This window comes from Streptodolium elevatio (assembly GCF_053592165.1).
Genome location: NZ_JBSFVE010000014.1, coordinates 57,672 through 114,020, shown reverse-complemented (window position 1 = coordinate 114,020; position 56,349 = coordinate 57,672). Strand labels below are relative to the sequence as shown.

Genomic DNA, 56,349 nt, shown 5'->3' with positions numbered 1-56,349 from the left:
ACGTGGCCGGTCTTGAAGTGCGCGAGGGTGCGCGTGCGCTGGGCCTGCGACTTCCCGCCGTGCAGCGCGCCCGCCCGAACCCCGCTCTTCAGCAGGTGCTTCGTGAGCTTGTCCACGGCGTGCTTGGTGTCCAGGAACATGATCACGCGGCCGTCGCGGGCCGCGATCTCGGTGGTGGCCGCGAACTTGTCGGCCAGGTCGATCTGGAGCACGTGGTGCTCCATCGTGCCGACCGCGGCGGCGGACGGGTCGACCGAGTGCACGACCGGGTCGTCGAGGTAGCGGCGGACCAGCTGGTCGATGTTGCGGTCCAGCGTCGCGGAGAACAGCATGCGCTGGCCGCCCGGGCGGACCTGGTCGAGGAGCCGGGTGACCTGCGGCATGAAGCCCATGTCGGCCATCTGGTCGGCTTCGTCCAGCACGCACGCCGCGACCTGGTCGAGGCGGCAGTCGCCGCGCTCTATGAGGTCGGTGAGGCGCCCGGGGGTCGCCACGACGATCTCGACGCCGCCGCGCAGGGCCGCGGACTGGCGGCCGAGCGAGACGCCGCCGACGACGGTGGTCAACCGGAGGCGCAGCGCGCGGGCGTACGGCGTCAGCGCGTCGGTGACCTGCTGGGCCAGCTCGCGGGTCGGCACGAGGACCAGGCCGAGGGGCTGCTTCGGGTCGGCGCGGCGGCCCGCGGTGCGGGCCAGCAGGGCCAGGCCGAACGCGAGGGTCTTGCCGGAACCGGTCCGGCCGCGGCCGAGGACGTCGCGGCCCGCCAGGGTGTTCGGCAGTGTCGCCGACTGGATCGGGAAGGGCACGGTCAGGCCCTCGGACGTCAGCGCCGTCAGCAGGGCCGCCGGCATGTCGAGTTCCTCGAACCGGGACACCGGGGGCAGAGGGGGTGTGGCGGTGACCGGGAGGGCGAACTCCCGGGGGCGTGCGGGTGCGGCGGAGCGGTGTTGCCTGGGGGCACCGGAACGGCCGCGGCCTCCGGGCCGGCCGTCCGGACGGCGAGCCGTACGGGTCATGCGAAACCTCCTTGATCCGGCACGCATCAAGGAATTCCGGGCGGCGCCGGGAGGCGCCGTGGATCGCAAGACCGAGCCGAAGTATGCCGGCGAAAGCCGGTGAATGCCGATGGGACGGCAAGGGGAATTAACCGGGCCGAGTGCCCGCCGTCAGAACGGCGGGACCGCCGCGGTTAATCCCGGTGCGAAAACGCAGCGCTGGGGCCCGCACCCGAAGGTGCGGGCCCCAGCGCCGGGAAAACGCGTCAGGCGGGAACGATGTTCTCCGCCTGCGGGCCCTTCTGGCCCTGCGTGATGTCGAAGGAGACCTTCTGGCCTTCCTGCAGCTCACGGAAGCCCTGGGTGGCGATGTTCGAGTAGTGCGCGAACACGTCGGCGCCGCCGCCGTCCTGAGCGATGAAGCCGAAGCCCTTTTCCGAGTTGAACCACTTCACGGTACCGGTAGCCATGTCATATCTCCTTCGGGGCAGTTGCCCGGAGTCCGCACTGCGCGGAGCCCGCATCGCCGCAATGATGCCCCTCCGAAAAAGCCGGAGACACAGAAATGCACCCGACGGCCGCATCGGCCGAAGAGTGCACTTGAAGTCTTTGGGAACCACAACCGCAACTGGTTCCAACCGTATCACGTTGCACGCGACCGGATGCGGGACGTTATATCGGTGTCGTGAACTCCGGGTGAATCACCGAGGGCGCCGTGCGAATTTCTCCCGTGGCCGCTGGAGATTTTTTGTCTCCGCGGGCGCGTGCCACGCCATTTCCGGCGCTGCGTCGGACACGGTGTCGAGCGGTACGTCGGGCGGTGTTCCGGGCGGTGTGTCGGGCGGCGTGTCCGACGGTGTGCCAGGCGCGGTGTCCGCGGTGCCACCCGATCGGCGGAGCTCCTCGTTGATCCGCAAGGCGCCCGCCAACCGGTCCTCCAGGCTGATGATGCGACACGCGGTGTCGATCGCCGTGCCCTGGTCGACGAGTTCGCGGGCCCGCAGCGCGACGCGCAGATGCGAGCGCGAATATCTGCGGTGCCCGCCCTCCGAACGCTCGGGAGTGATGAGCCCCGCGTCCCCGATCGCCCGCAGGAACGCGGGCGTGGCCCCGATCAGTTCCGCCGCCCGCCCCATCGTGTACGCGGGATAGTCGTGGTCGTCGAGCCGGTCGGCCTGACCCGCTCCGCTGTCTGGAACCACTGCACCTCTTCATCCGGCTCTCCGCACGGCCCGCCCGACGGACGCCGCCGTGGACGCCGCGACGGACGCCACCGGGGAAAAGGGTATCCACGTCGGTCAGGCGGCGGAGCGTACGGCGGCGGCCGGGGGAGCGGCCACGAGGTGCAGCCGCTCGCGCGCGACCGCGGCCTTCCGCAGCCGCAGGATCTGCACCAGGCCGACGATCTCCAGCACGAACACCGACGAGAACGCGATGCGGTAGTCGTCGCCGGTCGCGTCGAGCAGGACCCCGACCGTCAGCAGGGTCACCATCGACGCGACGAATCCCCCCATATTGACGATCCCGGACGCGGTGCCCTGCCGCTCGGGCGGGTTGGCGGGCCGGGCGAAGTCGAAGCCGATCATCGACGCCGGGCCGCAGGCCCCGAGGACCGTGCACAGCACCACGAGCAGCCACATCGGCGCGCCGTCGCCCGGATGGCCGATCGCCGCGGCCCAGCTCGCCGCCGTCGCGGCCACCGTGCCGAGCGCCAGCGGCAGCCGGGCGGCGCGCGCCCGCGTGATGATCTGGCCGTACGCCAGCCCGAACACCATGCTCGACACCACCGTCAGCGTCAGCAGCCCGCCCGCGGTCCCCCGGGACAGTCCCTGCGCCTCGACGAGGAACGGCATGCCCCACAGCAGCAGGAACACCATCGCCGGGAACTGCGTCGTGAAGTGCGTCCACAAGCCCAGCCGGGTGCCCGGCTCGCGCCACGACTCGGCGATCTGGCGGCGGACGAACGCCGCCCCGCGCTGCGGCAGCGCCTCCGGCTCGTGCCCCTCCGGATGGTCCTTCAGGAACACCAGCAGGAGGACGAGGACCCCGATCCCCAGCAGCGCGCTGCCCGCGAACGCCTGCGTCCAGCCGACATCGTGCAGCATCCGGGACAGCACCAGCGTCGAGACGAGATTGCCGCCCATGCCCGCGAGTGCGGCCAGTTGCGCGACCAGCGGGCCGCGCCGGGCCGGGAACCAGCGGGTGCCGAGCCGCAGCACGCTGATGAAGGTGAGGGCGTCGCCGCAGCCGAGCAGCGCCCGCGAGGCGAGCGCCATGCCGTATGTGGGGGAGAACGCGAAGCCCAACTGGCCCACGGTGAACAGCACGACGCCCATCGTCAGCACCTTCTTGGTGCCGAACCGGTCGACCAGCACGCCGACGGGTATCTGCATGCCCGCGTACACGAGCAGTTGCAGGATCGAGAACGTCGACAGCGCCGAGGCGTTGACGTCGAACCGGTCGGCGGCGTCGAGGCCGGCGACGCCGAGCGAGGTGCGGAAGATCACCGCGACGAAGTACACCGCGACGCCGACCGACCAGACCGCGACGGCCCGGCGGCCGCCCGGCGGGTCGAGCCGCGGTGCCGCGGCGGCCGCGCTCATCGGGCCTCGCCCCGGACCAGTTCGGACACCCATCCGACGTGCCGGTGCACGGCGTCGACCGCCGCGTCCGCGTCGCCCGCACGCAGCGCCGCGAGGATCTCCTCGTGCCCGGTCAGCGTCCGGGCGACCCGGTCGGGATGCGAGTGGAGGAAGGCCACGCCCATGCGCAGCTGGCGGTCGCGGAGCTGGTCGTACAGCCGGATCAGGATGGCGTTGCCGCAGTTGCGCACGATCGCGGCGTGGAAGCAGCGGTCGGTGGTCGCGGCGGCGGCCAGGTCGCCGGCCTCGACCTCGCGCTTCTGCCGCGCGAGCAGTTCCTCCAGGCGCGTGATCAGGTCCGGGGGCGCCGGCACCGCCTTGCGGGCCGCGTGCTCCTCGACGAGTTGCCGGGTCTCCACGACGTCGGTGATCTCCTGGGCCGAGACCGGCAGGACGAGCGCGCCCTTCTTGGGGTAGAGGCGGATCAGCCCCTCGACCTCCAGGCGCAGCAGTGCCTCGCGTACGGGTGTGCGCGAGACGCCGACGGCATCCGCCACCTCGCCCTCGGTCAGCAGCGTGCCGCCCTCGTAGTGGCGTTCGAGAACGGCCTGCTTGACGTGCCGGTAGACGCGGTCGGCGGCGGTGGGTGCGGCTGGCATGCGCACAAGATAGATACATCAGCGGGTGCGATGCCCGTTCCGTCCACGATTCGGAATGCACCCGGTGTGCCGCTCGGGGTACGGGGCAGCCGCACCGCGGTCGCGGGCCGGCCCCGGCTTGCGCGGCTGGCCGGTAGCGTTCCGGGTATGCCGCGCGATCCCGAGCCCGCCCGCCGCAAACTGCTCGACGCCGCTCTCCTGCTGTTCGCCCGCGACGGCATCGAGGCGGTGAGCATGCGCGAGATCCGCCTCGCCGCGGGCCAGCGCAACTCCGCGGCCACGCAGTACCACTTCGGGTCCAAGGAAGGCGTCCTCAAGGCGCTCCTGGAGGACGTGCTCCCGCCCGTGGTCGCGCGCCGCCGCGAACTGCTGACCGCGGCGACGGCCGACGAGCCGCGCACGATCGCCGAGGTCGCCGTCACCCCTCTCGCGGAACTGGCGACCGGCGACGACCGGCAGCGCGCGGTGGTCCGGTTCCTCTCCCAACTGGTCGACGACGAGAACCGCTCGCCGGCGCGCCTGGCCGACCTGCTCGGCGACACCGTCGCGGCGGACGCCACCGCACTGCTGCGCGCCTGGATCCCCGACGTCCCGCGCGATGTCATGGACGAGCGCATCCTCGTCGGCCTCACCGGCGTCACCCACGCCTGCGCGTTCTACGCCCGCGGTGTCGATGCCGGGCGGCGGCGCGACCCGGACCTGTTCACGGACAACCTGGTCGACATGTTCATCGGCGCCATGTCCGCCCCGGTACGCGCCACCGCCCGCTGACCTCATTCAGTCCGCCACGCCGCCGCCCGCGACCGGGCCGCCCAGCCCGCCGGGAGCAGCGCCCCCAACGTGGCCAGCACCGCTCCCGAGACGGCGAGCACCGCGTACGCGGGCACTCCGTACACCGACACCATCGAGTCCGGCAGCCGCAGATCCGCGGTCGACGCCATGACCGGCGCCACCAAGTGGTGCAGCGCCACCCCGAGCGGGATGCCCGCGGCACCTCCGACCAGGCCGAGCCCGACCACGGACGTCACGACCATGGCCATGGTCTGACGCGGTGTCATGCCCAGGGACTTAAGGACACCTATCGACTGCGCGCGCTCGCGGGTGTCGAGGGCGACCGTGTTGAGCACACCCAGCCCCGCGACCCCGGCGATCAGCAGGGTCAGCGTCCCGATCAGGCCGATCAGGATCGGGATCGTCGAGTTCTCCTCGCTGCGCGGCATCGCGGCCCCGGCCCCGGCCGCGAACACGCCGGCCTCGGAGATCCGCTCCGCGTATGCGTCCGCATTCGTCCCCGGCGTCACCTGCGCCTCGTACGCGGTGATCGCCGCATCGGGCTTGAGCTGCAAGAGCGTGGCGCGGTCGGTGAGCAACGCCTCCTCGTCGTCGGAGAACGCCTCGCCGACGATCCGCACCGTCACGCGCCGCCCGTCGTGGTCGAGCGCGACCTCATCGCCCACCCGCAGCGCGGACGTGCGCAGGAACGACGTCGGCACCACGATTTCCCCCGTCCCCTGCAACCAGCGCCCGGCGACCACCGGGTACCCCAGCCAGGACGAGTCCGTGTCGTACCCGGTCAGCTCCAACGGCCGGGTGCGCCCCGGCACTTCGACCTCCAGCGTGGTGACCGAGGTGAACCGCGCGGTCGACGCGTCGGCGCGCAGCATGTCCGCCACCGCCACAGGGTCCGCGGACGGCGGCTGCTCGACGGTCGGCTGCCCCGACTGCGGGCCCCTGGGCGGGGCGGGCGGGGCGGGCGGCGCGGGCGGACCTCCCCCCGCACCGGCCGTGCCGGCACCTTCCGGCGGCCCCTGATGCATCCCACCCTGTTCCCCCACCATCCCCAGGCTGACCGTGATTTGCGACGACCCCTCCCGCGACAAGCCGTCGTCGGCCCGAGCCAGCGTCTGGCCGAGCCCGTACGCGAACGTCACCGCCGTGGTGCCCAGGAGCAGCGCCGCCAGCGTCATGCCGGTGCGCGCCGGCCGCGCGAACGGGCCGGCCAGCCCGAGGGCGACGGCCCGCGGCAGGCGCGAGCGGGCCAGGAGCCGGTGCGCCCGGAACCCCCGGCCGGCCCGCGGCGCGCGTCCGACGGCGATCGCCTGGATCGCCGGGATCCGCCCCGCGCGCAGTGCCGGGATCAGCGCCGCCACGCAGACGACCAGGAGCAGGCCGACGGGTACCAGGACGTCCACCCACCAGGGGACCCCGGCCACTTCGGGGACCGCGTACGACTGCTCGGTGTCCGCGAGCAGCGGAACGGCCAGCGCGTGGCCCGCGAACATGCCCGCCGCCGCACCCGCCAGGGCGGGCAGCAGGACCTGCGCCAGATACACCGCACTGACCTGCCGCGGAGTGAACCCGAGCGTCTTGAGCACCCCGATCCCGCGGTACCCGGCCACCACCGCGCCGCTCACCACGTTGCCGACGATGAGCACCGACATGACCACGCCGAGCACGCTGAACGCGGTGACGAACGGGACCACGAGAGCCGCCGTCCCGGCCGCCTCGCGCCGGGCGTCCAGGTACGACGTCGACCCGAGCACCGCCCCGGACGGCAGCGCGGCGCGCACCGCGGCGACGCCGTCCGCCACCGCGTCGCTGTCGCCCGCGTCCGCGAAGCGGTAGAGCGCTTGGAACGTCTTCGCGGCGCCCCCGGGGGCGAGTGCGGCGATCTGGTCCGGCACGGTCCACGCGCCCGCCGTGTCGGTGACGGACGCCGCGACGCCCACGACCGTCAGCTCGACCCCGCCCAGCCGCAACCGGTCCCCGACGCCCAGCCGCGGCCCCTCGCCGTCCCCGAGGACGACCTCGCCCGGCGCCCGGACCCACCGGCCCGACCGGAGCTTGAGCGTGTCGAGCGGACCGTTCGGATCGGCCCGTCCGACCACGGTCATCGTCCCGTGCGCGACCGCGTCGCCGGGCAGCATGATCGGCGCGCTCGTCGACGGATAGGGCCCGGCGACCTCGGCGACCCCGGACCCGGCGCCGGTGGCGCGGACCTGCTCGGCGGTCGCCCGGCCCGCATCGACGCTCACCGTCGCGTGCGCGCCGTGCAGCGCGGAGAACGCGTGGTCGAACGGCGCCATCGACGCGACCAGCAGGCCGAAGGCGAGCACCGAGGTCGCCGTCGCGAGCAGCGCCACGACGGCGGTCACCACGGTCTGCACCCGGCGGCGTACGACTGCCGCCCAGGCGGCCTTGACGACCGCGTTCACCGGGACGCCTCCGTCGTGCGCCCGTCCTGCGCGTCGTCCCACAGCGAGTCCTGCGGGCCACCCGGGTCGTGGGCTTGCGGCGTGGCGTCGAGCCTTCCGTCCACGATCCGCACGATGCGGCTCGTGCACGCGCGCGCCAGCTGCAGGTCGTGCGTGACCATCAGCAACGCCTGCCCGTCGCGGTTGAGTTCGGCGAGCAGCTCGGTGATGTGCCGCCCGTTGGCGGTGTCCACGGCCCCCGTCGGCTCGTCGGCGAGCAGCAGCGGCGGCCGGTTCATGAGCGCCCGGGCGATGGCGACGCGCTGCCGCTCGCCGCCGGACAGCCGTGCCGGGTACGCGTCCGCGTGCCCCGCGATGCCGAGGTAGCCGAGCAGTTCGTCGGCGCGCGTCCGGGCGGCGCGCGGCGAGATCCCGCCCAGGCGGGCGGGCATCAGCACGTTGTCGAGCACCGTCAGGTCGTCGAGCAGGTTGAAGAACTGGAAGATCATGCCGATGTGCCGGCGCCGGAACTTGGCGAGCGCGGTCTCCGACAGGCCGCCGAGACCGACCCCGGCCACCGTGACCGCACCCTCGGTCGGCCGGTCCAGCCCCGCGATCAGATTGAGCAGCGTGGACTTGCCGCTGCCGGACGGGCCCATGACGGCCACGGCCTCGCGCGCGCCGACGACCAGGTCCACCCGGTCGAGTGCGGCGGGGCCCGTTCCCTCGTACCTCTTCGTCACGGCTTCGAGCCGGATCACGTCTGTCATGGCCCCGGACGCTAGGTTCCGGACCGGCCGCCGGGCGTCCGCACGGCGAGCCAACCTGCGGTCGCTCGCGCGGGGGAGAGCGGGCCGGGTAGCTCTCCCGAGGGACCCCGGACAGCTCGCACGCATGATGTACGCGCCGCGCACAACCGGCGAGAATGCCCGGGTGACGCCCGCCGCACCGCTGACGCCGACCCCGCGCGCCCGGCTGACGCTCCCTCAGAGTGTTCGCCGGGCCGCCGAGTTGCTACGCCGCCCGGGACCGCTGGGCGGGGACGGCCTGCTCGCCCTCGCGTTGGGCGTCGCCACGGCCGTCATGCTCGGGTACAACTTCCCGACGGACGACGCCGGCGGCCCGCCTCCGTACCCCAGGACCCCCTACGGCGAGATCCCGTACGCGTACCCGGACTCACCGGCGCACGCCGCCTCCGGGCCGAGCGCGTGGACGTTCGCCGTGTGCCTCTTGGCTGCCGCCATGATCGCCTGGCGGCGCACGCAGCCGGTCACGGCGTTCGCGGTGCAGTTCGCCGTCACGCTGGCCATCGACCCCGACTACATGGAGATCCCCGGGGTCGTGGCCCTCGCGATCGGCGCGTACTCGGTCGCGGCGCACGTACCGCGTTTTTCGTTGGCGGCGGGGGTCTCCGGTGCGGCGACGCTCGCCCTCATGGCGAAGTTCCCCGACGAGGACAACGGCCCGCCCGGCCTGCTGGTGCTCGCCATCATGGCGTCGATGTTCGTCATCGGCCGCACCATCGGCACATGGCGTACCCGGGCCGGGGCCTTCCACCGCCGGGCGCTGCGTGCCGAGCGCGAGCGCGAGGTCGCGGTGGCCCACGAACGCGCCCGGATCGCCCGGGAATTGCACGACGTGGTCAGCCACAATGTGAGCGTGATGGTGATCCAGTCCGGCGCCGCCCGCATGGTCCTGCGCTCGGATCCCGAGGCGGCGACCGAGGCGCTGCGCGCGGTCGAGGCGAGCGGGCGCGAGACGATGGCCGAGTTGCGCCAGATGCTCGACGTGCTCACCGCCCAGGGCGCGCCGCCGCCGCAGGGCGATCCGGGGACGGTGCCGGACGGCGACGCGCTGGGACCGCCGCTGGCGCCGCAGCCCGACCTGTCGCGGCTGCCCGTGCTCGTGGACCGGGTGCGCACCGCGGGGCTCGACGTGCGGTTCACGACCCAGGGCGAGGCGCGGCCGCTGCCACCGGGGATCGAGCTCACCGTGTACCGGGTCGTGCAGGAGGCGCTCACCAACGCGCTGAAGTACGCGCCGGGGGCGCGTACCGAGGTGACCGTGACCTACCGGCCGGACGCGATGCGCATCGAGGTCGCCGACGACGGGCCCGCCGACGGGCGCCGCCCCGAGCCGCTGGGCGCCGGACGCGGTCTGCTCGGCCTCACCCAGCGACTGGCGCTGCACGGCGGCGGACTGCGCGCGGGGCACCGGCCGACCGGCGGCTACCGCGTGCAGGCCTCGATCCCGGTGCCGACGCCGTGAGCGCGGCAGCGGCACTGCGCGTCGTCGTGGCCGACGACCAGGCGCTCGTACGCTCCGGGTTCCGCATGATCCTGGCCGCCGACGGCATCGACGTCGTCGCCGAGGCGGCCGGCGGCGACGAGGCGTGCGCCGCGGTCCGCCGCACCCGGCCGGACGTGGTCCTGATGGACATCCGCATGCCCGGACTCGACGGCCTGGAGGCCACGCGCCGCATCATGGCCGATCCGTCGCCCGCGCTGGACGGACGGCCGTGCCGCATCATCATCCTCACCACGTTCGACCTCGACCACTACGTCTACGAGGCGCTGAACGCGGGGGCGAGCGGGTTCCTGCTCAAGGACGTGACGCCCGAGCAACTGGTGGCCGCCGTACGCCTGGTCAGCGCGGGCGACGCGCTCCTCGCGCCGACCATCACGCGGCGGCTCGTGGAGCGCTTCGCGCGTCCGGCCCCCGCGGAACGCGCGCCGGGCGGCGACCTGTCCGTGCTCACGCCGCGCGAACTGGAAGTGCTGCGCCTTCTCGCCCGGGGCATGAGCAACGCGGAACTGGCGGCGGCCCTGACGCTGAGCGTCGAGACGGTGAAGACGCACGTCACGCGCATTCTGACGAAGCTTCACCTGCGGGACCGGGTGCAGGCCGTCGTTCTGGCGTACGAGACGGCGCTCGTGACCCCGGGCGCCCCCGGCGGCGCCGGCGCGCTCGAGGCGCCCGGGAGCTGACCGGGCTGATCAAGAGCTGATTGGGCCCGGGCGGCGGTCGGCCGGCCGGGTTTTTCCATGTTCGTGGACGTGCGGCACCCCGGCGAGGCCACGTCGTTCTGGGGCATCCGACGCCGGAGAACCCGCGCGCGGTCGGCAACTGGCCCGACTTCGACCGGCCGGGCGCGCCGGCGCTCGGTGACGGTCGTGATCCGCAAGCGCGACGGGGGCGTCATCGGGACGTGACGGCCGCTCGCTTCCCTGCCTACGGCGTACGGCGTACGGAGCGTACGGATCACGTCGTGTGACGTACCGTCACGGGGTCAGTCCGGAGAGCGGCAGGACCAGCGCCTCGGCGTCGGCCGCCTCGCGCATCGTCTGGTCGAAGCGCAGCACGCTCGTGCCGATGGCGGCGAGGTCGTCGGGGCCGAGCAGTACCACGATGCCGGTGTCGGTGTGCGCGAGCACGCACGGTACGCGGCCTTCGCTGGCCGCGGCCACCGCGTCGTCCCGTTCGTTCAGGTACACCACGTCGAACGGAACACCGAGCGTCGCCAGCAGCGCGTCCCACTCGGGTCTGCGGCGACGGCCGGCATGCGTGAGGTCGCTCAGCGCACAGTGCGCGGTGCCGCGTGCCCTGCCTATGGCGTACGCAAGTTCGCCGCGGAAACCGCCGTCCGCATCGCAGACACCGGTCAGTCGCTGTACTGTCCGTGCTCCTGCCATGGATCCAGTGTGCGCCCGCGGCACAATGCCGCACCTCACACGCTCGACCGAACTCCGGCTCCCCGTACTCACTTCTCCAGTCGTGCGCTCAAGCCGCTCTCGTCCGCACCCTGCACGTCCTGCACGTCCTGCACGTCCGTCACTTCCCGCGCGCCGACGAACGGCCGCGACGGCCGGCGGCCGCCCGGCACGCTGGCGACGGCGAGCACCGCGGCCGTCCCGCACGCCGCGGCGAGCAGCGCGAACATGTGCGGGTAGCCGCCGAGCGGCCCGGCCAGCGCGGCGCCGGCCCACGGCGCGATCGCCGAGGCGGCCATGGCGGGAGCGGAGAGGATCCCGGACAGCGTTCCGTACGACGACGCGCCCCAGCGCTCGGTGATCGCCGTGGCGTTCAGCAGCGTCGCCACCCCGCGTGCGGTCCCGGCCAGGATCGACAGTGCGACGAGCAGCCAGATCGGTCCGGGGACGAACGCCAGCAGGGCGGTGGTCGCGGCGGTGGCGGCCAGGACGCCGACGGTGCGGGTGCGCACGCTGGTGCGGCGGGCGAAGGCGGCGTACCCGATGCGCCCGACGACCTGGCCGGCGCCGCCGAGGCCGAGCGCCCACGCGGCGACGGTCGTGCCGGAGCCGCGCTCGTCGAGCAGCGGGACGATGTTGACCACGCCCGCGTACATGCCGAACGAGCCGAGCGTCATCGCGACGACCAGCACGACGAAGGGGCGGCTGCGGACGATCGACCGCACGTCGTCCGGCGCTTCCGCGGACCGCTTGCTCGGCGGCGCCGCGGGCCAGGGGCGCCGCAGCACGATCGCGTGCAGCGGAACGGTCACGACGGCCAGTACCACGGCCAGCACGACGTACACTCCGCGCCACGACAACCAGTGCGACAACGCCACCGTGATCGGCGCGAACACGGTGCTCGCCAGGCCCGCGACGAGGGTCACCGTGGTCAGCGCGGCGAGGTGCCGGGGCCCGTACCAGCGCGTCAGCGCGGCGAACGCGGGCTGGTAGAGGATCGACGACATCGCGACCCCGGCGAGCACCCATCCGGCGGTGAACCACACCAGGTTGGGCGCCCACGCCACGACGAGCACCGCCAGCGACGCGACGACCGACCCCACAGTCATCAGCAAGTGCGGCCCGCGGCGGTCCAGCATCCGCCCCACCGGAATACCGACGATCCCCGACACCGCCAACGCCACCGAGAACGCCGCGGTCGCGGCCGACGTGGACCACCCCGTGTCCTCGGTGATCGCGGGCGCAAGCACCGGGAACGCGTAGTACAGGATCCCCCAGCTGGTGATCTCCGTGACGCACAACGCCACCAACACCGCCCGAAGCCCCGCCCCGCCCCCGCCCTTCGACCCCACCCCGCCAACGATCACCCCGCCAACCTAGAACCACCCCCCACCAGAAACCACCACACCCCTCACCCGGCAGCCATCGCCCCCTCCTCGACGTCAGCCCCCTCCTCACCGCCACCCCCACGAGGCGCCGCCCCCCGTACAACCTGCATGACGTCGCGGGAAAGGCGGTCCACTGGTAGCCGTATGTGTCCCGGCCGGTCAGGGGGATTCGAGTAGGGCGGCTAGGGCGGTTAGGGACATTTGGGTGCCTTGTTCGTTGTCGGCTCGGGGGATGGTGTCGGGGATGCCCTCGTGGAGGATGCGGACCTCGGTGCCGCCGGGGACGTCGGTGAGGGTGGTGGTCAGGGTCATGGTGCCCTGGAGGGTGGGGTCGTCGGTCTCGAACTCGATTTCTTCGGCGACCAGTTCGTCGGGGACGAGGCGGGTGAAGCGGCCGTGGTACGTGTCGGTGTGCGCGCTGGTCTTGCCGACGCCGTCCGGTGCTTCGTAGGTGAGGGAGACGCGGAACCGGCCGCCTTCGCGCGGCTCGAACTCGTGGACGTGGCTGCGCATGTCGTCCGGCACCCGCCACTTGGCGACCGCTTCCGGGTCGAGCAGCGCGCGGTAGACCGCGGGGCGGGCGGCCTTGATGTGCCGGGAGACCTCGGTGGTGTACGCCATCCGGCCAACGTAACCCGCGGTGCGGACAGTGCGGCGTAGGCAAAGCGGGGGCGGGGTGCGGGCAGTCGGGCGTGGATAGTCGGGCGCGGACGCGCGCCTTCGCGGCGAGGGCGAAGGCGCGCGTCCGGGGGTTACGCGGCGGCCGGGAGGGATGTCTCGCGGACCCAGCGGCGGCCCAGGACCGCGTACGTGGCCGCGGACACGATCAGCGGCAGGAACCAGCTGAGGTCGGCGCCGTCCATGCGCGTGCTCAACCAGCCCTCGACCAGCGCCGAGTTGATGGTCAGCAGAGCCGTCGCCATGCCGGCCAGCATCGAGACGATGCCCGCGACGTTGACGCCCGCGGTGCCCCAGTAGCGGGACGCGGGGGTGCTGATGTGCACGGACTCGCGGTCGTACGTCCAGCGCCGCATCACGCCGTCGGTGATCCACACCGCGCAGAACGGGCCCGCCCAGACCACCACCAGGGCCAGGAACTCGTTGAGGGCGTGCTCGAAGTCGTAGATGAACAGGACCCAGAGGACGGCGGCGAGCGCGAGCATCGCGTCGACGGCGGTGGCGACCCAGCGCCGCGCCGGGATGCCGATGGCCTGGATGGCGAGGCCGGAGGAGTAGAACACCGAGGCGTTGTTGCCGACCGCGCCGGTGAACGACGCCACGATGTAGAGGACGAACAGCCAGCCCGGCAGCAGCGGCTCCATGCCCGCGACCGGGTCGGACAGGTCGGCGCGGGTGGCGGCGACGGCGCCGACGGTGCCGACGGTGCCCAGGAACATCACCATGCCCGCGCCGCCCGCGAAGACCGCGCGGAAGATCTTGCGGGTGGGCGTGCCGCTCGGCAGGTACCGCGCGTAGTCGGGCGCGACGACCATGTACGACAGCGGCCCGGACGAGATGAGCGCGCAGGCGATCAGCACCAGCGCGACTCCGCCCCACCCGGTGGCGGGGTCGGCCGGCTTCCAGCCCCAGTCCACGTCGCCGACGATGTTGCCGACGATCAGCAGGAAGATCAGGGTGACGGCGGCCGCGAAGTACGGCTGGACCCGGACCAGCGCGCGGTGGCCGTACACCGCGATCACGATGGATCCGCCGAGGACGACGACGGTCGCGACGACCTTGCCGAGCGCGCCGCCGGAGTCGTGCCAGCCGAGCTGGTCGAAGAGCGCGAGCATGGCGAACACGCCCAGCAGGCCGTTGACCGTCTTGAAGCCCAGCGACATCGCCCACGTGCACACCGCGTTGACGCGGTTGCCCAGCACGCCGAACGCCGCGCGGCTGAAGGCCGTCGTCGGCATGCCGGCGCGCGGGCCCGCGACCGAGCAGTACGCGACGACGCCGAAGAGCAGGTTGCCGCACGCGATCGCGATGATCGCCTGGACCAGCGACAGCCCCATCCCGACCGCGATCGAGCCCAGTACGAAGAAGAACTGGTACGCGTTGATGCCCATCCAGAACAGCCCCAGCTGGCGCGGGGTCATGTACCGGTCGGACTCCGGGATGTAGTCGTACCCGTGCTGCTCGACGCCGCCGCCGGACGCGGCGTCCCGCCCGGCCCCGGGCGGGGGTGAGCCGGTGGGCGGGGTCTTGGTGGGGGACGAGCCGGCGGGGGACCGGCCGAGTGTCGCGCTCATGATCTTGCGCCTTTCGCTGGGGAAAGCCTAAGCGGCCGGTGGGACGCCACCGGGCGGGGCGGCGAGGGGGTGGAGGGTGGGGCGAGTGGGATCGGCGGCGGTGCCTCCGGTCGTGAGGGCCGCGGGACCGGCGACGGGTTCACGGGCCGGACAAGTGGTCCGCGAGCCCGTCACGCGTCACGGGGTGCCACGAGAACTACGCGGAACACGGGGAACGCCGCGGAGGCGCAGCCGCTGCCCGGTCAGTTCGCGGACCAGGCCCGGGCGCCGCCGATCCAGGTCTCTGCCACGCCGAGCGCGGCGAAGACCGCCGGGTCGGCGACCGTGTAGGGGTCGGTGTCCATGACCACGAAGTCGGCCAGCAGTCCCGGCCGCAGCGAGCCGACGGATTGCTCGCGGTGCAGCGCGACCGCGCCGCCGATCCCGTGCGCGGCAAGGCCCTCGGCCGTCGGCAGCCGCATCTCGGGGGTGCCGAGGACGGTCCCGAGCACCGTGCGCCGGGTGGCCGCCGCGGCGGCCGACTCGAAGGGGTTGGGCCGCGCGACCGGGGCGTCCGAGCTGATCGCGAACGCCGTGCCGGCCGCGGCGAGCAGCCCGCACGGGTTGTAGCGGTGGCCCATCTCGCCGATCGCGGTCAGCGTCCCGTCACCGGTCCTCAGGTGGTGCTGCGGCTGGAGGCACGCGTGTACGCCCAGGTCGCGCATGCGGGTGATCTGCTCGTCGGTGGGCAGGCCGCAGTGCTCGATCCGGTGCCGCATGTCCGGGCGCGGGGTGTCGGCCTGCGCCTTCTCGACCGCGTCGAGGACCATGCCGATCGCGAACGGGGACTGCGCGTGGGTGGCGGTCTGCAGGCCCGCGGCGTGCGCGCGCCGCAGGAGGTCCGCGTACTCGCCGGGCTCGTGGTAGAGCTGGCCGTGGTGGCAGCAGTCGTGCGCGTACCCCTCGGGGAAGTACGCCGTCCACCCGCCGAGCGTGCCGTCCGCGTAGAGCTTGACGCCCTGCACGAGCAGCCGGTCGTCGCCCAGCGCGCGGCCGAGCCCGAGGTCGAGCGCGTCGTCGAGCATCGCCGAGGTGAGGTACGCGGACACCCGCATCCGCAGGTCGCCGCCGTCCCGGGCGCGCAGGTACGTCTCCAGCTCCCGGCGTGAGACCTGCGCGTCGCCGACCGTGGTGACCCCCGCCGCGAGGAAGTGCTCCTGGGCGCGCAGCAGGTGGCCGCGCATCTCGTCCTCGGGGTCGTCGAGGTGGAAGTTCGGGCCGTGGTTGGTGATCTTGACGCCGTCGTCGCCGGTGATGAGGTCGCAGGCGCCGTCCCACAGTTCGCCGTTGGGCGTGCCGTCGGGGTGGCGCCCGATGCGGCCGCCGACCGGGTCGGGCGACTCGCGGGTGATGCCGTACTTCCGGAGGGTGAAGGTGTTGACGACCCCGCCGTGCCCGGACGCGTTCATGACGTAGACCTCGCGGTCGTCGGCGACGCGGTCGAGGTCGGCGGCGACCGGGTGGCGGCCCTCGGCGAGGCGGCGGTGCTCGTACCCGAAGCCGCGTACCGGCGTGTCCGGGCGCAGGTTGCCGGCGAAGCGCCGCATCACCGCGACGAGGGTGTCGATGTCGGGCACGAGTTCGGGGCGGAGGTCGGCCCAGGCGAGGTTCTGGCCGTACATGACCGGGTGGCAGTGCGCGTCGGTGAACCCGGGCAGTACGGTCCGCCCGGCCAGGTCCAGTTCGGCATCGACGCGCCCGAGCGCGGCCCGGCAGTCGGCGGCGGTGCCCGCGTGCACGATCCGGTCGCCCCGGACGGCGAGGGCTTCGACGGCACCGAGCGGGCCGCCGGTGTGCACGGTTCCTCCCGCGACCAGCAGGGTCCGCTCGCGGTCCGGCGTCGTGGTGGCGCTTCGCATGATCCTTCGCCCTTCGTAGTGCTCAATCGAGAGCGAATCATCTGCCGGATTAACCACAGGCGAACGTTTCGCTCGCGATGACCATAGGGAATGAACGAAGCGTTGGCCAGAGTCAATCTGAGGAGATGATCCGATCGTTACCTTGAATCGGGCGAACGAATCGTCTGCCGGGCCCGCGCCACGCGGACGATTCGTCGCCCCACGGCCCTGAACCGTCACACTGGGACCGCCACCGTTCCTCCGCCCCGGGAGTCCGCCCACGTGCGCCGCGCCGACGAACCCATCCCGCACGACCACGCGCCCCACGGCACCCCCGCCACAGCCGCGGCCGCAGCCGCCGGCACGGCCCTGGACCCGGCGCAGGGCCCGGATCCAGGCACGGCCGACTTCGACCGTGTGGCCCTGGACCGGGTGGACAAAGCCCTCGTCGCGGAACTCCAGCGGGACGGCCGGCAGACGTACGAGGCACTGGCCGCCGCGGTCGGCGTCTCCCGCGCCGCCGCGAGATCCCGCGTCCTGCGCCTGCTCGACGCCCGGCTGGTACGCGTCGTCGCCGTCGTCCACCCCCGCGTCGCGGGCCGCACGTCCATCGCGCACCTCGCGGTGACCGCCGACGGACCCGCCGGGCCCGTCGCACGCGGCATCGCCGATCTGCCCGAGTCGGTGTTCGTGACGCTGACCGCGGGCCGCGCCGCCGTCGCGGCCGAGGTGCGCGCGGACTCCTTCGAGGCCCTGTCCCGCGCCGTCGACCGCGTGCGCGCCCTCCCGGGCGTCGCCGCCGCCGACGCGCTGCCCTACACGCGCGTCGTCAAGGACCCCTACGCGCTGCCCCACGACCTGGACACCGCCGCGACCGAGACGGACGAACTCGACCGCGCCATCATGGCGTTGCTGGAACAGGACGGGCGCCAGTCGTTCGCCGACCTCGCCGCCCGCGTCGGGCTGTCGGCCGGCGCCACCCGGGCACGCACCCTGCGCATGCTGGACGCAGGGGTCTTCCGCGTCGTCGCCCTTGTGGAACCCGGCGTCCTGGGCGCCACGCGACTGCTGGGCACGGCGCTGAGCGTGGCCGGGCCCGACGCGCTCACCGCACTGACCGCCGCGGACGGCGTGCAGTTCGTGGCCACCTGCCTGGGCCGGGCCGATGCGGTGGCCACGCTCGGCGCCGACAGCACCGCGGCGGTGCTGGACGTCCTGGAGGACGTGCGCCGGCTGCCCGGCGTACGCGTGCTCGACTCCTGGCTGCACATGCGCATGGTCAAGGAGCGCTACGACGTCCGGAACGGCGGCTGAACCACCGCGTCGCCTGGCACGCCTCGGAAGCCTGGTAGGCCTCGGAGCCTGGTATGCCCCGGAGTCCGATACAGCTCAGAGCCTGGTGCGGCTCACACCTTGGCTCGGCTCACAGCTTGGTCCGGCTCACAACTTGGTCCGGCGCAGCGCGTCGTCCAGGATCTCGGCGGCCGTGTCGATCTCGTCGTCGCTCACCGTCAGCGGCGGCGCGACCCGCGCGCAGGCGCTCATCGGACCCGACTGGCTGCGCACGATGTTCATGCACAGCCCGGCCTTCTCGCACACGGCCGTCACGGCATCGCCGAACTCCGAGGCGGGCTCCCGGGTTTCCCGGTCCCGTACGAACTCGACGCCCCACAGCAGGCCGAGGCCGCGCACGTCGCCGATCGCCTCGTGCCGCTTCTGCAACTCACGCAGGTGACCGCCCAGTCGCTCGCCCCGCTCGCGCGCCTTCGCCACCAGGCCCTCGTCCCGCACGACGTCGAGCACCGCGAGACCGGCCGCCGCCGGGAGCGGGTCGGACTGGTGGGACGTGAAGTAGAACAGCCCCTTGTCGTACGCCGCCTGCTCGATCTCCGCCGTCGTCACCACCGCGCTGATCGGCAGGCCGCCGCCCAGCGACTTCGACAGCGTCACGAACTCCGGCTGGAAATCGAAGAGTTCAAAGCCGAACATGGCTCCCAGGCGGCCGAAGCCGGTCTGTGCCTCGTCCAGGACCACCGGCATGCCGCGGTCCCGGGCCAGGCCCGCGAGCCGGGCGAAGTAGCCGGGCGGTGGGACGATCACGCCGCCCGCGGACAGCACCGGTTCGGCGATGACGGCGGCCGGCGCGCCGGTGGTCTGCTCGTCGAACTGCTCGAACCCGACCTCCAGGCAGGTCGTGTCGCAGGTGTCGGAGCAGTGCCGGATCGGGCAGCGGTACGCGTACGGCGCGGGCAGCGCGAACGCCCCCGGCGCCAAAGGCCCGTGGCCGCGCCGCGCGGCCGCGTACGTGACCGCCTGCGATCCCATCGTCATGCCGTGCCAGCTGCGCGTCAGGCCCAGCACCTCGAAGCCGCCGGTGGCGAGCTTGGCCATGCGCAGCGCGGCCTCGTTCGCCTCGCCGCCCGTGCTCAGCAGCATGACCCGGTCCAGGCCCTCCGGCATGAGTCCCACCAGGGTCTCCGCGAGGTCCAGGACCGGGGTGGACAGCATGCGGGAGTTCAGGTGCACGGTCTCGCGCAGCGAGCGCTCGATCGCCTCCGTGACGTGCGGGTGCGAGTGGCCGACGGTCGCGCAGAGCTGTCCCGACGTGAAGTCCAGGACGCGGCGTCCGTCGGCCGTCTCCAGCCACGACCCCGACGCGCGCGTGATCACCTCGGGCCAGAAGGCACCGGCATAACGGACCATCAGTTGCGCGCGTGGGTCCATGACTTGGCTCCTCGGATGGGGTGCGCGGCGCCGCCCGCCGCGCCGGGCGCCGCCTGCCGCCGGGTGCCCGCTCTCCCGACGATGCTCCCCGCCGGGATCCGTCGAAACCAGCGCATCTTTTCGACGGATTCACCTGGCAGTATTCGCACGATGATGGACCTGCACCGGTTGCGCCTGCTGAGCGAACTGCGCCGTCGCGGCACCGTCGCCGCGGTGGCGCGGGCGCTGGCCTACAGTCCCTCGACCGTTTCGCACCAACTGGCGGCCCTACAGCGCGAGGCGGGCACGGAACTGCTCCGGCGGGAGGGGCGGCTGCTGCGCCTGACCCCGGCGGCGTACGTGCTCGCCGACCACGCCGACGCCCTCCTCGCCCGCATGGAGCAGGCCGAGGCCGAAGTCGCCGCCACGGCGGGCTTGGTCGCCGGTGTCGTACGCGTGGCCTGCTTTCCGACGGCGGTCAGCCTGGTCGGCCCGGCCATCGCCCATCTCGCCCGGCACCACCCGGCGGTACGTGTCCAGACGACGGTCACCGAACCGCACATCGCACTCGACATGCTGGAGAGCCGCAGCTGCGACCTGGCGATATGCGACGAGTTCGACGCGGACCCGCGCCCCCGCGTCCCCGGCCTGCACTTCGCCGAACTGGATCCGGACCGCATCTGGCTCGTCGTGCCGCGCGACCATCCGCAGGCCGGCGCGTCCGCCGCCCGCATCGGCGAACTGGCGGACGAGGTCTGGGCCGGCGGTCCCACCGAGACCAGTCACGGCCGGATCGTCGCCGAAGTGTGCCGGGAGCGCGGCGGCTTCACGCCCGACATCCGGCACCGCACGTCCGATGCACAGGCGTTGCTGTTCCTGGTCGGTGCGGGGCAGGCCGTCACGCTGCTGCCGGAGTTGGCGCGCCCGGAGCAGGCGACAGAGGTCGCGGCGGTGGCGATCGAGGGCCCGCCGGTCGTACGGCGCATCCTGGCGGTCGTCCGCGACACGGCGCTGCGCGACCCGGCGGTGAGTGCGGTACGGGCCGCTCTGCGCCCGCCTGGCCGCCCGGCATCGGCGTAAGCCGCACGGCTGCACGCGTCGCGCACGGCTGCACAGCCGCACACGCCGCATGCGCCGCACACGCCGCACGGCCCGCACCTGCCTGCGTACCCGCATTACCTATACGCGACCGATTCCCCGTCCTCACGGCACTCGTAGCGTTCTGGTCACGGAACACGAACCGCACCACACAGCGGTAAATGCCAACGAAGGGACGTGGTGACCATGTCGACCAACGTGATCGGCGCGACGATCGGCGGGCTCCGGACCTACCGCGCGGACCGCCAGGGATTCCTGCGCTCGGTCCTCTACCTGGACGCGATCGTCACGGGTGCCAACGGTGTCGCGTACCTCGCACTCGCCCAGGTGCTCGACTCCTTCCTCGGCATCGACGCCGCGGTGCTCTACGGAATCGGCGCCTTCCTCACCCTCTACGCGATCGACGTGGCGCTGGTCGCCCGCAAGGCCGCCATCAGCCGCGCCGCGGTCGTCGTGATCGTGCTCCTCAACGCCGCATGGGCCATCGGCAGCATCACCCTCGCGGTGACCGACACGTTGACGATGACCACCGTCGGTACGACGTGGGCCATCATGCAGGCCGCGGTGGTGGCGCTGTTCGCCGATCTGCAGTTGATGGGCCTGCGCACCAAGACGAGGTCCCAGGCCACCCCCGAGGGGGCCCGCGGCTGACCGTGCCGCCGTCGCCCCCGCCCAGTTGCGGGCGTGCGGCCGGCCGTACGCGGCCCGCAACCGAAGACCCGCCCGGCGCCTGTGACGCGCCGGGCGGGTTTCTCAGTGCGCCGTCGCCCGTGGCTGCGATGGGTCCGGCCTGCCCGCCGGGAGCAGCACCGGTCCGGCCACCGCGACGGCGGCGGCGATGACCGCGGCGGCGGTGAACGCGTCGCCGAATCCGCCCGTCCCGGCCGACGGCCCGCCCGTCAGGCTCGCACCGGCGACCGTCGCGATCACCGCGACGCCCAGTGCCGCGCCGAGTTCGTGCGCGGTGCCGACCAATCCCGACGCGGTGCCCGTCTCCCGGTGGTCGAGCCCGGTCATGGCCGCCGTCGTCGCGCACACGAACCCGGCGCCAAGGCCCAGAGACAGCAGGGCGAATCCGGGGACGAGGCCAGACCAGACGCCACTGTCCGCGGACAACCCGGCCAGCAGGCCCGCGCCGACGGCGGCGACCGCGAACGCGGCGGTGCCGACCGTACGCCACCCGAACCGGCCCACCGCGACGCCGCCCAGGTGAGCGCCGACCGTCACGGCAACGGCCACCGGCAGGAACGCCAGACCGGTCTTGAGCGCCGAGTAGCCCGCGACGTGCTGGAGGTAGAACGAGCACAGGAAGAACGCCGAGATGAGCAGCCCCGACGCGGCCAGCATCACGACGCTGCCGCCCCACAAGCTACGACGGGCGAGAACTTCGAGGTGTACCAGCGGATTTCGGGCGCGGCGCTCGACCGCGACGAACACCGCCGTACACATGAGGGCGGAAGCCAGAGGGGCGAGCGTGGACGGAGCGTCGAAGCCGTGGTCGCGCGCCCGCACCAGGCCGTAGATCAGCAGCGCGGGCGCCGCGGTCAGGGCGAGCGCCCCGGGCAGGTCGAGTGGTACGCGTTCGGGCGACGGCCCCACCAGGGACGCCGCCCCGCCGATCAGCACCGGAACCCCGATCAGCGCGACCAGCCCGGCGGGCACGTTGACGAAGAAGACCCACTCCCAGCCCGGCCCGGACACGAACACCCCGCCGAGCAGCACCCCGACCGCCGATCCCGCGCCGCCGACGGCCGCCCACACGCCGAGCGCCTTGGTACGCGCCGGCCCGTGGAACAGCGTTGTGATCAGCGCCATCGCCGCGGGGGAGAGGAGTGCCGCGCCCACGCCCTGGGCGGAGCGTGCGGCTATGAGCAGCCCGCCGTCGGAGGCGAGGCCCGACGCCACGGACGCCGCGGTGAACACCCCCAGTCCGACCAGGAACATGCGCAACTTGCCCACCGCATCGGACAGTCGGCCGCCGAGCAGGAGGAGGCTACCGAAGAAGAGCGTGTACGCGGTGACGACCCACGTCAACGCCGAGCCGTCCAGATCGAGTTCGTCGCCGATGGTGGGCAGCGCGACGTTCACCACCGTCACGTCGGCGACCAGCATGAACTGGGCGAGGCACAGCAGAACGAGGAGGCGTCCGCGGCCGGGGAGGTCCGGCGGCGGCTCGTGGTGGTGACCGACGGCGTGCGGATCGCCGCCTTGGCGCTCGTGACCGTGCCGCGGCTCTCCGCTCCCCTCGGACGCCGAGGCGGAGCCGGCCGACGAGGCAGGCGGGACATGCGGGTTCGGTTCGGAATGCACGGGTGCCGCTCCCTAAACTTAACAGCAGTGTTAGGGATAACGTAGGCGGCGTCACCACCAAATGTGAACACCTCTGTTAAGTTTGTTGTCTGCCGGCAGATCGGCAGAGCAGCGCCTGAGCAGAGCCGCGGATGGGCAGAGCAGCCGGCGGGCAGCGGCGGACCGACGGGCCGCCACCGACGAGGAGGCAGCAGTGGCAGGACGCCCGGCAGGGCAGCAAGCGGCCGGACAGTCGGCGGGGGAGTCCGCAGGGCAGTCCGCGGAGCATCCGGCAAAGGGCGCGGCGGCACCCGAGCGGCCCCGGCGGCGCGACGCGGAGCGCAACGCCGCCGCGATCGTCGACGCCGGCCTGACCTGCCTGCTGGCCGACCCGCAAGCGGGGATGGCGGCCATCGCACGGGCCGCGGGCGTCAGCCGGGTCACGCTCTACGCGCACTTCCCCACGCGCGAAAGCCTGTTGGAGGCAGCCCTCGACCGATCGGTCGCGGAAGCGGTGGACGCGGTGGCCGGTACGACCGACTCGGGCCCGGCCGACGAAGCGCTCGCCGGGCTCATCCGCTCGTCATGGCAGGTCCTCGACCGCCACGCGTCCCTCTTCACCGCTGTGTCGGCATCGCTGACGCCCGATCAGATGCGGGAGCGCCACGAGCGGATCCTCGCGCCCGTCCACCGACTCGTGCTGCGGGGGCGGCGCGACGGCGTCTTCCGCGACGACGTGCCGGCGACCTGGCTGGTAACCGTCCTCTACAGCCTGGTGCACGCGGCCGCGGCCGAAATGCAGGCAGGGCGGCTGTCTTCGCGGGAGGCCCCCGACCTGCTCGTCACGACCGTCCTGGCCACCTGGCGCCCGCAGCCGACGTAGTACCGCGCGTACAGCCGACGTGGCCACCGACGCCGACCCGGGCGCCGAACCCAGGGCGCAACCCAGCGCGCAACCCGACGCAGACCTGCCGCCCAGGCCACCGTGGACCGGCCGTCGACAGACGCACAAAAGCAGCGTCCAGCCCGGTCCGTCGGGACCGGCCTGGACGCCGCTGTCACTTCTCCCCGCGAACCGTCAGACGCGCACGTCGAACCGGTCGAGGTCCATCACCTTGGCCCACGCCGCGACGAAGTCCTTCACGAACTTCTCCTTCGCGTCGTCGCTCGCGTACACCTCGGCCAGCGCCCGCAGTTCGGAGTTCGACCCGAAGACGAGGTCGACCCGGCTCGCGGTCCACTTGACCTCGCCCGAGGCGTCGCGGCCCTCGAAGGAGTTCGCGTCCTCCGACTCCGGCGTCCACGTCGTCCCCATGTCGAGCAGGTTGACGAAGAAGTCGTTGGTCAGCGTGCCCGGGGTCGCGGTGAACACGCCCTGCTGCGACTGCTGGTGGTTCGCGCCGAGCACCCGCAGACCGCCGACCAGGACCGTCAGCTCCGGCGCGCTCAGCGTCAGCAGGTTCGCCCGGTCGAGCAGCAGGTACTCGGCCGGCAGCCGGTTGCCCTTGCCGAGGTAGTTGCGGAACCCGTCCGCGGTCGGCTCGAGCGCGGCGAACGACTCGACGTCCGTCTGGTCCTGCGTGGCGTCGACCCGGCCCGGCGTGAACGGCACCTCGACCTGGACGCCGCCGTCCCGGGCCGCCTTCTCCACCGCGGCCGCGCCCGCGAGCACGACCACGTCGGCGAACGAGACCCGCTTGCCGTTGCTCTGCCCCGAGTTGAAGGCCTCCTGCACGCCCTCGAGGGTGCGCAGCACCGTCGCGAGCTGGTCCGGGTCGTTGGCCTCCCAATCGCGCTGCGGCTCCAGGCGGACGCGTCCGCCGTTCGCGCCGCCGCGCATGTCGCTGCCGCGGTACGTCGACGCCGACGCCCACGCAGCCGACACCAGCTGCGCCACCGACAGGCCCGACGCGAGGATCTTCTCCTTGATCGACGCCACGTCCGCGGCGTCGATCGCGTCGTAATCGGCGGCCGGCAGCGGGTCCTGCCACAGCAGGGTCTCGCTCGGGACCTCCGGGCCGAGGTAGCGCACGATCGGGCCCATGTCGCGGTGCGTCAGCTTGTACCAGGCCCGCGCGAACGCGTCCGCGAACTCCTCGGGGTTCGCGTGGAAGCGGCGCGAGATCACCTCGTACGCCGGGTCGAAGCGCAGCGACAGGTCCGTCGTGAGCATCGTCGGGGCGTGCGTCTTGGCCGGGTCGTGCGGGTCGGGAACGGTACCCGCGCCGCCGCCGTCCTTCGGCCGCCACTGGTTCGCGCCGGCCGGGCTCTGGAACAGCTCCCACTCGTACCCGAAGAGGATGTCGAAGAAGGTGTTGTCCCAGGTGGTCGGGGTGTTGGTCCAGATGCCCTCGAGGCCGCTGGTGATGGCGTCGCCGCCCACGCCGCTGCCGTGGGTGCTCTTCCAGCCGAAGCCCTGCTGCTCGACGGGCGCGGCCTCCGGGTCGGGCCCGACGCTCTCGGCCGGCCCCGCGCCGTGCGTCTTGCCGAAGGTGTGGCCGCCCGCGATCAGCGCGACCGTCTCCTCGTCGTTCATCGCCATGCGGCGGAACGTCTCCCGGATGTCGCGGGCCGCCGCGATCGGGTCCGGGTTGCCGTTCGGACCCTCGGGGTTGACGTAGATGAGGCCCATCTGCACCGCGCCGAGCGGGCTCTCCAGCTCGCGGTCGCCGGTGTAGCGCTCGTCGTCCAGCCAGACGGACTCCGGGCCCCAGTAGACGTCCTCCTCCGACTCCCAGACGTCCTCGCGGCCGCCGCCGAAGCCGAAGGTCTTGAAGCCCATGGTCTCCAGCGCGACGTTGCCGGTGAGGACCATGAGGTCGGCCCACGACAGGCTTTGGCCGTACTTCTTCTTCACCGGCCACAGCAGGCGGCGCGCCTTGTCCAGGTTGCCGTTGTCCGGCCAGCTGTTGAGCGGCGCGAAGCGCTGCTGGCCGGCCCCGGCGCCGCCGCGGCCGTCGCTGATGCGGTACGTCCCGGCGCTGTGCCACGCCATCCGGATCATGAGCGGGCCGTAGTGGCCGAAGTCGGCGGGCCACCAGTCCTGCGAGGTGGTCAGCACCTCCGCGATGTCGCGCTTCACGGCGGCCAGGTCGAGGGTGTTGAACGCCTTGGCGTAGTCGAACTCCTCGCCCAGCGGGTTCGCCACGGCGGGGTTCTTCGCGAGGATCTTCAGGTTCAGCCGCTCCGGCCACCACTGGCTGTTGCCGCCACCCTGCGTCGGGTGCGGCGCGCGCCCGTGTGCGACCGGGCAGCCTCCGCCGCCCTCCGTCTTCGCGTCTGTGACGATTGCGTCGTGGTTCTCGGACATCGGAAGTCCCTCCGGGCTAGGCGGATCACGCTGCACAGGTACTGCGTGCCAGTGCACATTCGAGGCCCGGGCTCCAGGCGTGGGAGCCCGCGTCCTCTCCGATCGAGAAGCTGTGGTCGGCAGGCGCGAACAGGTGGGGCGACCCGACTCCCGGACGGCGGACACGACCGCCGGTCACGCCGATCCGGTGCGCGGCGCGGCGGAATCGCCCCGCGGCGCCCGGCGGCGCAAGACGGATGCCGGACACCCGGAATCCGGCGCCACGCGGTCGGCGGGCGGCGGCTGGGGCCTGGATCGCGCTCATAGCCCAAGCTAACTTCGCAGAGACGAACGATTCAAGGCTACTAACGACTCAAGTATGAGTGTCGCGTCCAGGCGATGTTTGCCCCGAAATGCCGAGGGGCCGTCACCGATGAGTTCCGGCGCCCGTCCCGGTCACCACTTGTGTCAGGACAGGGACGCAGCGAAGGAGAATCCGCGATGCCGAAGTTCGTCACCATCGGGTACGGCGACCAGGCAGGTTACGACCGCACCGACGCCTCGGTGCGCGACGCCGCACACGCCCACGACGACGGCCTCCGCGGCGCCGGGGCCGACATGGGGATCGCCGATTCCCCCGTACAGGTCCGCAACACCGACGGCCACGGTGTGACCGTCGAACGCGGCTCGTTCATGGCCTCGGCACTCCCGGTCGCCGGGTTCGCCCTCATCGAGGCCGCGACGCTGGAGGAGGCGGTGGAACTCGCGGCCAAGACGCCCTGCGCCGTCGCGCACGGTGTCGTCGAGGTGTGGCCCCTGCGCGACACGCCGTAGGCACGACGGCTACCGGCGCGGCTACCGGGCACGGCTGACAGAGCACGGCTGTCAGGGCGCGGCTACAGGGCGCGGCGGGCGGTGGCATGGCGTGGGGGTCCCAGCCCGGGCGGGGGACCGAGTCGAGCAGCAGCCGGGTGTACGGGTGGCTCGGCCGGGCCAGCACGTCCGCCGTCCCGCCCGCCTCCACGACCCTGCCGTGCCGCATCACGATCACCTCGTCGGTGACGACGCGCACCACACCCAGGTCGTGGGTGATGAAGAGGTAGCCGACCGCCGTCTGTTCGCGGATGTCGGCCAGCAGGTTGAGGATCTGCGCCTGGACCGATACGTCCAGTGCGGCCACCGCCTCGTCCAGCACCAGGATCGCGGGCTCCACGGCCAGGGCCCGGGCGATGGCGACGCGCTGGCGCTGTCCGCCCGACAGTTCGCGCGGGCGCGCGTCCGCGGCCCGGGTGCCGAGGCCCACCTGGTCGAGGAGCCGGCGGATACGCGCGGCGTGGTCGGTTCCCGGGAAGTGCAGCTTCAGCGTCTCGCGCAGCACCGCCTCGACGCTGGTGCGCGGGTCGAGGGACAGGAACGGGTCCTGGAAGACCATCTGGACCTGCCGGGCCCTGGCGAGCCGGGCCGCGCGGCCGAGCGCCGCGCCGGTCCGGTCGCGCCCCTGGACGTGGACCGTCCCCGCGTCGGCCCGCTCCAGACCGACGACGATCCGTGCGGTCGTGGTCTTCCCGGAGCCGGACTCGCCGACGATGCCGAGCGAACCGCCCGACGCCAGCGTGAAGGACACGTCGTCGACGGCTTTCACGTCGCCGAAAGCACGGCACAAACCGGCGACTTCAAGCAGATTGTCAGGCATCGACAGACTTCCCTTCGAGTCGGCTGCCCGCCAGCGCATCGCTGTGGTGGCACGCCGCGCGGCGTGCTGGCACCCCCGGCGCCGGGGTCGCCGACGGCGCCTCCCGCCCGCACAGGTCGGTCGCGAACGCGCACCGGGCCGCGAACGCGCACCCCGTCAACTCCTCGCGCAGGTCCGGCGGTTGCCCGTCGATCGCGGCCAGTCGACGCGGGGGTGGCCCCTCGGAGGAGGGCGACGGCGTGGAGCCCAGCAATGCCGCGGTGTACGGGTGCCGCGGCCGCGCGAACAACTCCTCGGCGGGCCCCGTCTCGACGACGCGTCCCGCGTACATCACGTACACGCGGTCGCTGATCGCCGCCGCGAGACCCAGGTCGTGGGTCACGAACAGCAGCCCCGTACCGAAGCGTTGCCGCAGATCGGTGAGCAGCGCGACCACTTCGGCCTGGGTGGTGACGTCAAGCGCGGTCGTCGGCTCATCGGCGAGCAGCAGCGCGGGAACGCCAGCGCGAGTTCCGAACCGCGCGACAGCACCGAGTCCAGCCACCCGCCCCGCCGGCCCGCCGCCACGCCGACCGCGGCGCCCAGCACGGTGGAGAAGACCACCACGCCGAGCGGGCCGAGCAGCGACGTACGCGCGCCCTCGACGATCCGCGACAGCGTGTCGCGGCCCGCGGAGTCCACCCCGAGCAGGTGGTCGCCGGACGGCGGCGCGAGCGCGTCGCCCAGCTCGACCGCATTGGGGTCGTGCGGCGCGATCCACGGGGCGAGCAGCGCGACCAGGACCACGAGCCCGACGAAGCCGGCGCTGATCACGTAGAGCAGGGCGTGCTTGGTGCGGACCCGGGCCAGACCGGGCCGCCGTACGAGAGTCATGGTCATGATGAGGACCGCGTTCCGAGGGTGATGCGCGGATCGACCAGCGGGAGCAGCAGGTCGACGACGAGGTTCACGGTCATGAAGAGCCCGATGATGATCAGGCAGATCGTCTGGACCGTGGGGAAGTCCTTGGTGGTGGCCGCCAGTTCGAGCAGCTGGCCGATGCCGCCGACGCTGAACGCGGTCTCCACCAGGACGGTGCACACCATCAGCGTGGAGACGATCAGCCCCGCCGTGGTCAGCACCGCGCCCAGCGCGTTGCGGAAGACGTGCCGCCGGACCACGTGCCGCTCCGGTACGCCCCGGCTGCGGGCGACGACGACGTGCTCGCCCTCCAGCGCCTCCAGCATCGCCGAGCGGGTGACCCGGGCGAGCAGCCCCGCCAGGTAGAGCGCCAGGGCGAGAGAGGGCAGGGTCAGGTGCCACATCATCTGTCCGATGCCGTGCCCGCTTCCGCTTCCGCTGCCGCTGCTCGGGAACCACCCCAACTCGACCGCGAAGAAGCCCTGGAGCAGGATCGCGGCGACGAACGCGGGCGTGCCGACCGCGAGGGTGGTGCCGACCAGGACCGTGGAGTCCACCGCGCCGCCGCGCACCGCGGCGAGCCAGCCGAGGGCGAGGCCGAGCAGGACCACCAGGACCAGCGCCATGCCGACCAGCAGCAGCGTGGTGGGCAGCCGTGACGAGAGCAGATCGGACACGTCGGTGCGGTACTCGAGCGACCGCCCGAAGTCGCCGTGCAGCACATTGCCGAGCCAGCGGAGGTACTGCTCCAGGAACGGGTCGTCCAGGTGGTACTGCCTTTCGATCGCCGCCAGGGCGGCCGGGGACGACGACCGCCCCGCGAGGAGGAAACTCGCCGGGTTGCCCGGCGCCAGGTACATCGCACCGAAGACCACGAACGAGGCGCCGAGCAGGGTGACGGCCATTTCGAGGAGCCGCCGTACGGCGAATCTCAGCAGGTTCACCCCGCGGCCCCCACATCGGCCGCCCACGGGTAGTACATGTACGCGATCGTCGTGGGCGCCCCGGTGATCCTCTTGTTGAGGAAGACCGACGACGGCCACTCGGCGACCGGCACCCACAGCATCTCGCCTTCGGGGTCAGCGAGTTGGTGACGGTGCCGTTGCCGGCCAGCGCGGTCTGCACGAAGCCGCCGCGGTCCAGTGCCAGCGACGTGGCCTGGCGCACCCGGACGTCGCCGAGCGGGCCCGTCATGCTGGTCACGTTGACATTGACGGTGCTGAGGCCCTCGCCGAAGTACAGCGTGCCCGCCCCGCTGTCGCGCAGTCGGGCGTAGCTCTCGGTGGGGACGGCGCGGGTGGGACGGGGGCTGCACGCATCAGGCCGCCGGGCGTCCGGGCTCACGTCACCCGGTGCCGTCGACGGCCGGCCTGGCCTGGCCGATCCGGCCGAACCGGTCCTCGCGGGCCGCCGGGGAGGCGGGCGCTGCGGGGGTGGGCCGGTTCGGCGGTGTCCACACTCTGGCACTGACTGAAAAGTCAGTCAATACTGCGGACAGGAATCGGCGAGGAGGCGACACGGAGGGAGGCGGGGGGTGAACCAGGCCGTGGTGTCGGCGCACGGCGACGCCACGCGGCCCGCGGTACCGCGGCGGACCGCCGTGTCGCAGCGGCCCGCGATGTCACGGCGAATCGCGCCCGACCGGCTACTCGGCTACGGGCTACTCGGCCACGGGCTACTTGGCCAGGTGGGTGAGTTCCACGGTGATGGCCGCCAGTATCAGTTCGCGGGCCCGGTCCACGGTCAGGCCGCCGCTCAGCCAGCGGCCGCTGAGACCTTCGAGCAACGTCGTGAGGCGCTGGGCGGCGGCCAGTGCCGCGCTCGGCGCGAGCGACGGCACGACGTCGGCGATCAGGTCGGCGACCTCCTGGTCCCACGCCTTCGTGGCCTCGGCCAGGTCCGCGCGCAGCAGGTCGTCGAACATCGCGCTGGCGCGGAGCTCGCCCCAGGCGGTGCTGTTCTCGCGTACCTCGGCGGTGTCCTGGAACTCCAGCAGCAGGGTCTGCTCCAACACCCTGCGGGGGTCGGCCAGATGCTCGGCCGCCACGTGGTCGCGGGTGTAGCGCTCGGCGCGGTTGTTGATGAACTCCAGTGTCGCGCGCAGGACTCCGGCGCGGTCCTTGAAGTGGTAGTAGATCAGCCCGTTCGAGACCTCGGCCTCGGCGGCCAGTTCCTCGATGCGAAGGCCCCGGACGCCCCGGCGGGCGATGAGCCGCGCGGCGGCTTCCATGATCACGGTACGACGGTCGGCCACGGGTGAACCCTACCTTCCGTCCCGGTTCCGGCCGGGGCGCCCCACCCGCCGCGCGGCCGCCCGGACTTGCCGAACGGGCGCCGTGGACGCCCCGGTACGGGTCCCAGGCCGGTGCGGCGGACGTACCGGGCCCGTCCGGTGCCGCTGCTGTCGCGCAGCCGAGGCTGGGGATCCGCCCCGGCTCCCGGCTCGCGCCCACCGGCTACTATGACTGAATATTCAGTCAGTCGATGGGGTCGGGAGGCCCCACTTGGGGGCCAGTGTGTCGAGTCGTCAGGTGCAGATCCTGGAGCCGCCGCCCGGATGATCGCCCGCCGGGGCGTCCGCGGCCTGCGCGTGGACGAACTGGCGGCCGAGGCCGGCGTCTCGATCGGCCTGGTCTACTACCACTTCGGCAACCGGGCCGGGCTGATGCAGCGCACCTGGGAGTTCATCAACGAGCGGGCCGAGCAGTACACCAAATCCGCCATCGACCCGGCCGTCGACCCGCGCGGCCATCTGGAGGAGATGCTGCTGCGCGAACTCCAGGACGAGCCGGACGTCGTGGAGAACAGCACCGCATGGGGCGAGTACCGGGCCAGCGCCGTCTTCGACGCCGAGCTCGGCCGCCAACTGCGCGAGGCCACCGCCGGGTGGGTCCGCGACGCCGACGACCTCATCCGCGCCGGCCAGAAGACCGGGGACATCGATCCGCACGTCGTCCCCGCCGACGCCGCCGAACGCCTCACCGCCCTCGTCGAGGGCATCAGCGAACGCTGGGTCTCCGGCTCCCTGCCCCTCGCCCGCGCGCGTGCCCTCCTGCGCTCGGCCATCGCCCTCGAACTGGGGGCCGACCGGCGGACCGTTCAGGCCGGTTCGGAGGCGAGGTCGCCGGCCGCACGGGCGCGGCCCCACGACGGCGTCACACCGCAGCCGCCGCGCCGGTAGTTGCGCCACCGTGAGGTTTGGCATGCCCGGCCCGCCGCCGCACGTACCCCTGCACCGGGCGTTCGGCGAGCCGCCCCGCGGCGACGACTGATCCGGCTTCAAACGCCGGACCGGCCCCGGGACTTCACTCCTCGGAGACCAGGCATCCCGCACGCTCCGGGTACTGGGCTGATGCCCGGCGTTCGCGCGCCGGAGGTGCCAGCGTGACACTGCGGGCCGGTGCGCAGACGCTCTTCGTATGGGCAGTGGCGCTATCCGGCGCACGTCGGTACGCGGTGTTCCGCACGATGCCGCCGCCCTGTCACGCCGTGGCGATTGCGCTCGCTTCCCGGGTCTCTTCACTTACGGGTGCCGTCACTGCGGCCACGCCGACATCCACCAGGTTCGCGGCGAACAGCGCGTGGGTCCGGTGGTACTCGGCCGGGTCGGCGCCGCCCATGTCGAGGGCTCGGGCGCGGGCGGCGGTCGCCCGGACGACGAAGGCGGCCACGAGCAGGATGCGGTCGGCCTGGAGGTCGGCGGGGACGTCCGGGCAGCGCCGGACGAGTTCCGCGGTGACCTCGGGGCCGTCGCCGTTGCGGGTGGCGTGGGCGACGGCGGCGGTGGTCCACGCCGGGTGCCCGGTGAGGTCGGCGTGGATCTGCGCGTACGCCCGGTCCCGCCAGTCGCCGTCGGCGAGGTCGGCCCGTGGCAGTACGAAGGCCTTCATGACCGGCCGGACGTCCGTCGGGGACGCGGCGACCGCGTCGGTGAGCATGGCCATGCGGCGTTCGCGCAGCCGCGCCACGTTCTCGCCGAGGACGGCCCGCAGTATTCCGTCGAGGTCGCCGAAGTGGTAGACGAGCGCGGCGGTGTTCCGCTGCCCGGCGGCACGGCCGATCTCGGCGCGTGACACGCCCGCGACGCCGTGCCGGGCGAAGAGGGTGGTGGCCGCGTCGATGAGCTTGCGTCGCGTCGCGTCGCGTCGGGCCGGGGTCGGGCGCCATGGCTCCAATCGTATCGACGGGTGGTGGCCGGTCGCGGACGTGCGGGCTGGTCGGACGTACCGCGGACGCGCCCGTGGGCCGCCCTGCGGCCGTGGCCCTCAGACGTAGTCGGAGAGGGTCTGCATCTGCACGATCTCGGTCTCCTGCTCGGTGATGATGTGCGCGGCGAGGTTGCGGGCGAACACGTTGCCGCCGTCGGCGGCTTCGGTACGGGCCATGGCGACGGCGCCGCGGTGGTGCTCGATCATCAGGTCGAGGAAGAGCTGTGACGCGGTCGCGCCGTCGGCGGCCGTCAGACCGGCCATCTGCTGGGTGGTGAGCATGCCGCGCCGGTGCCGCCGTGGTGGGCCGCATGGCTTGCCGCGGCCTGCGAGTCGGCCGGTATGGGGTCCTGGCCCCAAGCCGCGAGCCACGCGTTCATGTCGGTGATCTCGCGCCGCTGGTCGGCGAGGATGCGCTCGGCGAGTGTGGTGACCAGGTGGTGCACGCCGGGCTTGGCGAGGACGATGCGGCTCATTTCCACGGCCTGGGCGTGGTGCGGGACCATCCCGAGCGCGAAGGTGAGGTCGGCGGCGTTGGGCGGCTTGGGGGACGAGGCCGAGGGGCCGGGGCCGGCGGGCACTGCCGTCCCGGGGCGGGGCACGCCCGGTGACGCGGCGGCGGTTGCCGCGGGTGACGCGGGTGCGGCGGCCGGGGCCGCCGAGCCGGAGGTGCCGGAGAAGGCGATCGCGGTGAGTGCGATGCCCGCGCCGGTGACGAACAGGGCGCCGGTGACGGCGAGTCCGCGCAGCACGCGGGTCTCCTTCGGGTCTGGTCGAGCGGCCCGTACCGGATGGGTACGGGCTGTCGCGTGGGCCGGCCGCCCGCGGGGGACGGCCGGCCTTGGTGCCTGCTCGGATCAGCCGACCTGTCCGTTGTTGTCCGTGCGGCCCTTCGGCGTGAGCGGGTTCATCGCCGTCACGTCGCGGGGCAGCAGGTCGAAGCCCTGCCAGTGGACGGGCATCGGGCTCTGGTCCTCGTCCCGCGGAATGTGGTGGAACGGGACGGTGACCCACATCAGCGGATCCGTCAGCTTCTCCCCGTTGACGTAGCCGGGGATGTCCTGCGCGCCGCACTCCGGGTCGGCGTTGAAGCTCGCGAACTTCTCGCACGCCTTGGCCTGCGTGAAGGACACCGCCGGAGACTGCGGCGCGTTCGCCGTGTACTGCTGGTTGGTGGTGTTCTGCACCAGCTCGTAGCTGCGGTTGTGGCCGTCGGCGTTCTTGCTCGACTGGCTGCCGACCCGCCACCACCGCAGGTTGGCGTTCTGGAAGGAGCCTTCCTTGGTGATGTCGGTCTTGGCCGTGCTGTAGACCTCGCCGCGCTTGCCGCGCACACCGGTGTCGACGGTGTCGTACTGCTCGACCTTCTCGCCGCCGTCGCCGTCGATGTCGAAGTCCACGCGCCAGGTGGCGTTGTGGAAGTGGTTGCCGGATATCGCGGTGGCGTCCTTGCCGATCGGCCAGCCCTTGTCGGGCGTCGTCCAGTCCTCCGGGGACAGGTCGCCGGTGGCACCGAGGCGCGCGGAGATCTGGCCGTCGTCGGCGAAGCGCCACTCGGTGACGTACTCGTACCAGTCGACCTTGGAGATCGTGTAGACCACCAGGTCCTGCCCCTGCGCGGTGAACAGGTCACCGAGGTCGGGGCTCATCCACTCCTGCTCCTGCGAGCGGTAGGCGAGTCCGGAGTCGACCTTCTGGACGCAGAGGACCTTCTTGGCGTCCTCCTTCTTGCCGATCCACTGGCCTTCGAGCTTGCCGCCGGGGCATTCCTTCTTGGCGATGGCGTGCGAGTAGTAGCCGCCGAAGCCGTAGGAGGTGATGTCGTTCCACTGGTGCTCGCCGGAGTCGTACGGCACGTTCAGCTGCGCCAACTGTGCCGAACGCATCACGGTGATCGGGGGCCGACTCCGCTCAGGAGGATCGAGGCACCAGGTAACGCTGGACGGCGCCATTTATTTCTGTTCAGTTAAATGAAATGAGAGGGGTATATGCCCAGGTCAAACCGCCTCTCATGGTATCCAACGGGATATTTTCGGAAGGTTGTTCCGGGCTCCGGGAACAATTTTTGAAAAGCTTTTGAAAGTCGAGTGCCCGGCGGCGCGCGGGCAGCGGGACCACCCGCGGCCCCGGGCACCGGTCGGCCCAACTCGGCCTGACCGGCCCCGGCCCGGGCGGCGCGCCGGGCGCCGCCCGGGGTCAGGCGTCCCGGCGTTCCGTCAGCAGGAGGGCCGGGGCCAGCGCGACGACGGCGTACGCGGCCAGGAGCAGGGCGGCCACCGGCATTCCGGGCTGTGGATCGGGTTGGAGCGTGGTCAGCGAATCGGCCAGGCCGAGAAAGGTGTAGTGGCTCGCTGCGTCCCCGGCAGAGTTCGGGAGCACCGCGGGCACCGCGCTCATGACCACGAACGTCACGGCCATGAACACGGTGATCGCGGCACCCGTCCCGCGCAGCGCCGCGCCGACCGCGAATCCGAACGCGGCGATGAACACCGTGTACGCGATCATCCCGAGCAGGGCCTTCCACGCGCCCCCGTCGCCGAGCGCTATCCCGAGGCCGTCCGGATAGACGGCCTGGGACAGGAAGAACGTCCCGAAGGTGAGCAACGACGCCACTGACGCCACCACCGCCAGCAGCACGGCGAGTTTGGCCGCCAGCAGGCGCCGCCGGTACGGGACGGCCAGGAGCGAGGTGCGGATCTGGCCCGTCGAATGCTCCGAGGTGATCGTCAGCACCCCCAGCACGCCGAACGCGAACTGCGCCAGCAGCATGCCGCTCAGCGGTCTGAGCGGGTCGAACGCGTCGTCCGCGGCCAACCACGCCTTGGGCTGCGCCGCGGCCTCGACCGCGTCCGTCGCCAGCGCGGTCAGCACCGCGAACACCGGTACCAGGACTGCCGCGGTGCCCAGGCACCACCACGTCGAACGTACCGAAACCAGCTTGATCCACTCGGACTTGATCCACTCGGACTTGATCCACTCGGGCTTGACCCACCGGGGCTTGATCCACCGGGACTTGACCCATTCCGACTTGAGCGTTGTCACGGCCGGACCTCCCGGGTGTGGAACTCGACTGCTTTGCCGGTCAGTTCCAGGTACGCGTCCTCCAGCGACGCGGTCCCGGTCAGCTCGCCGATCGGGGCGTCGGCAAGCAGTCGGCCGCGGCCGATCACGACGAGGTGGTCGGCGGTGTTCGCCATCTCCGCCATCAGGTGCGAGGAGACGAACACGGTCCGCCCCTCGGCGGCCAGGCCGCGCATCAGCGTGCGCACCCACAGGATGCCCTCCGCGTCGAGACCGTTGACCGGCTCGTCGAAGAGCAGTACGTCCGGGTCGCCGAGCAACGCCGTGGCGATGCCCAGCCGTTGCCGCATGCCCAGGCTGAAGCCGCGGATCCGGCGGCTCGCCACCGCCGCGAGCCCGGCCAGTTCCAGGCAGGCGTCGACCCGGTCGTCCCCGATGCCGCCGGCCGCCGCGACGGCCCGCAGGTGAGCGCGGGCGGTGCGTCCTCCGTGCACGGCCGAGGCGTCCAGCAGCGCCCCGACCCGGCTGAGCGGCCGGTCGAGTTCGCGCAGCGGCCGGCCGTCGATCAGCGCGCGGCCCTCGGTGGCCCGGTCCAGTCCGAGGATGATCCGCATCGTGGTGGACTTGCCCGCGCCGTTCGGTCCGAGGAACCCGGTGACGCGTCCCGGTCGGACGCAGAACGTGAGCCCGTCGACGGCGACAGCTTTGCCGTAGCGCTTGACCAGCCCTGTGACTTTGATCATCAATGCCTCCCGGGGACCACGGTCGCCGACCGGGTGTGCGGCACGCTTCCGCCCGGGGTGCCGACCGTGCTTCCGACCGTGGGGGGAAGTGGCCCGCGTCCTCGGGGGGATAGCGTCACCGTGTGATCGAACTGCGGCCGTGGCACTGGGTCTGCCTGGACGCCGTCGCCATCGTGCTGCTGGCGGTGACAGCAGCGGACGGTGACGGCGAACCCGGCCTGATACCCGCCCTGCTGCTGGTCACCGCCCCGGTGCTGCTGCGCCGCAAGTACCCGGTGCCGGTGCTGATCTGGACCAACGCGGTCACCTACCTGTACGTCCTCGAACTCGACACCACGCTCCAGCCCACCGTCTGGATGATGGCGTCCTACTCGGCGGCGGTCCGCTCGCGGCGCGCGGCCGTCCTGACCGCGGCCGGCACCTGGCTGCTCGCTCAGGCAATCGTCCTCACCCAGCACGACATGACACCACTCCAACTCGTGGTGGTCCCGCTGATCGTCGCGCTGCCGCCGTGTGTGCTCGCCGAGGTCGTCCGCCAGCGGCGCGAGTGGCGGACCGCGTTCGCCGATCAGCAGCGACGCCGGGCGGACGCCGAGGCAGAGGCCCGTCTCGCCGCCGAACGGCTGGCCATCGCCCGGGAACTGCACGACGTCGTCGCGCACGGCGTCACGCTGATGACCGTCCAGGCCGGCGTCGCCCGCCTCCGCTCCGCCCCCGACGACGCCCTGCACGAGGTCGTCGCCACGATCGAACGGACCGGCCGTTCCTCGCTGGGGGAGATGCGGCGGTTGATGAACGTCCTGCGCGGCGACGACGCCGACGGCCTGGCGCCCCAGCCCGGTCTGGCCGACCTCGCGGACCTGGTCGCCGCCACCTCCGCCGCGGGCCTGCGTACCGAACTGACCGTCCACGGGCCCCCGGGCCCGCTCGCCGCGGGCGCCGACCTGGCCGCGTACCGGATCGTCCAGGAGGCGCTGACCAACGCGGTCAAGCACGCCGCCACACGTTCGGCGGTAGTCGACATCACGCACGAGACCGACGGCGGCGTCCGCATGCGGGTCACCAACCCCGGCCCCGTCGCCGCGAGCGGCGACGGACAGGGCATCCACGGCATGCGCGAACGAGTCCGCCTCTACGGAGGCAGCGTCACGGCCGGGCCCGCGCCCCGGGACGGCTGGCAGGTCGAAGCCTGGCTCCCGTACACCCCTACCCCCGACGAGGCCTGCCCGTGACCCCACCTGTGATTCCCGAGGTCCCCGAGGTACCTGTGCAGTCCCGGATGCCTGCCCCGCCCGAGGTGCCCGCGCGGCCCGAGATCCGCGTCATGCTCGCCGACGACCAGGCCCTTCTCCGGGTCTCCCTCGCCGCCCTGCTGAACACCGAACCGGGCATGCGGGTCGTCGGCGCCGCCCAGGACGGCGCCCAGGCCGTGGACCTGGCGCTCGAACTCCGCCCCGACGTCGTGCTGATGGACATCCGCATGCCCGGCATGAACGGCATAGACGCCACCCGCGAGATCACCCGCGCGTCGGCCGCCCGCGTCGTCATCCTGACCTCGTTCGACCTGGACGAGTACGTCTTCTCCGGGCTGCGGGCGGGGGCCAGCGGTTTCCTGGTGAAGGACTCCCCGCCCGAGGACATCCTGACCGCGATCCGTGTGGTGGCGGCCGGCGACGCCCTTCTCACGCCGGCGGCCACCCGCCGCCTCATCGACCGCTTCACCGCCACACCGCCGACACCCGCCGACGCGCCCGAGCCCCATCCGTCCCGCCTCCGCCTGGCCACCCTCACCGAACGCGAACGCGACGTCCTTGCCCGGGTCGCGAAAGGCATGTCCAACGCGGAGACGGCCGCCGACCTCGTCCTGGCCACCAGCACGGTCAAGACCCATCTGACCAACCTGCTGGCCAAGACGAACTCCCGGGACCGGGCGCAACTGGTGATCTTCGCCTACGAGTCCGGCCTGGCCGTCTGAGCCGAACAGGACAGGACGGGACAGGACGGCATGGGCCGGCCGCGGCCGCCACGCCGCGGGGCCCGGCGGCGCGTACCGGCGACGTGCGTCAGCCGCCCAGGTGCTCGCGGAAGAACTCCGCCGCCAGGGCCTGCGTGTTCGCGAACTCCTTGTTGTAGACGACGAAATGGCCGCCCGGGAGGGTGACGAGCCGCTTCGGGTGCAGCGCGCGTTCGTACGCGGCGAACGCGAGATCGCTGTGGGTGAGGATGTCGTGCTGGGCGACGACCATCAGCAGCGGCGTGGGCGAGATACGGGCGATGTAGTCGGCCGGCTCGTACCCGGAGAGCAGTTCGACGGACCGCACGGTGACCTCGTTGCGCCAGGTGGCCAGGCGCTCCGGCTCGATGGTCTGGTACCAGGCGTACGTCTCCCGGTCGGCCAGCGCCGCCATCGCCCCGGGATCCTCGGTGATCAGGGGGATCAGCCCCGGTTCGGCACCGCGGAACCGGGCCAGCCGGTCCTGGGCGAACATCTCGCGCACGCCCTGCAGGGCCTCCGAACTGATGAAGCGGGAGAGGCTGGTGCCGCCGCTGATCACCGGGACCTGGGCGTACACCGCCTTGACGCGCCGGTCGATCGCGCCGACGACGAGCACATGTCCGCCGGAGTAGCTGGTGCCGAAGACGCCGATGCGGTCGTGGGCCACGTCGGCACGGGTGTGCAGGTACGTGACGGCGTGCCGGTAGCCGTCGATCTGCGCCCAGGGGTCGACCTCCTGCCGTGGCAGGCCGTCGCTGGCACCGAAGTTGGGGTGGTCGTAGAGGAGCGCGGCGAACCCCTCGGCGGCGAGGGAATCGGCGATCACGTCGGTGTACTGCTCCTTGACCGCGCCGAAGCCGTGGGTGAGGACGACCGCGGGGAACGGGCCGGTGCCCTCGGGCAGGTGGAGGGTGCCGCGCAGCGTGGTGCCGTCGGCGTCGAATTCGACCTCTTCACGCATGGCTGTCCTTCCGTTGGTGGGGTGGGGGTTGGCCGGGCTCTGGGCCGGTGCTCATCGCGAACCACACGGACTTCCCGGTTCCGCTCGGGTGCCATCCCCAGTCGAGGGCGAATCCGGCGACGAGGGCGAGTCCGCGTCCCGATTCGCCGGCGTCCGCGTCGTTCCCGGCGCACCGGATTGCCGGGGCCGGAGGCCGGGGGTCGGGGTCGTCGACGAGCACGGCGAACGTCCGGTGCCGGGGGTCGTGCACGAGGCGGACCGCGATGTGTCCGGCCGGCGTGTGGCGTACGGCGTTCGTGAACAGCTCGTTCGCCAGCAGCACGGCGTCGTCGACCGTGTGGTCGGGCGCACTGGTGTGGTGCAGGAGTTGTTCGCGGACGAAGCGGCGGACGGCGTGCGCCCGGCTGCCGTCGGCAGGCACCCGCAGCTCGGCGACGACCTGCCCGGGAGGGGCGGGCGCCGCCGGTGCTCGCGGTACGGGCGCGCCGCGGGCGTCCGCCTCGTCGGCGGTGACTGCGGCGGTACAAGTACTGGGCAGTTCCACGGGGATCTCCGAGGAGGGTTTGGGCGAGGGCCCCGAGTGCCGCGGCCGGTCGGTCGCCGTGCGACACGGCGTGTGATCGACCGCGATCCCCAGACTAACGCTAGAATTCTTGCATTAATAGTCCCCGGGTTGACCTGCGAACCCGCGAACCCGCGAACGGTCGGAGGCCGCGTGAGCGAGTCGGCGAACAATCCCGGGGCGCAGCGCCCCGGCGGGCGCACCGCGCGCAACCGCGAGGCGGTGCTCGACGCCGTGTTCGCCGAACTGGGCGAGACCGGCTACGCGGGGCTGACCATGGAGAACGTCGCGCGGCGCGCGGGCGTGCACGTGACCACCGTGTACCGGCGCTGGCGTACCGTCGAAGGGCTGGTCGTCGACCTGCTGACCCGCCTGGGGACGACCGAACTCCCTTTTCCCGACGCCGGTTCGCTGGCCGACGACCTCCGCCACTTCGCGCGGTCCATCGTCACGCTGTACGTGGAGAACGCCACGATCCGCGCGCTCATCGAGACCGTCGTCGCGGCGGCCACCAAGAACCCGCGCGCGTCCGACGCTCTGCACGCGTTCTTCGCGGACCGCAACCGGCGTGCCGCCGTCATCGTCGAACACGCCGTCGGGCGGGGCGAATTGCCGCCCACCACGGACGGCGTCGAGCTCATCGCGGCCCTCGCCGCGCCGATCTACTACCGGATGCTGGTCTCGCGCAGGCCCATCGACATCCCGCTCGCCGACCGCGCCGCGAACGCGACGTACATCGCGGCACTGAGCGGCGCGTTCGACGGCGGAGCATAGGACAACCTCGTGCCGGTCACCACGGCTGACTTGCGGCCGGCCATCAGGAGGCGAAGAGTGGATCTTGTCAATCGGGGGGACGGTTGAACTTTCGCATCCGGTGACTTTGGCCCGGTTCCAGGGCCGAGGGCGGCACCGGCACAGCAGCAATCCCCGAACGCACCTGGATTCACCATGTCCAAAACCGCCCGGCGACAGCTCTCCCGGATAGTCGGCGTCTCCTGCCTGGCCGCCGCAGTCGCGTTCCCCACCGCGGCCGCCGCCGCGCCGGACGCCGATTCCCGGGCCCCGAACGCGCCCGTCGCCGACACACCGGCACCACCCGACCCGCCGTCGCCGGAACCCCCGGCGCCCGATCCGCCGGACCCGCAGTCACCCGACGAACCCGAGCCGGAGTCCGAGCAGCCGGACGCGCCGGACGGAGGCACTCCCTCGGACAACGAGCCCGGCACACCCTCGGAGGGGGAGTCCGGCAGTCCCTCGCAGGGCGAATCGCAGGCTCCGCAGATCCCGAAGCAGTTGCAGCAGTTCCAGGCGGGCGTGACGCCCCAGGAGGTCGAGGCCCGGATCGCCGCCCTCAACGTGTCCGAGGACGTGAAGAAGCAGCTCCGGGACGGGCTGGCCACGGCGTTGAAGGTCATCAACGATCCGGCCGCGACCCAGCAGAACAAGGACGTCTACAAGGTCATCGTGGACAACGTCAACGTGGTCCTGAAGGAGGCCTCGGCGCCCACGACTTCGGCGGCCGACAAGGCGCTCTACACCAAGCTCGCCCAGGGCATCAACGAAGCGGTGCGGCGCAGCCAGGACCCGAACCTGTCGGCGGCCGACCGGGAGAAGAACCAGGCGATCGCGCAGAACCTCGCCTTCTACTCGGCGGTGGCCCTGGACCCGATGACCCCGGCGGCGAACAAGGCCGACCTGCTCAAGACCGCCGACGAGATCGCCGGCGGCCTGGTGGCCGTCCAGAAGCCGGAGACGGCTCCGGAAAAGCCGGAGGACAAGGCGAAGGTCGAGGACGTCCTGAAGGAGAAGGCCGACGAGGTCGCGGACGCGGTGGTGGTCCTCCAGAACCCGAACGCGTCGCCGGAGGCGAGGTCGGCCGCGCAGCAGACGCTGCAGCAGCAGGCCGCCGTACCGGGCTCGTCCGGCTCGCCGGAGGACTCCAAGTACAACGAGTTCCTGGCGGCGGTCAGGAGTTACGACCCGCCGCAGGCTTGCATCGACGCCATCCAGAGCCGGACCAGCGAGGCCGGTTGGCCCGAGGGTGCCCTCTGGGGCCTGACCGACGACTCGTGTGCCGACACGCTGTCCAAGGCTGCCGCCGACGACGAGAGCAAGTGGAACCAGCTGTTCGACTGCGTCCTGAACAGCGCGTTCAGCACGTGCACCGCGTACATCCCGGAGAACTGACCCGGCGAGGACCGCGCGTGGATCATCCGGTGCGCTCGGGGGTGGGCGTCCGGTGCCGGGGCCGGCGGCCTGCGGCGATGCGGTCCACGGCGAGTTGACGGCGGTAGACGGTCGTGAAGAGCGCGGCGTAGACGCCGGCGCCGACGACCGGCCCGAAAATCGCCGAGGTGTCGGCACCGCCGAGTGCGTCGGCTACGGGGCCGACGTACATGGTGGAGTTCAGGCACAGCAACGCCAGTGCTGCCCAGGAGTTGCGCGGCCAGCCCGGCGGTGTTGGCGCCGCCGTGGTACCAGTACGCGCCGGTGGGTGACTCGTCGCGGAGGCCCGGGCCCGGGTAGTGGTTGCGGCGCAGGACGAGGTCGGCCGCGCTGATGGCCAGGCCGGGGCCGAGGACCACCACGGTGAGTTCGAGGATGTTCTTCAGTGCGTCGAGGAAGTCGATGACGGACAGCGCGTACGCGGCCACCGCCGTGGCGATATGGCCCTGCTCGACGGCCTGACGATCCGGCTCCTTACCAGTGCCCCCGCCCTGGATCTCGCGGACGCCACGCGCCTGGCCGCCCGCCAGCTCTGCCTGGCCGTCGGCCACCGCGGCGATCTGCCGTTCCAGCCGCTGCCCGACCCCGGCTCCCCGCCGCCCCGCAGCCGCCCGCCCGGCGGCGCCGCGCACCCCGGGCCTCGGCCCGCATGTGACCGAGGGCGACGGCCCGTGGCTCTTCGCCACCCATCAAGGTCTGATCTGGAGTCGGGACCCCTGACAGCGCATACTGGCCCTACATGATGAAACGACCCGCGCCCCGGCGCCAGCTGTCCACAAGCCCTTTCACGGTCCCGGCCGCGCCGGTGGCCAAACACTTCGATCCAGGGGAACGGGTCTCACACGACCGTTACGGCCTGGGCAAGGTCATCGGTGTCGAGGACGAGACGGCGATGCTCGTCGACTTCGGCTCGTACAAAGTCCGGATCCTCAACCCCTACACAGGACTCCACAAGCTTTGACCCCATGAGCCGACCGGTCGTCGAGCACGTTCGAGGACTTCGGCCACCCGCCCAGGTCGGGCCCGAGAACGACCTGCGCGTCACAGCCATGCGCGGAACGACCGCGGACTGTTGACCGCAATCGCTCCCACCACCGGGCAGCCCTGGACGCGCGTGCCGACCCTGTCCTGGTCGCGTTTGCAATCGCGAGGCGCAGGCCGAGTACTTCGGCGTACGGAAATTGCCGGCAGCCGACGCATCGCCCCGGGCGCGACCACCGTGTCCGCCCGGCGACGCGACAGCGTGCGCGCGTTGCCGGATCTCCGCGTTGCTTCCAACGGGCCGCAATCTTGTCGTGGCCGATAAGGGTGGGCGGCAGCCATGCCTTGTGCCCGGACGCAAGCGCCATCCGCGCGTCGGCCAATCGGCCGACGGTGCGCGTACCTGCCGGACGATCCGGGCTGCGCCCGCGTCTTCCGATGAGCGTGTCCCACGGGAGACTTGCCGCGGCGGGGCGCGACCGGGACGCCAAGCCCCGGGGGGATCGAGCGGACGCCGTCCCCCCCACACACGGCTGTGAGCAGAATCCGGCCACCATCAGTCGGACGAAGACCCGTGCCCTTCCTGCCCTTTGCTTGACATCTCAGGCTGCGCGATCAAATCTATGCCCGACCGGTCGGTCATAAACGACGGGGCAGTCGCCGACGCCCTTGGCAAGTTCGGTGCACCAGCCATGGACCGTGCCGTGCCCACAGGCCCGTACGAACCCGGGCCGCAGACTTCGGGGGACCACCAGTGAAACGCAGCCTCACCATGTCCGCCGCGGCGGTCGCCACGGCGATCGCCGCTTTTGCGACCGCGCTCGTCGGCCCGTCCGCCGCGCGGGCCGACGACCCGCCCACCTCTCCGCCGGTTCTTGCCGACGCGTACGGACTGACCCAGCTGCCGACCGCGCCCAGGCCGGAAGTGCCCAACACCGCACACGACTTCGTGATCACCGTGTCGACCCCCGAGGTCGCCGGGACGGCGCTGAACGACGGCGGGCACCACATCAGGATCGTGCTGCCGTCCGACTACTACACCAACCCCGGCAAGCGCTATCCCGTGCTCTACCTGCTCAACGGCTCCAGCCCAACATCCGACCCCGCCACGTACTTCTCCGCCTACCCGACGATCGGCAGCTCCGCCGGGATGATCTTCGTGATGCCGGACGGCGGCCCGCGGGGCTGGTACGCCAACTGGCTCAACCAGAACAGCGCCGCCGGCCCCCAGCGGTGGGAGAACTTCCATATCAACCAGGTGATTCCGTTCATCGACGCGAACCTGCGTACCACCCCCGACAAGCAGCACCGGGCCGTCGCCGGCATCTCCATGGGCGGCTTCGGCGCCGTCCGCTACGCCGAGCGCCACCCCGAACTGTTCTCCCAGGTAGCCTCGTTCTCCGGCGACCTGGACCTGTCCCGCATGTCCGCCGACTTGCGCCTGGCCGTCGTCGCCTCGTTGACCACCTACAGCCCCCAGGTCGGCAGCGACGACCTGTTCGGCACCCCGTACCCGTTCTCCGTCAACTACCCCTACTCCGACGTCCTGTGGAACGACGCCAGCCCGGCCACGCACGCCGCCGCCCTGCGCGGCATCGGCGTCTCCATCTACGTCGGCAACGGCGGCGGCGGCGCGGTCCCGCCCGTCCCCGTCAACGACCCCTACGGCCTCGCCCTCGAATGGTGGCTGCCCGGCGCCGCCAACCACTTCAAGGCAGCCCTGGACGCCGCCGGCGTGCCCTCCTACTTCGTCAACTACGGCGACGGCACCGGCACCCCCTGGGCCGACTGCCGCGGCGGCCACAACTACCTCTGCTGGAAGCAGGACCTCGCCGACTACATCCCCCGCCTCCAACAAGCCTTCAACATCGCCTGACCCCCGCCCCCAACCCCAGCCCTGCCCTGCCCGCCACGGCACCCGACACCCCCCGTGGCGGGCAAGGCGCCCAGCCAGCTGTCCGCCCCATGGGGCCGTCACCGCTGCGCTTTGTCGCGGATTTCACCGGAAGCGATACGTCCACACGCAACACCACACGAGGGTCCGCCAGGGGCGTCAATGACCGCCGCGAACTCCGCGGCCGCCAAGGTCTCATCGGTGCAGAATGCAGTTCGCCGGCCAGTAGTCCGGCGGATACGAGCGCACGATGCAGCAGGATCCGCGCGTGTGCTTGTCCGGGCGGCTCCCGCTCTTCACCAAGGGCGGAACCACGTACGGCGACGCCTTGATCGCAGGAGACCCGGTGTGACGGCGGTCGGCTGGCCGTGTTCCTGCTGCACTGCCCGGGGGACCGCATCGGGTCGCTGTCGGTCTTCGACATGTTGGGCATTGACTGGGAGGATTCGCCAGACGTCGCCGACGGATTCGTGGCCATGGGCGCGCCCGGCCAGTTCGGTCAGGAAACGGGGGCTTGGCGGCAGCCGTTGCCGACGCGTATCGGCCGGACGTACACGATCGCCCGTCGGAGCCGGGGGGCATTGAGGGGTTTGTCGTCGGGGAGATCCCCGCGTACCGCCCCGGGTCCGACATGTACTGGACGCCGGCCGATGGCTGGCTGTCCACGGCGGAGTACGTGGCCCGGTGGAAGTGCCGTGCCGCCTCACCAAGTCAGTAGCGCGAGCAGTCACCGCAGGACCGCGGATTCCGCCCCCTTCGATGCGCAGATCTCGAATCGCGCGGGCACACGTGAGTGACGTCCGCTCTCAAGCCGGGGCCCGGTGAACGTCCTACAGCAGCGGTTGGGGCACACGCATTGCCCGGAATACAGGCCGGGGCAGCGCAAAGTTCGCGCCTCTTGACCTGATTAGTGTTGCACCCGGGGGGTGCTGACCGAAATGCAAAAAAGCCCTGTGACCAGGGCTTTTGCCGGTGTCCGAGGGGGGACTTGAACCCCCATGCCCTTTCGGGCACTAGCACCTCAAGCTAGCGCGTCTGCCTATTCCGCCACCCGGACCGGGTGTGTGGCCCGTGACTTTTTGGTCGGGGCGACGACGAGAACCATACCAAAGATCGGGGGGTGGGCGGATCGGGGGCGTGGTGGGGGTCGTGGGGGTGGGGGCGGGTGCAGGATGGGGTGGGTAGCGGTTGGTCGGGTTTCGGGTGAGACCAGGGTGAGAGGGGTGTTGGCGTGGAGGGTGCTGGGGAGCTTGAGGTTGTCGAGCTGTGCCGGGATCTGATCCGGATCGACACGAGCAACTTCGGGGACGGGTCCGGGCCGGGGGAGCGGGCCGCGGCGGAGTGGGTGGCGGAGAAGCTGGCGGAGGTGGGGCTCGAGCCGGAGGTGTTCGAGTCGGAGCGGGGGCGCGCCAGCACGGTGGTGCGGATCGAGGGGGAGGACCGGAGCCGGCCGGGGCTGTTGATTCACGGGCACACGGATGTGGTGCCGGCGAACGCGGCGGACTGGACGTACGACCCCTTCTCGGGGGAGATCGCCGACGGGTGCGTGTGGGGGCGCGGGGCGGTCGACATGAAGGACATGGACGCGATGGTGCTCGCGGTGGTGCGGGACCGGATGCGGTCGGGGCGGAAGCCGCCGCGGGACGTGGTGCTGGCGTTCCTGGCGGACGAGGAGGCCGGCGGGACATACGGGGCGCGGCATCTCGTCGACACGCGGCCCGACCTGTTCGAGGGCTGCAACGAGGCGATCGGGGAGGTCGGGGGATTTTCGTTCACGGTGAACGACGACCTGCGGTTGTACCTGATCGAGACGGCCGAAAAGGGTATGGAGTGGATGAAGCTGGTCGTCGACGGGACCGCGGGCCACGGGTCGATGATCAACAAGGACAACGCGATCACCGAGCTGTGTGAGGCGGTCGCGCGGCTGGGGTCGCATCAGTTCCCGGTACGCCTGACCAAGAGCGTGCGCGCGTTCCTGGAGGAGGTCGCCGACGCGCTGGGGATCGAGCTGGACCCGGAGGACGTCGAGGGCGCCATCGAGAAGCTGGGGCCCATCGCGCGCATCATCGGGGCGACGATCCGCAACACCGCGCAGCCGACGATGCTCGGCGCCGGATACAAGGTGAACGTGATCCCGGGGCAGGCGACCGCGCACGTGGACGGGCGCTTCCTGCCGGGGTACGAGGACGAGTTCTACGCCGAGTTGGACGCCGTGCTCGGGCCGCGCGTGCGGCGCGAACGGGTGCACGGCGACAAGGCGTTGGAGACGGACTTCGACGGTGCGCTGGTCGAGGCCATGGCGGCGTCGCTGCGTGCGGAGGACCCCGGCGCGCGGGCGGTGCCGTACTGCCTGTCCGGTGGGACGGACGCGAAGTCCTTTGCGGATCTCGGCATTCGGTGCTTCGGCTTCGCCCCGCTCAAGCTGCCCGCGGACCTCGACTTCGCGGGCATGTTCCACGGTGTGGACGAGCGAGTCCCGGTCGACGGACTGAAGTTCGGCGTACGCGTGCTCGACCGGTTCCTCGACGCGTGCTGACGGCGGATTGCCCGGACATGGACGGGTCCGGGGGCCACGGGCCGTCGTTCGGGTGAACCCTAAAAGGTGAATCGTTCAGGTGGTCCGTAGCCTGCGCCGAGCGATGTCGTTTCCCCTTGTGCGGCGCGCAAGCGTGCCGTGGTTCCGACAAGGAGGACTGAAACACATGAAGAAGATCGGCAAGGTCGTGGTTCTGGCCGCCGCGACCGGCGGACTGGCGCTCGCGGGCAGCGGCATGGCGATGGCCGACGCGGACGCGGACGGCGCGGCCGTCGGTTCGCCCGGTGTCGCGTCCGGCAACCAGATCCAGGTGCCGGTTCACGTCCCCGTGAACCTCTGCGGCAACACGGTCAGCGTCATCGGCGTGCTGAACCCCGCGTTCGGCAACTTCTGCGCCAACGTCTGATCCTCCGGCGCCCGACTCGGGTATAGCCAGGGCTCACGAACAGCCCCGGAGCTTTCGCTCCGGGGCTGTTTCGTTTCGCCTGCCGGACAAGGCTGTTCGCCTGGTTTCGTTCACGTTCGAAACGGAATCGGATGGCGCAATCTGATGGTCGTCGGAATTCCAGAATCTCATCCGATCGGGCGAACTTTGAGCGTGTACGCGGCTCCTTAAGTGACTTGAAGTGATCGAACCCTGTTAATGCCGTTGCGGGGCAACTGTCCCGCCCCTCACACGGAAGACACAGGGGATTCTCCTATGCAACAGCTTGCCAAGAAGGGGCTGTTGGTTGCCATCGCGGCGTCTGGCGCACTTGCGTCCGCCGCGGTAGGCATCGCCAACGCCGGCAGCGGTGCGCAAGGGGCCGCAGTGGGTTCGCCGGGTGTGGCCTCGGGCAACGTCGTGCAGGTTCCGGTCCATGTGCCGGTCAACGTGTGCGGCAACACCGTGAATGTCGTGGGTCTGCTCAACCCGGCCTTCGGCAACAAGTGCGCGAACGTATCGGGCGGCAAGCCGTACAAGCCGCCGACGAAGCCGCCGCACTGCGGTCCGAACGCGACGTGCCCGCCCACGCTGGGCCCGCCGCCTTCGTCGCCTCCGCCGCCCCCGCCGACCACGTGCCCGCCGACGACGCCTCCGCCGCCGCCGCCGACCACGTGCCCCCCGACGACGAAGCCGCCGACGACGCACCCGCCGACGACGAAGCCGCCGACGACGCACCCGCCGACGACGAAGCCGCCGACGACGCACCCGCCGACGACCAAGCCGCCGACGACGCACCCCCCGACGACTCAGCCCCCGACGACCCAACCGCCGACCACGCAGCCCCCGACCACCAACCCGCCGACGACGCACCCGCCGACGACGAAGCCGCCGAAGACCACCAACCCGCCCAAGACGCCGCCGCCTCCGCCCGGCAGCGAGTCGCCCAGCCTTCCCCCGCCCCCCGGTGACAACACCGGCGGCAACGGAACGCACCGGAGCGGTCTCGCGAGCACTGGTGCCGCAACGATGGTGCTGGCCCCGGCCGGCGCTGCGTTCCTGCTCGGTGGCGTGGTGCTCTACCGACGCTCCCGCCCGAGCGAGAGCTGACCGCACACCCGTACGCGACACTGATCACGTACGCAGCACAACAGTGAAGGCCGCCCACCCCGCAATGGGGTGGGCGGCCTTCGCCTTTCGTCTCCGTCCGCGCACGACCGCGACGCGGCCGGTCGGGTCATGTCATGTCAGCCGGAGCTGCCTGATGATGCGTCTGCGCAGCAGTACGCGACGACTCCCGTCCCGGCGGATGGTGAGCCGCTCCAGCTCCCACAGCCCGTACTCCGCCTGCTCGGTCAGAATGCGCCGCGCGTCACTGCGCGACGTGCCTCGCGGCAGGTGCAATTGCTGGAACTCGTATTGAGTGCCGCCCACCCGCGTACGAGTTCCCGTGTTCGGCTCGGTCCCCTGCATGGCAGGAGGTTACCCCGCCTCCTCAACCGGATATTCGGGACAGGGCCCGGGAAAACCGCCCCGGAGCCCCGCGCCGGGATCGTTTTGCCGCCCTCGGGCCCCCGGGCGTCGCAAGCTTTGTGCGCAACGGGGGCTGTTGCGGATAGCGTCATGCCATGACCGGTGTTGCGCAGCCCACGCCCGAGCAGGTCCGAGCAGCCGCCGAGGCACTCAAGTCGGCCGTCGACCGCCACCTGGCCGCAGTCGAGCGGCGCCAGGGGGAGAGCGACCCGGCCGTGTTCGCGGCGTACGACGAGCTGGCATCCGCCGCCGAGGCGTACGACGAACTGCTCTACGACGTCTACGACGAGGTCACCCCCTTCGAGGTGCCCGACCGTTCCGAGGCCGAGGAGTACCTCGGCCCCGAAAATCCCGACGCCATCAGCGTCCTCATCCGCCGCGACTACCTCGTGAAGGACGCGCTGACCCTGCTCGACCACGCGCGCCGGGCCGACGCGGAGGCCGAGGAGCCCGGCGGCGGGGAAGGGGTCGAGACCACGTCGACCGCACTCGCGGTGCTGTTCGACGTCTACGACCCCGACGAGATCGCCGCGCGCGCCGAGGAGATCGGTCTGGAGTCGGGCGACTCCACACTGTGGGTCACCGCGATCGAGCAGGCCGAGCCGGGGGAGTGGCTGGACGCGCCGTTCGACGACGTCGACCCGCAGGGCGTCATCTACCGTTTCGAGACGAGTACCGCGTACGAGGACGACCTCGAGGCGCTGGAGGAAGACCTGCGCTGACCGGTCCTGAGGGACCGGTCGGCCCGACGCCGGCTCATGCCCCGTCCCGGACCTCGAAGCCCGCCTCCGCCGCGGCCTCGCGCAGCGCAGCCGCCAGCCGGGTCGTCCGCACACTTCCGCCGGGACGCGCGACCGCCTGCGGCAGCGTGCCGCCCACCGGGTACACGACCGACAAGTGCCGCCGCGCCCGCGTGAACGCGGTGTAGACGAGCGCACGCGTCACCAGCGGCCCCGCGTCGCCGGGCAGCATTGCGACGACCCCTGGCCGTCGTACGCCCAGCGCCTGACGCACCGTCACCGCCCAGCCGTGGCGCAGCTCGCCGATCCGCGCCCGGGGCACGGTCACCGGAGCATCGGGGTCGTCGCGGTACGCCACCGCAAGCCCCTCCGGCCCCGCCGCCACCACACGCCCCTCGACCAGCCCGGTGGTACGCGGTGCCGGTACGCGGACCACACGATCGCCGATGTCGAACCCGGCGTACTGCCCTGGGCCGGGGTTGAGGCGGGCCTTGAGGGCCGCGTTGAGCGCGGTCGTGCCGGCGCTCCCGCCGTCGGCCGGCGTCACCACCAGGACGTCTTCCGCCGGGATGCCCAGTGCGCGCGGGATCGAGTCGGCCACGAGCTGCACGCATCGGTGCACGGCCTCCGCCGCGGCGCGCGCGCCCACGAGCACGACCTCGCGGTCCGGCGACTCCACGGGCGGCAGCGTGCCGCCCCGCACCGCCGCGGCCAACGAGCCCAGCACGCCCGGCGCCTGGGCGCGGGAGGCCACGACCGGCAGCGCGCCGCTTGCCACCAGGTCGGCGAACACCTGCCCCGGGGCCGACGGTTCCAGCTCGTCGGGATCCCCGCACAGCACGACGCGCCCGCCGTCCGGCACGGCTTCGAGCAAGGAGGCGGCGGTCTGCACGTCGAGCAGGTGCGATTCGGCGACGACGAGGAGGTCGAGGTCGAGTAGACCCTCCGGCGTCCGGCCGGGGCCTTCCGTGCCGACGAGGAGACCGTGCACCGTGACCGGGCCGGGTACTTCCCCGGGCACGGCGGTGGCCAGGCGCATCCGTCCGTCGACGGTCGGCGAGGCGACGACCACGCGGGCGGACTTCGCGGCACGGCCCGCGACCTCCAGTGCCGCGGCGGGCGGATCCTCGCCCGCTCCCGTGACGTAGAGCGCGACCGCGGCGCCGCGCAGCGCCTCCCCGAGGTCAGCGCCGCCGCCCGAGCCGCCGCCGAAGCCGGTGCCGTCGTCCGCCACCCCCGCCGTCGAGATCAGGCGCAGTACGGCGTCGGCGATGCTCTCCTCGGCGAGGGCGTGGCGTTCCAGCGCGACGAGCAGGCGATCGGACGGCCCCTCGAAGGGGTCCTCGAACCCGCCGGGCCCCACGTCGTCGAAGCCCTCGTCGTACTCCTCGTCGAAGTCACCCCCGTCGGCACCGTCGAAGTCCTCGTCCGCCGACTCAACCGACGGCGGGCGCTCCGCGAAGGCCATGATCCGGCCGGCATCGTAGGCGGCCCGGACCGCCCCCGGCGCGTCCCGCACACCCAGGCCTTCGAGCGCGGACACGACGGCCTCGACCTCGACGGCGGTGTGGCCGCTGTCCCGGGCCGCGCCCGCGAGGGTCCAGAGCACAAGTGCGCGGGTACGCCGGGGCTCGTCCGAATCGGCCGGTCCACCCGCCCCGGCCTGTGCGAAGAGATCCGCCTGCTGCGGCGAAATACCGGGCAGGGCAAGAAGGTTCCACGGGTCCTCGGTCAGCAGAACGGCCGCGTCCGGGCCGAGCGAGACCACTGCCTGGTCCGCGAGCCGCGCGGGCGCGCCGCCCGCCGCCAGCACGTCGCGTACGGCCGCCAGAACGGACTCGTCGGGCTCGCGCGCGTCGTCGAAGCGCGCGGAGGCGGCGAACCCCCGGGCGGTCGATCCGGGGGCGTCCGGAGCGGGGCGCCGTACGTCGAACAAAGCCTCGCCGCCGCCGGGTTCGCGCGCCTCGGCCACCCGAGGGGCCTGGTCGCCGGCTGCATACGCTGCCCTCGCCGTCCCGTCCGCGCCATCCGCGCCGTCCGCTTCGTCCGACGCGTACGTTGCCGCCTCGTCGACCGGGGGCGCGGGCGGCGCGTCGAGCACGGGCGCCGCCCAGTCCGCGTCGGGGTCGCCGGTGAGACGCGGCCGCGCGGCGGCGGTACGCCCGCCCCCGCCGGGCCGCGACGCCGCGCGCTCCGGCTCTGGCGCCGGGGCGCCGGGTTGCGGCCCGGCATCCGGCCCCGACCCCGGAGCCGGGTCCGGGTACACGTCGTACTGCGTCGGGGGAGCGTCGACCACCGGAAGCGCCCACTCGGTGTCCGAGACTCGGGTGGTCCGCCCACGGCCGCCGGGCGCGCGCGGGGCGTCCTCGCCCACCGGCCCGCCGCCGTGCTCCTCGCCGAGCGTGCTGAGCGCCTGCCAGGCCGCGGCCAGTTCGTCGCGGTTCGACTCGCTCTCCGCGTTGGCCTTGTCGAGCGCCGCGAGCGCCGCCCGCGCGGCGGCCAGCGCCGGATTCACCGGCGCCTGCCCGCCCTCCGCCGCCGACCCGCCGCCGGTCGCTCCCGCGGCGTTTCCGCCGGCCGCAGCTTCGTCGGCCGCTCCCGCAGCCTTCTCGGCCGTCGCAGCCTTCTCAGCCGCCGCAGTCCCTTCGGCCGCCGCGGCCTTACCGCTCACCCCCGCAGCCTTGCCGGCCTTCGCCTGGTGGTTCTTCTCTTCGTCGTCCATGCCGTTCACGCCGTCCCCGAGCCTGCCCACGTCCTACGCCTGATCCCGCCGCCCCACGGTCCCGGTTCGCCCTACGCCTGACTCCAGTCGTGGTCGGGATAGCCGGTGAGGGGCGCCGACACGTCGTCGAGGGCGTTGCGGATCTCGGTCGGCAGGGTCAGCGCCTCCGCCGCCAGCGACGCCCGCAACTGGCCGGAGTTGCGCGCCCCGACGATGGGGGCGACGACGCCGGGCCGGTCGCGCACCCACGACAGCGCCACCTCGATCGGTGCCGCGCCGAGGCCGTCCGCGGCCGTCGCGACCGCGTCCACGATCCGCCGCGAGTCGGCGTCGAGGTACGTCGCGACGAACGGCCCCATGTCCGCCGACGCCCCGCGCGAGTCGGCCGGCATTCCGTGCCGGTACTTGCCGGTCAGGACCCCGCGCCCGAGCGGCGACCACGGGAGCAGGCCAACCCCGAGGTCCACGGCGGCCGGCAGCACCTCGCGTTCGATGCCGCGCTGCAGCAGGGAGTACTCCATCTGCGCGCTGGCGATGACGACGCGCCCGGGCGCGACGAGTTGCCAGGTCGCGGCCTTGGCGAGCTGCCAGCCGCAGAAGTTCGAGACGCCGACGTACCGCGCGCGCCCCGACGAGACGGCGAGTTCGAGGGCGTGCAGCGTCTCGTCGAGCGGCGTCGCCGGGTCGTACGCGTGCAGCTGCCACAGATCGACGTGGTCGGTGCCGAGCCGGGCCAGCGACGCGTCGAGCGCCTGGAGCAGATGGGAGCGCGAGCCGTCGAAACGCCGCTCGCTGTACGGCACGCTCGCCGCCTTGGTCGCGATGACCACTTCGGAGCGCGGCATGTAGCCGTCGAGCAGGCGTCCGAGCAGGTACTCGGCCTCGCCGTCCGCGTAGACGTCGGCGGTGTCGACGAGGTTGCCGCCGGCGTCGAGGAACGCCTTCATCTGGTCCGCGGCGTCCTGCTCGTCGGTGTCCCGCCCCCAGGTCATCGTCCCGAGGCCTGTGCGGGAGACCCGCAGCCCGGTCCGGCCCAGATGTCGCTGCTCCATGGATCGGGAGACTAGCCGCTCCGAGGGACAGGGCGACGATGGCGGGGCCGTACGGCTCCCTCGGGTCAGGTGTTCGGAATCCGGGGCCCCCGCCCGTCGGCATTACTGAGCGGTAGTTATGCCGGTAGGGTTCCGCCAGGGACACCACGACCTCACGCAGAGAGGCAGCGGCATGGGTATGCGGCTCGGCATCAACCTCGGCTACTTCGGCGCGGGCAACGACGCCGACAACCTGGCCGTCGCGCGGGAGGCGGACCGGCTCGGCTACTCGGTCTGCTGGGCCGCGGAGGCGTACGGCTCCGACGCCGCAACCGTGCTCTCCTGGGTCGCCGCCCAGACCGAGCGCATCGACGTCGGCTCGGCGATCTTCCAGATCCCGGCCCGCACGCCGACCATGACCGCGATGACCGCGGCCACCCTCGACACGCTGTCCGGCGGCCGGTTCCGGCTCGGCCTCGGCGTCTCCGGCCCGCAGGTCTCGGAGGGCTGGTACGGCGTCCGCTTCGACAAGCCGCTCGCCCGCACCCGCGAGTACGTCGAGATCATCCGCAAGGCCATGCGCCGCGAACGCCTCGAACACCACGGCGAGCACTGGGACCTCCCGCTCCCCGGCGGCCCCGGCAAGCCCGTCAAGCTGACCGTGCACCCGGTGCGTGAGCACATCCCGCTCTACATCGCCGCCGTCGGCCCCAAGAACCTCGAACTCACCGGCGAGATCGCGGACGGCTGGCTCGGCGTCTTCTACGCCCCCGAGCACTCCGAGGACTCCCTCGCGCACGTCCGCGCGGGCCGCGAGAAGGCCGGCCTGACGATGGACGGCTTCGACGTCGTCCCGACCGTCCCGGTCGTGCTCGGCGAGGACCCGGTCGTGGCCGCGCACGCCGTCCGCGGCCACGCCGCCCTCTACATCGGCGGCATGGGCAGCCGCGAGCAGAACTTCTACAACAGGCTTGCCGTGCGCATGGGCTACGAGAAGGAAGCCGCCGAGATCCAGGACAAGTTCCTTGCCAAGGACTACCTGGGTGCCGGAATGGCCGTGCCGCACGACCTGCTCGACAAGACGGCCCTGCTGGGCAGCAAGGAGCGGATCGCGGAGCGGATGCAGGCGTACGCCGACACCGGCGTCACGACCCTGACGATCGCCCCCACGGCCGACACGCTCGACGCCCGCATCGCGACCGTCCGCGCGGTCGCCGAGGCACTGGAACTGTCCGGCCTGGCCTGACCCCTGGAGCCGCCGTCCCACCCGAGGAGCAACTCGACGACCGGGCGGTCGACCACCGCTCTACCGGGGGCCCGGGACCCGCTCCGCCACCACCTGCGCGAACTCCAGCAGGCGGCGGATCTGGCCCGGGCCTCCGTCGTCCAGGGACTTGCTGAAGCGGTACGCCTCCTGCCGGAAACGCCCCGTCGACGTCCCCTCCTCGCCGCGCACCGTCGCGATCTCCTGCAAGGTCGGCGTCGCGAGGAACACGTACGCACCGCGCATCTCGCGCCCGCCGTCCGCCGCCGTGCCGACGAGCGTCCTTATGCCCACGTGCGAGACCGAGCCGAGCGGGATCACCTGCACCGACGAGTCGAGGACCGTGCCGCCGGGCGCGGTCGCGTCCGTCATGTCCTCGCTGTGCCAGAGCACCAGGCGGTGGTCGTCGCAGACCGCCGCCTCCTGCCATACGGAGGTGCCGTTGGCGTTGATGTCGACGACGCGTTCGAGCGTGAACGCGCGCACCGGACGACGGCCCAGCACGGAGCCCAGCGCCTCCAGCGCGATGTCGGGGTGCAGCATGTACGCCCGTACTGCGTCCTCGAGTTCGCGGTGCGACGACCAGTCCGCCCCGGCGGCACCAGAACCCGGCACCGCGGGGGGCTGCGTCCGCGACATGCGCTGCCTGCCCGGCCTGCCGAACATCCCCACCTGCTCTCCCCTGGCGTGCTTACCGGACCAGCCTATGCGGGGAAGTGCGCCACGGGTGGCCGGGGCAAGGTGCCGGACCGATCACGAAACGGCGCACACCATGCTTTACGGCCGGGGCGGGGGTTCTGAACAGCCCCGCCTCGGCCGTCACAGATGTCAACGACCGTGCCTCGAAAGGGTTGCGGGTGCGGTTTGCGGCAACCGCC

The 56,349-nt window shown here is 72.3% G+C and carries 52 protein-coding genes, 1 tRNA gene and 3 pseudogenes (1 of these 56 cut by a window edge); 21 read left to right on the top strand and 35 right to left on the bottom strand.

Features of this window, described 5'->3' with window-relative positions; all coding sequences use genetic code 11:
- From ACWD12_RS24930 to ACWD12_RS24910, 5 genes and pseudogenes are all read right to left on the bottom strand, one after another.
- A protein-coding gene (locus ACWD12_RS24930) for a DEAD/DEAH box helicase (protein WP_450101410.1) crosses the window boundary here: on the bottom strand, positions 1–1,043 show its 5' portion. The gene continues 466 nt to the left of window position 1, outside the view; 1,043 of the gene's 1,509 nt are visible here — the first part of the coding sequence; its start codon is at positions 1,041–1,043; its stop codon lies beyond the left edge, outside the window.
- Between the two features lie 218 nt (positions 1,044–1,261).
- The gene (locus ACWD12_RS24925) at positions 1,262–1,465 is read right to left on the bottom strand and encodes a cold-shock protein (RefSeq protein WP_358351621.1); all 204 of its coding nucleotides are present in this window, start codon (positions 1,463–1,465) and stop codon (positions 1,262–1,264) included.
- 402 nt (positions 1,466–1,867) lie between these two features.
- A pseudogene (locus tag ACWD12_RS24920) lies at positions 1,868–2,131 on the bottom strand (helix-turn-helix domain-containing protein); the annotation flags it as partial.
- Positions 2,132–2,293: 162 nt separating this feature from the next.
- Positions 2,294–3,598 (bottom strand): MFS transporter, encoded by a 1,305-nt coding sequence (locus ACWD12_RS24915; protein ID WP_358351624.1) that lies wholly within the window; start codon positions 3,596–3,598, stop codon positions 2,294–2,296.
- Positions 3,595–4,236 (bottom strand): GntR family transcriptional regulator, encoded by a 642-nt coding sequence (locus ACWD12_RS24910; RefSeq protein WP_358351627.1) that lies wholly within the window; start codon positions 4,234–4,236, stop codon positions 3,595–3,597. Before ACWD12_RS24910 ends, ACWD12_RS24915 begins: the two co-directional genes overlap by 4 nt.
- A gap of 147 nt (positions 4,237–4,383) precedes the next feature.
- Here ACWD12_RS24910 and ACWD12_RS24905 point away from each other — a divergent pair, with 147 nt between their 5' ends.
- Complete coding sequence (locus ACWD12_RS24905) at positions 4,384–5,007, top strand: TetR/AcrR family transcriptional regulator (protein WP_358351630.1); 624 nt, start codon at positions 4,384–4,386, stop codon at positions 5,005–5,007.
- A gap of 2 nt (positions 5,008–5,009) precedes the next feature.
- On the opposite strand, the gene ACWD12_RS24900 is transcribed toward ACWD12_RS24905, so the two are convergent.
- Both ACWD12_RS24900 and ACWD12_RS24895 read right to left on the bottom strand, forming a co-directional pair.
- A complete protein-coding gene (locus tag ACWD12_RS24900) occupies positions 5,010–7,451 on the bottom strand; it encodes an FtsX-like permease family protein (RefSeq protein ID WP_450101409.1) in 2,442 nt (813 codons plus the stop codon).
- On the bottom strand, positions 7,448–8,200 hold the full coding sequence (locus ACWD12_RS24895; protein WP_358351635.1) for an ABC transporter ATP-binding protein: 753 nt from the start codon (positions 8,198–8,200) through the stop codon (positions 7,448–7,450). The genes ACWD12_RS24900 and ACWD12_RS24895 overlap by 4 nt, the downstream gene beginning before the upstream one ends.
- A 163-nt stretch (positions 8,201–8,363) precedes the next feature.
- Here ACWD12_RS24895 and ACWD12_RS24890 point away from each other — a divergent pair, with 163 nt between their 5' ends.
- Together ACWD12_RS24890 and ACWD12_RS24885 are read left to right on the top strand one after the other, a co-directional pair.
- Complete coding sequence (locus ACWD12_RS24890) at positions 8,364–9,698, top strand: sensor histidine kinase (protein WP_450101408.1); 1,335 nt, start codon at positions 8,364–8,366, stop codon at positions 9,696–9,698.
- Positions 9,695–10,417 carry a response regulator gene (locus ACWD12_RS24885; protein WP_450101407.1) on the top strand — a complete coding sequence of 241 codons (723 nt, stop codon included), beginning with the start codon at positions 9,695–9,697 and terminating at the stop codon, positions 10,415–10,417. Before ACWD12_RS24890 ends, ACWD12_RS24885 begins: the two co-directional genes overlap by 4 nt.
- Positions 10,418–10,711: 294 nt before the next feature.
- Here the strand turns inward: ACWD12_RS24885 and ACWD12_RS24880 are convergent, their stop codons facing one another.
- The 5 genes from ACWD12_RS24880 to ACWD12_RS24860 all read right to left on the bottom strand — a co-directional run bounded on the left by ACWD12_RS24880 (position 10,712) and on the right by ACWD12_RS24860 (position 16,678).
- Positions 10,712–11,122, bottom strand: a complete 411-nt coding sequence (locus tag ACWD12_RS24880; RefSeq protein ID WP_450101406.1) for a hypothetical protein — start codon at positions 11,120–11,122, stop codon at positions 10,712–10,714.
- A 68-nt stretch (positions 11,123–11,190) separates the two neighbouring features.
- A complete protein-coding gene (locus ACWD12_RS24875) occupies positions 11,191–12,507 on the bottom strand; it encodes an MFS transporter (RefSeq protein ID WP_450101405.1) in 1,317 nt (438 codons plus the stop codon).
- A gap of 180 nt (positions 12,508–12,687) precedes the next feature.
- Positions 12,688–13,149, bottom strand: a complete 462-nt coding sequence (locus ACWD12_RS24870) for an SRPBCC domain-containing protein (RefSeq protein ID WP_450101404.1) — start codon at positions 13,147–13,149, stop codon at positions 12,688–12,690.
- Between the two features lie 131 nt (positions 13,150–13,280).
- A complete protein-coding gene (locus tag ACWD12_RS24865) occupies positions 13,281–14,780 on the bottom strand; it encodes a purine-cytosine permease family protein (protein WP_450101403.1) in 1,500 nt (499 codons plus the stop codon).
- 242 nt (positions 14,781–15,022) lie between these two features.
- Positions 15,023–16,678 carry an amidohydrolase gene (locus tag ACWD12_RS24860; protein ID WP_450101402.1) on the bottom strand — a complete coding sequence of 552 codons (1,656 nt, stop codon included), beginning with the start codon at positions 16,676–16,678 and terminating at the stop codon, positions 15,023–15,025.
- Between the two features lie 261 nt (positions 16,679–16,939).
- Here ACWD12_RS24860 and ACWD12_RS24855 point away from each other — a divergent pair, with 261 nt between their 5' ends.
- Positions 16,940–17,971 carry an Lrp/AsnC family transcriptional regulator gene (locus ACWD12_RS24855; protein WP_450101401.1) on the top strand — a complete coding sequence of 344 codons (1,032 nt, stop codon included), beginning with the start codon at positions 16,940–16,942 and terminating at the stop codon, positions 17,969–17,971.
- Positions 17,972–18,097: 126 nt separating this feature from the next.
- Here the strand turns inward: ACWD12_RS24855 and ACWD12_RS24850 are convergent, their stop codons facing one another.
- Positions 18,098–19,381, bottom strand: coding sequence for an aspartate aminotransferase family protein (locus ACWD12_RS24850; protein ID WP_450101400.1), 1,284 nt, complete (start codon positions 19,379–19,381; stop codon positions 18,098–18,100).
- A 150-nt stretch (positions 19,382–19,531) separates the two neighbouring features.
- On the opposite strand from ACWD12_RS24850, the gene ACWD12_RS24845 reads away from it, so the two are divergent.
- Positions 19,532–20,440 (top strand): LysR substrate-binding domain-containing protein, encoded by a 909-nt coding sequence (locus tag ACWD12_RS24845; RefSeq protein ID WP_450101399.1) that lies wholly within the window; start codon positions 19,532–19,534, stop codon positions 20,438–20,440.
- A gap of 204 nt (positions 20,441–20,644) precedes the next feature.
- Positions 20,645–21,109 (top strand): hypothetical protein, encoded by a 465-nt coding sequence (locus ACWD12_RS24840; protein WP_450101398.1) that lies wholly within the window; start codon positions 20,645–20,647, stop codon positions 21,107–21,109.
- Positions 21,110–21,211: 102 nt separating this feature from the next.
- Here ACWD12_RS24840 and ACWD12_RS24835 read toward each other — a convergent pair whose 3' ends face one another.
- Positions 21,212–22,768, bottom strand: a complete 1,557-nt coding sequence (locus ACWD12_RS24835) for an MFS transporter (RefSeq protein ID WP_450101397.1) — start codon at positions 22,766–22,768, stop codon at positions 21,212–21,214.
- 193 nt (positions 22,769–22,961) lie between these two features.
- Here ACWD12_RS24835 and ACWD12_RS24830 point away from each other — a divergent pair, with 193 nt between their 5' ends.
- Positions 22,962–23,630: a TetR/AcrR family transcriptional regulator gene (locus ACWD12_RS24830; protein WP_450101396.1), complete on the top strand. Its 669-nt coding sequence runs from the start codon at positions 22,962–22,964 to the stop codon at positions 23,628–23,630.
- 195 nt (positions 23,631–23,825) lie between these two features.
- On the opposite strand, the gene katG is transcribed toward ACWD12_RS24830, so the two are convergent.
- Entirely contained in the window at positions 23,826–26,057 is a 2,232-nt protein-coding gene (katG, locus tag ACWD12_RS24825) for a catalase/peroxidase HPI (RefSeq protein WP_450101395.1), read from the bottom strand.
- Between the two features lie 480 nt (positions 26,058–26,537).
- On the opposite strand from katG, the gene ACWD12_RS24820 reads away from it, so the two are divergent.
- The gene (locus ACWD12_RS24820) at positions 26,538–26,870 is read left to right on the top strand and encodes a YciI family protein (RefSeq protein WP_450101394.1); all 333 of its coding nucleotides are present in this window, start codon (positions 26,538–26,540) and stop codon (positions 26,868–26,870) included.
- A 94-nt stretch (positions 26,871–26,964) separates the two neighbouring features.
- On the opposite strand, the pseudogene ACWD12_RS24815 reads toward ACWD12_RS24820, so the two are convergent.
- The 6 genes and pseudogenes from ACWD12_RS24815 to ACWD12_RS24790 form a co-directional block, all read right to left on the bottom strand.
- Positions 26,965–27,729, bottom strand: a pseudogene (locus ACWD12_RS24815) (ABC transporter ATP-binding protein); the annotation flags it as partial.
- The gene (locus ACWD12_RS24810; protein ID WP_450101393.1) at positions 27,722–28,111 is read right to left on the bottom strand and encodes an oligopeptide/dipeptide ABC transporter ATP-binding protein; all 390 of its coding nucleotides are present in this window, start codon (positions 28,109–28,111) and stop codon (positions 27,722–27,724) included. The gene ACWD12_RS24810 and the pseudogene ACWD12_RS24815, both read right to left, overlap by 8 nt.
- Positions 28,108–28,608, bottom strand: a complete 501-nt coding sequence (locus tag ACWD12_RS24805) for an ABC transporter permease (RefSeq protein WP_450101392.1) — start codon at positions 28,606–28,608, stop codon at positions 28,108–28,110. The genes ACWD12_RS24810 and ACWD12_RS24805 overlap by 4 nt, the downstream gene beginning before the upstream one ends.
- Positions 28,605–29,573 (bottom strand): ABC transporter permease, encoded by a 969-nt coding sequence (locus tag ACWD12_RS24800; protein ID WP_450101391.1) that lies wholly within the window; start codon positions 29,571–29,573, stop codon positions 28,605–28,607. The genes ACWD12_RS24805 and ACWD12_RS24800 overlap by 4 nt, the downstream gene beginning before the upstream one ends.
- On the bottom strand, positions 29,570–29,695 hold the full coding sequence (locus ACWD12_RS24795) for a hypothetical protein (RefSeq protein WP_450101390.1): 126 nt from the start codon (positions 29,693–29,695) through the stop codon (positions 29,570–29,572). The genes ACWD12_RS24800 and ACWD12_RS24795 overlap by 4 nt, the downstream gene beginning before the upstream one ends.
- Positions 29,696–30,304: 609 nt before the next feature.
- Entirely contained in the window at positions 30,305–30,883 is a 579-nt protein-coding gene (locus ACWD12_RS24790) for a TetR/AcrR family transcriptional regulator (protein WP_450101389.1), read from the bottom strand.
- Positions 30,884–31,186: 303 nt separating this feature from the next.
- Between ACWD12_RS24790 and ACWD12_RS24785 the strand changes: the two genes are divergently transcribed.
- On the top strand, positions 31,187–31,810 hold the full coding sequence (locus tag ACWD12_RS24785; protein WP_450101388.1) for a TetR/AcrR family transcriptional regulator: 624 nt from the start codon (positions 31,187–31,189) through the stop codon (positions 31,808–31,810).
- Positions 31,811–32,111: 301 nt separating this feature from the next.
- On the opposite strand, the gene ACWD12_RS24780 is transcribed toward ACWD12_RS24785, so the two are convergent.
- The 6 genes from ACWD12_RS24780 to ACWD12_RS24755 all read right to left on the bottom strand — a co-directional run bounded on the left by ACWD12_RS24780 (position 32,112) and on the right by ACWD12_RS24755 (position 36,601).
- On the bottom strand, positions 32,112–32,804 hold the full coding sequence (locus tag ACWD12_RS24780; protein WP_450101387.1) for a TetR/AcrR family transcriptional regulator: 693 nt from the start codon (positions 32,802–32,804) through the stop codon (positions 32,112–32,114).
- 90 nt (positions 32,805–32,894) lie between these two features.
- Positions 32,895–33,119 carry a DUF305 domain-containing protein gene (locus tag ACWD12_RS24775; RefSeq protein WP_450101386.1) on the bottom strand — a complete coding sequence of 75 codons (225 nt, stop codon included), beginning with the start codon at positions 33,117–33,119 and terminating at the stop codon, positions 32,895–32,897.
- Entirely contained in the window at positions 33,089–33,589 is a 501-nt protein-coding gene (locus ACWD12_RS24770; protein WP_450101385.1) for a DUF305 domain-containing protein, read from the bottom strand. Before ACWD12_RS24770 ends, ACWD12_RS24775 begins: the two co-directional genes overlap by 31 nt.
- 105 nt (positions 33,590–33,694) lie before the next feature.
- Positions 33,695–34,723: a copper amine oxidase gene (locus tag ACWD12_RS24765; protein ID WP_450101384.1), complete on the bottom strand. Its 1,029-nt coding sequence runs from the start codon at positions 34,721–34,723 to the stop codon at positions 33,695–33,697.
- Positions 34,724–35,033: 310 nt separating this feature from the next.
- Positions 35,034–35,879, bottom strand: coding sequence for an ABC transporter permease (locus ACWD12_RS24760; RefSeq protein ID WP_450101383.1), 846 nt, complete (start codon positions 35,877–35,879; stop codon positions 35,034–35,036).
- Positions 35,876–36,601, bottom strand: a complete 726-nt coding sequence (locus tag ACWD12_RS24755) for an ABC transporter ATP-binding protein (protein WP_450101382.1) — start codon at positions 36,599–36,601, stop codon at positions 35,876–35,878. Before ACWD12_RS24755 ends, ACWD12_RS24760 begins: the two co-directional genes overlap by 4 nt.
- 122 nt (positions 36,602–36,723) lie before the next feature.
- On the opposite strand from ACWD12_RS24755, the gene ACWD12_RS24750 reads away from it, so the two are divergent.
- Both ACWD12_RS24750 and ACWD12_RS24745 read left to right on the top strand, forming a co-directional pair.
- The gene (locus ACWD12_RS24750; protein WP_450101381.1) at positions 36,724–37,833 is read left to right on the top strand and encodes a sensor histidine kinase; all 1,110 of its coding nucleotides are present in this window, start codon (positions 36,724–36,726) and stop codon (positions 37,831–37,833) included.
- Entirely contained in the window at positions 37,830–38,576 is a 747-nt protein-coding gene (locus tag ACWD12_RS24745; protein WP_450101380.1) for a response regulator, read from the top strand. Before ACWD12_RS24750 ends, ACWD12_RS24745 begins: the two co-directional genes overlap by 4 nt.
- Positions 38,577–38,664: 88 nt before the next feature.
- Here ACWD12_RS24745 and ACWD12_RS24740 read toward each other — a convergent pair whose 3' ends face one another.
- Together ACWD12_RS24740 and ACWD12_RS24735 are read right to left on the bottom strand one after the other, a co-directional pair.
- Entirely contained in the window at positions 38,665–39,558 is an 894-nt protein-coding gene (locus ACWD12_RS24740) for an alpha/beta hydrolase (protein ID WP_450101379.1), read from the bottom strand.
- Positions 39,551–40,102: an ATP-binding protein gene (locus ACWD12_RS24735; RefSeq protein WP_450101378.1), complete on the bottom strand. Its 552-nt coding sequence runs from the start codon at positions 40,100–40,102 to the stop codon at positions 39,551–39,553. The genes ACWD12_RS24740 and ACWD12_RS24735 overlap by 8 nt, the downstream gene beginning before the upstream one ends.
- Before the next feature lie 171 nt (positions 40,103–40,273).
- Here ACWD12_RS24735 and ACWD12_RS24730 point away from each other — a divergent pair, with 171 nt between their 5' ends.
- A complete protein-coding gene (locus tag ACWD12_RS24730; RefSeq protein ID WP_450101377.1) occupies positions 40,274–40,894 on the top strand; it encodes a TetR/AcrR family transcriptional regulator in 621 nt (206 codons plus the stop codon).
- Between the two features lie 174 nt (positions 40,895–41,068).
- Complete coding sequence (locus ACWD12_RS24725; RefSeq protein ID WP_450101376.1) at positions 41,069–42,307, top strand: hypothetical protein; 1,239 nt, start codon at positions 41,069–41,071, stop codon at positions 42,305–42,307.
- Positions 42,308–42,329: 22 nt separating this feature from the next.
- On the opposite strand, the gene ACWD12_RS24720 is transcribed toward ACWD12_RS24725, so the two are convergent.
- Positions 42,330–42,518 carry a hypothetical protein gene (locus ACWD12_RS24720; RefSeq protein ID WP_450101375.1) on the bottom strand — a complete coding sequence of 63 codons (189 nt, stop codon included), beginning with the start codon at positions 42,516–42,518 and terminating at the stop codon, positions 42,330–42,332.
- 567 nt (positions 42,519–43,085) lie between these two features.
- Between ACWD12_RS24720 and ACWD12_RS24715 the strand changes: the two genes are divergently transcribed.
- Both ACWD12_RS24715 and ACWD12_RS24710 read left to right on the top strand, forming a co-directional pair.
- Positions 43,086–43,307, top strand: coding sequence for a hypothetical protein (locus ACWD12_RS24715; RefSeq protein WP_358351743.1), 222 nt, complete (start codon positions 43,086–43,088; stop codon positions 43,305–43,307).
- 774 nt (positions 43,308–44,081) lie between these two features.
- Positions 44,082–45,203 (top strand): alpha/beta hydrolase, encoded by a 1,122-nt coding sequence (locus tag ACWD12_RS24710; RefSeq protein ID WP_450101374.1) that lies wholly within the window; start codon positions 44,082–44,084, stop codon positions 45,201–45,203.
- 991 nt (positions 45,204–46,194) lie between these two features.
- Here ACWD12_RS24710 and ACWD12_RS24705 read toward each other — a convergent pair.
- Positions 46,195–46,278 (bottom strand) — tRNA-Leu (locus ACWD12_RS24705).
- A gap of 174 nt (positions 46,279–46,452) precedes the next feature.
- Here ACWD12_RS24705 and ACWD12_RS24700 point away from each other — a divergent pair.
- From ACWD12_RS24700 to ACWD12_RS24685, 4 genes and pseudogenes are all read left to right on the top strand, one after another.
- Positions 46,453–47,757, top strand: coding sequence for a M20/M25/M40 family metallo-hydrolase (locus ACWD12_RS24700; protein WP_450101373.1), 1,305 nt, complete (start codon positions 46,453–46,455; stop codon positions 47,755–47,757).
- 166 nt (positions 47,758–47,923) lie between these two features.
- On the top strand, positions 47,924–48,163 hold the full coding sequence (locus tag ACWD12_RS24695) for a chaplin (protein ID WP_358362730.1): 240 nt from the start codon (positions 47,924–47,926) through the stop codon (positions 48,161–48,163).
- A gap of 237 nt (positions 48,164–48,400) precedes the next feature.
- Positions 48,401–48,637, top strand: a pseudogene (locus ACWD12_RS24690) (chaplin family protein); the annotation flags it as partial.
- Positions 48,638–48,687: 50 nt separating this feature from the next.
- The gene (locus ACWD12_RS24685) at positions 48,688–49,152 is read left to right on the top strand and encodes a hypothetical protein (RefSeq protein ID WP_450101509.1); all 465 of its coding nucleotides are present in this window, start codon (positions 48,688–48,690) and stop codon (positions 49,150–49,152) included.
- A 271-nt stretch (positions 49,153–49,423) separates the two neighbouring features.
- Here ACWD12_RS24685 and ACWD12_RS24680 read toward each other — a convergent pair whose 3' ends face one another.
- Complete coding sequence (locus ACWD12_RS24680) at positions 49,424–49,654, bottom strand: DUF5703 family protein (protein ID WP_358362732.1); 231 nt, start codon at positions 49,652–49,654, stop codon at positions 49,424–49,426.
- 155 nt (positions 49,655–49,809) lie between these two features.
- Between ACWD12_RS24680 and ACWD12_RS24675 the strand changes: the two genes are divergently transcribed.
- Positions 49,810–50,436: a hypothetical protein gene (locus tag ACWD12_RS24675; protein WP_450101372.1), complete on the top strand. Its 627-nt coding sequence runs from the start codon at positions 49,810–49,812 to the stop codon at positions 50,434–50,436.
- 34 nt (positions 50,437–50,470) lie between these two features.
- Here the strand turns inward: ACWD12_RS24675 and ACWD12_RS24670 are convergent, their stop codons facing one another.
- Together ACWD12_RS24670 and ACWD12_RS24665 are read right to left on the bottom strand one after the other, a co-directional pair.
- Positions 50,471–53,206 carry an AAA family ATPase gene (locus tag ACWD12_RS24670; RefSeq protein ID WP_450101371.1) on the bottom strand — a complete coding sequence of 912 codons (2,736 nt, stop codon included), beginning with the start codon at positions 53,204–53,206 and terminating at the stop codon, positions 50,471–50,473.
- Positions 53,207–53,247: 41 nt separating this feature from the next.
- Positions 53,248–54,228, bottom strand: coding sequence for an aldo/keto reductase (locus ACWD12_RS24665; RefSeq protein ID WP_358362738.1), 981 nt, complete (start codon positions 54,226–54,228; stop codon positions 53,248–53,250).
- A 178-nt stretch (positions 54,229–54,406) separates the two neighbouring features.
- Here ACWD12_RS24665 and ACWD12_RS24660 point away from each other — a divergent pair, with 178 nt between their 5' ends.
- Complete coding sequence (locus ACWD12_RS24660) at positions 54,407–55,453, top strand: LLM class F420-dependent oxidoreductase (RefSeq protein ID WP_450101504.1); 1,047 nt, start codon at positions 54,407–54,409, stop codon at positions 55,451–55,453.
- A gap of 60 nt (positions 55,454–55,513) precedes the next feature.
- On the opposite strand, the gene ACWD12_RS24655 is transcribed toward ACWD12_RS24660, so the two are convergent.
- Positions 55,514–56,137, bottom strand: a complete 624-nt coding sequence (locus ACWD12_RS24655; RefSeq protein WP_450101370.1) for a hypothetical protein — start codon at positions 56,135–56,137, stop codon at positions 55,514–55,516.
- Positions 56,138–56,349 lie beyond the last annotated feature (212 nt).

What these genes read in the sequence shown, in the direction of transcription:
- ACWD12_RS24925 (WP_358351621.1), bottom strand. Translation starts at nt 1,465, where the DNA reads ATGGCTACCGGTACCGTGAAGTGGTTCAACTCGGAAAAGGGCTTCGGC.
- ACWD12_RS24915 (WP_358351624.1), bottom strand. Translation starts at nt 3,598, where the DNA reads ATGAGCGCGGCCGCCGCGGCACCGCGGCTCGACCCGCCGGGCGGCCGC.
- ACWD12_RS24910 (WP_358351627.1), bottom strand. Translation starts at nt 4,236, where the DNA reads ATGCCAGCCGCACCCACCGCCGCCGACCGCGTCTACCGGCACGTCAAG.
- ACWD12_RS24905 (WP_358351630.1), top strand. Translation starts at nt 4,384, where the DNA reads ATGCCGCGCGATCCCGAGCCCGCCCGCCGCAAACTGCTCGACGCCGCT.
- ACWD12_RS24895 (WP_358351635.1), bottom strand. Translation starts at nt 8,200, where the DNA reads ATGACAGACGTGATCCGGCTCGAAGCCGTGACGAAGAGGTACGAGGGA.
- ACWD12_RS24880 (WP_450101406.1), bottom strand. Translation starts at nt 11,122, where the DNA reads ATGGCAGGAGCACGGACAGTACAGCGACTGACCGGTGTCTGCGATGCG.
- ACWD12_RS24870 (WP_450101404.1), bottom strand. Translation starts at nt 13,149, where the DNA reads ATGGCGTACACCACCGAGGTCTCCCGGCACATCAAGGCCGCCCGCCCC.
- ACWD12_RS24865 (WP_450101403.1), bottom strand. Translation starts at nt 14,780, where the DNA reads ATGAGCGCGACACTCGGCCGGTCCCCCGCCGGCTCGTCCCCCACCAAG.
- ACWD12_RS24860 (WP_450101402.1), bottom strand. Translation starts at nt 16,678, where the DNA reads ATGCGAAGCGCCACCACGACGCCGGACCGCGAGCGGACCCTGCTGGTC.
- ACWD12_RS24850 (WP_450101400.1), bottom strand. Translation starts at nt 19,381, where the DNA reads ATGGACCCACGCGCGCAACTGATGGTCCGTTATGCCGGTGCCTTCTGG.
- ACWD12_RS24845 (WP_450101399.1), top strand. Translation starts at nt 19,532, where the DNA reads ATGATGGACCTGCACCGGTTGCGCCTGCTGAGCGAACTGCGCCGTCGC.
- ACWD12_RS24840 (WP_450101398.1), top strand. Translation starts at nt 20,645, where the DNA reads ATGTCGACCAACGTGATCGGCGCGACGATCGGCGGGCTCCGGACCTAC.
- katG (WP_450101395.1), bottom strand. Translation starts at nt 26,057, where the DNA reads ATGTCCGAGAACCACGACGCAATCGTCACAGACGCGAAGACGGAGGGC.
- ACWD12_RS24820 (WP_450101394.1), top strand. Translation starts at nt 26,538, where the DNA reads ATGCCGAAGTTCGTCACCATCGGGTACGGCGACCAGGCAGGTTACGAC.
- ACWD12_RS24805 (WP_450101392.1), bottom strand. Translation starts at nt 28,608, where the DNA reads ATGACCATGACTCTCGTACGGCGGCCCGGTCTGGCCCGGGTCCGCACC.
- ACWD12_RS24795 (WP_450101390.1), bottom strand. Translation starts at nt 29,695, where the DNA reads ATGCTGTGGGTGCCGGTCGCCGAGTGGCCGTCGTCGGTCTTCCTCAAC.
- ACWD12_RS24785 (WP_450101388.1), top strand. Translation starts at nt 31,187, where the DNA reads ATGATCGCCCGCCGGGGCGTCCGCGGCCTGCGCGTGGACGAACTGGCG.
- ACWD12_RS24775 (WP_450101386.1), bottom strand. Translation starts at nt 33,119, where the DNA reads ATGCTCACCACCCAGCAGATGGCCGGTCTGACGGCCGCCGACGGCGCG.
- ACWD12_RS24765 (WP_450101384.1), bottom strand. Translation starts at nt 34,723, where the DNA reads ATGCGTTCGGCACAGTTGGCGCAGCTGAACGTGCCGTACGACTCCGGC.
- ACWD12_RS24755 (WP_450101382.1), bottom strand. Translation starts at nt 36,601, where the DNA reads ATGATCAAAGTCACAGGGCTGGTCAAGCGCTACGGCAAAGCTGTCGCC.
- ACWD12_RS24740 (WP_450101379.1), bottom strand. Translation starts at nt 39,558, where the DNA reads ATGCGTGAAGAGGTCGAATTCGACGCCGACGGCACCACGCTGCGCGGC.
- ACWD12_RS24725 (WP_450101376.1), top strand. Translation starts at nt 41,069, where the DNA reads ATGTCCAAAACCGCCCGGCGACAGCTCTCCCGGATAGTCGGCGTCTCC.
- ACWD12_RS24720 (WP_450101375.1), bottom strand. Translation starts at nt 42,518, where the DNA reads ATGTACGTCGGCCCCGTAGCCGACGCACTCGGCGGTGCCGACACCTCG.
- ACWD12_RS24715 (WP_358351743.1), top strand. Translation starts at nt 43,086, where the DNA reads ATGATGAAACGACCCGCGCCCCGGCGCCAGCTGTCCACAAGCCCTTTC.
- ACWD12_RS24695 (WP_358362730.1), top strand. Translation starts at nt 47,924, where the DNA reads ATGAAGAAGATCGGCAAGGTCGTGGTTCTGGCCGCCGCGACCGGCGGA.
- ACWD12_RS24680 (WP_358362732.1), bottom strand. Translation starts at nt 49,654, where the DNA reads ATGCAGGGGACCGAGCCGAACACGGGAACTCGTACGCGGGTGGGCGGC.
- ACWD12_RS24675 (WP_450101372.1), top strand. Translation starts at nt 49,810, where the DNA reads ATGACCGGTGTTGCGCAGCCCACGCCCGAGCAGGTCCGAGCAGCCGCC.
- ACWD12_RS24665 (WP_358362738.1), bottom strand. Translation starts at nt 54,228, where the DNA reads ATGGAGCAGCGACATCTGGGCCGGACCGGGCTGCGGGTCTCCCGCACA.
- ACWD12_RS24660 (WP_450101504.1), top strand. Translation starts at nt 54,407, where the DNA reads ATGCGGCTCGGCATCAACCTCGGCTACTTCGGCGCGGGCAACGACGCC.
- ACWD12_RS24655 (WP_450101370.1), bottom strand. Translation starts at nt 56,137, where the DNA reads ATGTTCGGCAGGCCGGGCAGGCAGCGCATGTCGCGGACGCAGCCCCCC.